The sequence below is a fragment of the Vibrio sp. SCSIO 43132 genome (genome assembly GCF_019904195.1).
Taxonomy (GTDB): Bacteria; Pseudomonadota; Gammaproteobacteria; order Enterobacterales; family Vibrionaceae; genus Vibrio; species Vibrio nigripulchritudo.
In genome coordinates this window covers 1095758-1153428 of the sequence record NZ_CP063199.1, presented here as the reverse complement: position 1 = coordinate 1153428, position 57671 = coordinate 1095758, and the positions used below count along the sequence as shown (strand labels likewise).

Here is a 57671-nt window from a genome sequence, read left to right as displayed (position 1 = left end):
CTCCACCAGCTTCAGGCAGCTGAACAAAAACTGCAACTGATTATCCAGCAAGCCATTTCAGAACAGGGGGTACGCCATGTTAGTTAAAAAGAATTTGCTGACCAACTGGCGGCAGAACATCATTTACATTGGTTTCGTCATCATTTTCCTGATTTTTTCCGTCACCTTAAGTGACCGAGGATTTTTAGACCCCAATAACCTTCTCAATATTGTTCGGCAGACAGCCATGATCGCCATTATGGCCATCGCAATGACGTTCGTACTCTCCTCAGGAGAAATCGACTTATCCGTCGGGGCGGTCGCCGGGCTCACTTCAGTCACCGTGGCAATGGCAATTGATGTTGGAGGCATAGGGTTTGGTTTATTGGCAGGGTTGGCAACGGGCATTGCTGTTGGGGTGTTTAACGGGTTACTGACCACCAAGATTGGTATTCCATCATTCCTGACCACTTTAGCCATGATGGGGATAGCCAAAGGTATTGCCATGTGGATCAGCGACACTGCCGCGGTGCCTATCATATCTCCCACTTATACCTGGCTGTTTGGCAGTGGGTCCATTGGCATTGTTCCCGTCCTGTTAATCTGGACTTTGGTCTTTGCGGTTATCGGTCACATCGTTTTAAAACGAACCACATTCGGGCGGCGGGTTCTCGCAACTGGCGGAAGTGAAACGGCTGCACGTTATTCGGGTATCAACACCAAATCCGTCAAATTCCGGGTATTGGTTATCTCATCTCTCGCCGCAGCAATGGCAGGCATGTTGTACGCAGGTCGACTTCATTCAGGAAGGTTTCAGTTAGGTGAAGGAGATGAACTGTCGGTCATTGCTGCCGCCGTCCTTGGAGGAACCAGTCTTTTTGGCGGCATGGGCACAGTCATCGGGACGGTTGTTGGCGCCTTGATGATTGGGTTGATAAACAACGGATTGATTCTGATGGGGCTGGAATTTAGCCAGCAACTGATTGCGCGCGGCGCCATCATTATTCTCGCCGTCGCACTGAGTAGGAAGTCTCAGGGATAACAGATCCTATCTTAAGGAGAAGCATATGGGTGCTATCAAAGGACCAGGCATTTTTCTCGCACAGTTCGCGGGTGAAAAACCGCCTTTCAATACACTAGAGAACATCACGAAATGGGCGGCTTCACTCGGGTATAAAGGCGTACAGATTCCAACCTTTGTCCCACACCTTTTCGATCTGGAAACTGCTGCGACCAGCCAGACCTACTGCGATGACATAGCAGGTGTATGTGCTGAATCCGGAGTCGAAATTACCGAACTCTCGACCCATCTTCAGGGGCAGCTCATTGCGGTCAACCCAGCTTACGACAAGATGTTTGATGGATTTGCACCGTCAGAGGTGAAAGGCAAAACGAAAGAGCGTACTCAGTGGGCAACAGACCAACTCATGATGGCGGCTAAGGCGAGTCAGCGCTTAGGATTAAACACATCGGTCTCGTTCAGCGGTTCACTGGCATTTCCTTACTTTTACCCTTGGCCTCAGAGACCTCAGGGGCTCATTAATGAAGCTTTTTCAGAGCTGGCAAAGCGCTGGAAGCCCATTCTGGATGAGTATGAGAATTGCGGAGTTGATCTTGGGTTTGAGATCCACCCTGGAGAAGACCTGTTTGATGGCGCTACATTCGAAATGTTTCTCGACCATCTGAATCAGCACCCAAGGGCTCAAATCACCTATGACCCATCCCATTTTTTACTTCAGCAACTGGACTACCTAGCGTTTATCGATCTTTATCATGAGCGTATCTGCGCGTTTCACGTTAAAGATGCAGAATTTAACCCGGACGGACGACAAGGGGTCTATTCCGGCTATCAGGACTGGAGTAATCGAGCGGGTCGTTTTCGTTCAGTCGGTGATGGTCAGATAGACTTTAGCGCCATTTTTTCCAAACTGACCCAATACGGATTCAACAGCTGGGCTGTGCTGGAATGGGAATGCTGCATAAAGTCCAGCGAGCAAGGCGCGGCAGAAGGTGCCCCGTTTATCGCAAGGCACATCATTCAAACCTCAGAACATGCTTTTGACGATTTCGCCTCTAGTGATGTAGATAAAAACATGCTGAAAAGCATACTTGGGATTGATTAGGAGATGGATATGAGCAAGAAAGTCATCCGCATGGGCATGGTTGGCGGCGGGACGGATGCCTTTATTGGTCAGGCTCACCGCACCGCAGCAAGAATCGACGGAAGATACGACTTTTGTGCAGGAGCATTGTCCTCTACAGCTGAAAAAAGCTTAACATCTGGCATCGCTCTGGGGTTAGATGAAGATCGCATCTACCCCAATTACAAGGTGATGGCTGAGCGGGAATCACTCAGATCAGACGGCATTGACGTGGTGGTAGTTGTCACACCTAATCATCTGCATTTTGAGGTTTCTAAGGTATTTCTGGAACATGGGATTCACGTTATTTGCGATAAACCCCTGACCTCTCGTCCAAAAGATGCCATTCCTTTTTATCACACGGTTATGTCTTCCAAAGCGCATTTCATGCTGACCCACAACTACACGGGATACCCGATGGTCAGAGAGGCAAAGCGAATTGTCTCAAGCGGCGAGTTGGGAAAAATACGGGTGATACAGATGGAGTACGTTCAGGGCTGGTTGGCTAAAGACTCAGAAAAAGGAAAGCAGGCAGCGTGGAGGCTCGACCCAGAAAAAGCGGGAATTGGGGGCAGCATCGGAGACATTGGCACCCACGCACTGCAGCTTGCTGAGTTCGTCACAGGGAAAAAAGCGTTATCTGTTTCCGCAGACCTCACCGCCTTCGGCACTGGTCGCGCTCTGGATGACAATGCACATATTCTGTTTCGGTTTGAGGATGAAATCAGAGGCATGATGTGGACCAGCCAGATTGCCATTGGATATGACAATGGACTTCAGTTGCGAATAGTTGGAGAAAAAGGCAGCCTGACGTTTCATCAGGAGAGCCCTAACCAACTAGTCGTCTCCTGCCTCGATGAGCCATCACAAGTGATCGTGAAAGGCGGAAACCGTTTCGAAGGAGCAGCTCGCGTTCCGGCAGGACACCCAGAGGGGTATCTGGAGGCGTTTTCTCAGCTGTATTCTGACTTTGCAGACTGGCGGCTTGGTCTCGTCAGCCAAAAGCCTGACATTCCGGGTATTGTTGAAGGAGTGAGAGGGATGGCATTTGTAGAAGCGGCGAGATCTTCATCCATCAATGATAGTCGCTGGTTTAAGGTGTCAGATTTTACTGAGCAAGGCTGAATTTCTACAATGTATCCAATGTCTTCCAGGCACCATCTTCATTTGACGATTCCACTGCGGCTTCAATAAAACATAACCCTCTGACACCTTCATCCACCCCGGGAATATCGGGTTTCTGCGCTGAGCTGCTAAGAAACCAGTCAGCAAAATCTGAATAAAGCCTTGAAAAGGCTTCCAGATACCCTTCAGGATGACCAGCGGGGATACGTGCAAAACCTTCAAATCCCGCTCCACCTTTCACGCGTTTCTGGGTGGGCTGGTCAATCAGGGTCACCTGCAGTTCATTAGGTCTTTCCTGATGGAAGATCAAACTGCCTTTCTCTCCCATGACTCTGAGCTGCAGACCGTTATCGAAACCGACCGCTATCTGGCTTGCCCACATCATGCCTTTAACTTCATCTTCAAACTTGAACAGAATATGAGCGTTATCATCCAGCTGGCGATCAGCACCAAAGCTGGTGAGATCAGCAGATAAAGACTGCGCCTTTTTGCCTGTCACAAACTCTGCTAACTGCAAGGCGTGCGTTCCTATATCTCCGATGCTGCCGCCTTTGCCAGAAGTTGCGGGGTTGAGTCGCCACTTCGCCTGTTTTCCATTCTCAGAATCTTTCGCCAGCCATCCTTGTACGTACTCCATCTGGATAACGCGGACGTTTCCAATCTCACCGCTTTCAACTATTCGCTTGGCTTCCCGAATCATTGGGTACCCTGAGTAGTTGTGGGTCAGCATGAAGAAGACTTCAGAAGACAGTACGAGCTGACGAAATGCCACAGCGTCACTTAATGTCGATGTTAAAGGCTTATCACAAATGACATGGATACCCTGTTCAATAAACGCTTTGGAGACGTCGTAATGCAGATGATTTGGAGTGGCAACGACGACCACATCAATGCCGTCTTCTCTTTGAGATTCTTGCTCTGCCATGACTTTGTAGTCGGAATAGATTCGGGATTCTTCCAGCCCCAAAGCTTTGCCCGACTCTAAACTGCGCTCTGGGGTAGAGGAAAGCACACCAGCATAAAACTCGTATCGCCCGTCTATGCGAGCTGCAACGCGGTGCGCCTCTCCAATCAGGGCGTCCTTACCACCGCCAACCATGCCCATACGTATTCTTTTTTCCATTTCTCACTCCTTTCTTCGGCACGTTTTGTTAGGGTCTAGGCACTTTCATGCGCCGCGGCTTCCTCGATATGTTCGCCGCTGTCACCCACAATGGCACTGACGATTTCACTCATGCTGGTTGTCTCTGTGTGCAGTTCTTTTGCGACCACACCCTGACGCAATACCACCACGCGATCTGTCACGCTTAGGACATCATTAAGTCTGTGAGAAATGAGGATCACAGAAACCCCTTCTTCCTTGAGTTTGCGGATCAGATTCAGCACACTCTGCACTTCTTTCACCGCCAGCGCGGCTGTCGGTTCGTCCATGATGACAATTCGAGGGTTAAAGGTCAGTGCTCGGGCAATAGCAACGGTTTGCTGCTGACCACCAGAAAATGCGCCAACTGATCGCTGAATATCGGGCAGATGCGCTCCTAGCCGGTCAATCATCAGTTGGGATTGCGCGTTCATTTCTGCTTTGTCTATCAACCTCGGTCCCCAGCCAAACAGACGCTTAGTGGGTTCCCTGCCTAAAAAGATATTGCTAGCGACATCCTGCTGTTTGGCAAGAGCCAGATCCTGATAGATCATTTCTATCCCTAACTCGCGCCTCTCTCCCGGCGTTTTTCCGTTTATAGGCGTACCATCAAGCGTGATGCTGCCATCGTTTTCTTTATAGATACCGGTGATGGTTTTCATCAGCGTGGACTTACCTGCCCCGTTATCTCCCACCAGCCCGACGACTTCGCCAGCGTGGATGTCCAGATCGACACCATGCAGAACCTGCACTGCACCGAAGTGCTTTTTCACTCCCTGTAATCTAAGAAGACTCATTATTTACTCTCCTTTGATTGATACTGATCGACGAAGACGGCAAAAATCAGTACTGCGCCTATGGCCATCTGTTGGTAGTAGCTTTGCACCGCAAGCAGGTTGAGACCGTTTTGCAGCACCCCCATTATCAGAGCCCCAATCAGAGTGCCCAGAATCGAACCTCTGCCACCAAACAAGTTGGTGCCCCCAATAATGGCGGCGGTAATCGCGGTAAGTTCATAGCTCAACCCGGCAGTTGGGTCGCCCGAGTTCACCCTTGCCATAAAAATCAGACCGGCAACGGCAGCCAGAATGCCAGACAGCGTATAAAGGGTGATTCGCAGTCTGGATACGTTGATACCAGCAGTTTTTACTGCTTGTTCACTATCACCTAGTGCTAGCGTGTGGCGACCAAATCGGGTATACGCGAGTACGATGTGCATCGAAAATGCCAGAATAAGAAACAGCAGAGCGGGCATTGGGATACCAAAAGGTCTGCCTTGTCCAAGGTAAACCAGAAAATCTGGCAACCCGTAAACGACCCGACCATCAGTGATGACAAGTGCCAGGCCACGGGCAAGCCCCAGCATTCCCAGAGTGACAATGAAAGCGGGCACTTTCGCTCTGGTGACCAGAAACCCATTCACACCACCTGCCATTGCACCGGCGAGTAAACAACCAGCAATGCCAATCAGTGCGCTATCAAACATGACTGCCAAAGTCGCGCCAACCACACCACTTAGCCCCATTACAGAGCCTAGCGACAGGTCGAGCCCACCCGACCCGATCACAAAGGTGGCAGCAATAGCTAGCACACCAATGGTCGCCGTCGCCAAGATGATGTTCAGAAAGTTATCGACAGAAAGGAAATAGGGAGAAAGCGCGGTCATTACGACGCAGAGCCCTAAAAGAACGACCAACGATTCAAGTCTTACATGAAACCTGTCTACCGTTGTCTTTTGCCATCGAATCCAAAAATTAGAGGCATGCTCAGACTGCATGAAATACATCCTTGTTTTTCCAATTGAAAGTGACCCCGCACAGAGCCACTGTGCGCTGAACGGGGTAGTTATCTATTTAACAAATTCTAAAAGTGGTTCCTTACCGCTCTCCATGACTTCTTTCGTCAATACAAGCGTTGGGACGTGGATAACACTTTCTGTAGATTCTCCACTCATGATTTTCTTCACGCGTTCCACTGACTGCTTACCAACCAGATAAGGTAGCTGAGCAATCGACGCATTCAGGCGACCAGACTGGATCGATTTCACCGCATCCGAGTTACCATCTACACCGATAACTGTCACCTGACCGCCTTTCCCGGCTGCGTAAACAGATTCCACAGCACCTAATGCCATTCCGTCGTTTGCAGCAAAAATACCGACTAAGTCTGGATGACGAATCAGAATGTCATTAGTAATCGATGCCGCTTTACCACGGTCCCAGTCACCCGGCAGGCTCGCAACCACTTTCAATCCTGGAGCAATCGACTTGAGCTTATCGGTGAAACCATTCACGCGTTTTTGACCAGTAATGTTGCCTGACAGCCCTTCAATGACGAGTACCGCACCTTTCGCATCCGAACCCAGTTGTTCTGTCAGGTACTGAGCGGCTTGCTGACCAGCAGCGATGTTGTCGGAACCTATCTGGAATGCGATATCGATTTTGGCTCGCTTGAGGATGTCTGGGTCTAAGTTACCGTCCAGATCGACCACCGGAATACCGCGCTCCTGCGCTTTAGAAAGGCATGGCAATAAGTTGGTGGAGTTAATTGCCGCAGTGATCAAAGCACTGGGTTTTCTTTGCAACATGGTATTACACACGTTGAGCTGAGATTCCGCCGCCTGATCACTTTCAACAGCCTGAATGAAGTAAGGCGTGCCGGATGATTTTGCCGCATCCTCTACCCCTTGTCCCATGGCTCCCCAGAATGGGTTAGAAAGCGTTTTCATCAGTACGCCAACTTCCCCATCTGCATAAGCTAAGGGTGAGCTAATGGCTACCGAAAGTGCTGAAAAACAAAAAATAAATCGGTTTATTTTTTTGAATTTACTGAATTGCATAATTCACTCCTTCGAGATTAGGAGCGTGCATTAATGTGTACATCGCTCCGGACTTCCTAGTCTTGATCATCTGATTCTCAGATAACCGGCTTGATACCTCTGCTAATGTTACTGCTCCACCTTTTTGGTAGACTCCCTAAAAACGACATCGCAATGCTCCATTACCGCAGTTGCTGACGTGTTTAAACCTTCAATTCTGTTAAATAACGCGCCAATTGCACGCTTGGCAATAAGCTCAACGGGCTGAATAACAGCCGACACTGACGGGTAAGTCACTTGCATCCACTCCGCATCATCAAACCCGATTAACCCAATATCATCAGGGCAATGTATATGTTTGCGCCGAAACTCGGTTAGGGTCATCAATGTGCTTTTTGCAAACAGTGAATACATGGCACTGGGCTTTTTATCGTCCAGATATTCACTCAGGGTTTGTTTTAGCTCGCCAATGTCTTCGGGAAGAATGAGATCGACCGTCACTTTTTCATTCCAGTTACGAGTCACCGACAAGAACCCTTCTACCCTTCTTTTTGTCGTCGCCCTGTCTCTGTTAATCCCAACAACGGCAATGTGCCTGTGCCCGTCTTCACATAACTTTTGTGCGACTTGTTTACTTGCACTTACGTCATCGACACTGACGGTATCAAACGTTTTGTTTTCGGTAACACGGTCAATCAGTACCGCATCTATGTCGGATTTTTCCAGCATTACAGATCCCATACCTTGTTCGCTGGTGACTGGCGCTAACACGATCCCCGCTACACGCCAGTCCTCTAACCGCTCAATCAGGTGCTGCTCGCGCGACTCACATTCGTTGCTCGACATCGCAACCATGGTGTAACCGCGCTTCTCCACATACCTTTCGAGGTTTGCCACAAGGTTCGAGAAAAATTCACCTGCCAGTTCAGGGACAACAACACCAATAATTCGACGCTTTTCCCGTCTCATGTCCGATGCCATCGGATCAGGTCGATACCCCAGAACCTCGATGGCATTGTTAATTCGCTCCACGTTAGCTTTTTTCACAGTTGTTACGCCATGAAGCACTTTAGAGACCGTGGCCGGAGATACCGATGCCATTTTCGCAACGTCGTAAATTGATGGTCTTTTCTTCGATGGGGGCATGCATAATCCTTTGCTGATATCTCTATTATTCTCTTCGAACCATCTTAAACTCTGAACGCAGAACCTCAAAAATAAATCGATTTACTTTTTTATCATTTGGGTTAAATTATAACCAAACAAACCAAAAGTAAATCGATTTATTTTCATTTTTTACAATTTTGCAACAAGCAGCTTTCTTCTATGATTTGAGTGTGCATGGATTCCACTGATTCATTTTTCCGGGGATAGCTGCTTATTAACCCAATGTTTTTTAACAAGCTTGGGCAGTTTTAATTTAACGGTTAAAGGAAATGGATATGACGCTAGATAACCGCCCCCTCATCGTGAGCGCACCTTACCCCAGAACACTGGATTTGATTTTCTCACCTGAACGAAAAGCTCAGCTCTTTGAACAATACAGAATTCTTGAGATGGAAAGTGAGGACGTGAATGACCTCAACGATGACATCATTTCCGAGATCACCTACATCATTGGTCAGCCCCCACTGGACGAGCAATTCATTCAGAAGGCGTCAAAATTACGCTGCATTTTTAACGTCGAGAGTAACCTTATCGATAACATGCCCTACCCCCTGCTATTCGAAAGGGGGATTCATGTCGTCACAACGGGTCAGGTATTCGCACTTCCCGTAGCTGAACTAGGGGTAGCAATCGCTTTAGCGTTGAAAAGAGATCTGATTAACGCCGACCTGATGTTCAGAGAAGGTAATGAACTTTGGGGAGGCGACGGAAACGCCAATGCCAGTCTGCTATCGGGCGCTACCGTCGGAATCATTGGTTTTGGTGATTTAGGCAAAGCACTCAATCAACTGCTTAAAGGATTTCGGGCGAAAGTTCAGTCCTATGATCCATGGTTACCGGAATCTCTTCTTAAAGAACACGAAGTCGCACCCGCTGATCTGGATACGTTGCTATCAACAAGTGATGTGATTTTTGTTGTTGCCTCCGTAACCAGCGAGAACCAACATTTTCTGAATAAGAGTGCTTTCAGCAAGATGAAAGCAGGCTCCGCGTTTATTCTTCTCAGCCGGGCTAACATCGTCAATTTTGAAGATTTGATGGACGCTGTTGAGTCAAAACACATCGTCGCAGCCAGTGATGTGTTCCCTGAAGAACCCCTACCGTTAGACCACCCAGTTCGCAACCTGGATGGCTTTGTCCGCTCCGCCCACCGAGCAGGCGCTTTAGATGTCGCGTTTCTCAACATGGGTGAAATGGTCATGGAGGATCTGAAGCTTCTCGACCAGAACTTACCCCCACAAAGATGCAAACGCGCCGAACGCGAAACCGTTTCAAGAATGCGCTCAAAGCCCGTGACGACGAACTAGATTCTGACTATTAGCCCTAAAAAAACCGGTCTCAATTGAGACCGGTATTCATTAAGACTTGCTCAACAAAATCAATGAATTACAGATCGCTTAGCTTGTTCCCTGGCTCGACACTCAAGCGCTTTACTCATTAGTGCGTTTGCATCAGTATAGCTAGGGTAATGGTTAAGAAGACCACTAAGCGTTTTGACAGCTTGCGAGCACTGGCGATTGTATATCAATAGTTGGCTATAGAAGTACCTGCCATAAATATGGTGTGGATTTAAAGATAAAAATTTCTCAGACGCCCAAAGTGCTGAGTTCAAGTCTTGAAAATCTCGAAAGTTCATTCGTGCGAGATCAAGCCAGGCGACTTCATTCCCTGGGTAAATTGCGACTGATTTTTCTAGTTTTTCAACATCACGCTGCAGCATTCCTTGGTAATGATAAAAGTGCGAAGTTACAGACGTAACGCTCAGAACAGGTATAGATAAAATGAGTAAAACCCATTTCCTAGAATGATTCACATTTTGTGTTGTTTCGGATACAGGTTCTGTTTTCATAAGTGAAGCAAACAAAAGAATCGAAAACAGATAGCTCATTGGAGATAAAAAAACCTGACTAAGAAGTGAGTGCGTTAATACAGCAAAAACACTAATAAAAACCCAATCATGATGGGGTTGGTTCCATGCCAACACTAGCGCTTTCCACGAAACCCATAGATAGATAGCCATAAACAACGTTCCGCCAATCCATCCTAATTCGGTAAACACCTTGGCGAGAAAGTTATGCGGCGTTTTTAAAATCTGTCTCTCATTAACATAGTCTGAACCTAACTCTGTTCCAGCTTTCGCATATTCTGGGTGAACAAACTCAAAATTGTTTGAACCAACCCCAAAAGGATTATCCAACAACATATCCCAGCTGTTTCGTAACATATTTAAACGAGGTTGGTAACTTTCTAATGGTGCTTCAATCGCAGCAACGGATTGCGACACACTTTTTGGTAGAATAGAGTTATCCATCAAAGAAACTAACCCTAAAAGGATTATCACGTAACCTACTCTTCCCACCCTCTTGTTTTTATAGGCATGCGTTCTGAATCTCTTCCAAATACTTAGAAGTACAAAGATCACACTACCCATACCCAACGCAATAATAGTAGTTCGAATATGTGAAACATTTAGCACATATAGAACCCCAACTAAGGCTAAAGCTGAAATCAGGATAAGTATTGGATTTTTACTATTTCTCAAAAGGAAAAAAATCAATGCCGGAATCCATATATTGAATATATGCCCCGCATTATTGGTAAAACCAATGGGTGTAAATGCTCCATTGTCGTATGGAACATCAAGCCAACGCTCAGCAATAAACACTATGACAAACAAGCAGGCGGATAAAATAGAAGTTAAGAGTAAAAGCTGGATTCTTTGCTTTTGCGAGTAGCTCTTAACAAGGAGAGAAAAAGCAATACCGAACAAAACAAATCGCAGAAGAAACTCAACCCCAGCGTATATATGTTCAGCCCAAAAAAGGCTTGTGGCAATCCAGTAGATAGCCAGTAAAAACAAGGTGTTAATATATGAAGGTAATATTTTCACCTTTTCTCGATTAAAAAAAATAAATGCAGAAACAAAAATGTCTATAATCAGCCACTTGGGAACATCGTGGCTGTAGTAAAAGCTTCCCCAATGCGTATTAGTAGCTATAGCTGTCACGATAGGGAATAAAATAAAAAATACATGTGACGCTGGTCGGTTTGAATATCTGGAAAAAATATTTTTGATCATAAGGTAATGAAAGGGAGGTTTAACCTCCCTTACTCTCTTAGTGTCTGAATTCGACTATAAGCTTGATTTGATCAAGTTGAATACTCGAATCCCACTCGTATGAACTCGTATCGTCATTCATTGCCAACAGCTTTAGGATTGAGCCGTTGTACAAAGCGTTGTTAAGCGCATTTAGACCGAATTGGTTAAGCTGAGTCTCCACACTGTTACTATCATTTTTCCTTGGTAATACGGCGAAGCGACACTCTTCAACACCCTTTTGACATGCCTTGCCGTAAGTGCTGTTGACGTCTTCAAGTGAAATCGTCTCGTTTTGCTTACCCAGATAGATATGAGCGTCTGCACCGCTCCAACCGTTGTAAACCAGCTTGGCACTCGTCACTATAGAGCCTTGCGGTATCTGAGACAGGTCAAAGGCAAAGTAAGCACGAGTTTTTTCACCTGTAAACGTAGGATAACGCTTACTCCAGCTATTGTGGATACAGGCTCTTTCTTCTCCTGCACCAGGAGCGTATGGGTCAGTTGCGTATGGGTCAGTGATGATCCAGCAGTACCCCATTTGCCCATCAAAGCTTTGCATCGAGTCGAAAGTGATAGTTTCAGAAATGTATCGGGTTGTTTTATCTACAGTAACCAGAGGTACAACGAAATCACCAGCGGAGTCGTTACTCTTAAGAATGATCTTCGCTTTGCTCTTTGCCCAGTCAGAACCAGAATACGTTACTTCGATGTTTTCATACGCATTGAAATGTATCGGAGAGTAAAAGCGGTTTCTGTTGACAGACCAATCAGGAGAGGCAATATCGTTTTCACCAAGGACTTCTATAGAGTCGATCACTAGATCACTTTCACCAGAGTTACTTACCTTAATCAGGGTCTTGGCAGGATTTCCAGGTAATGCACTTTCTCTAACCTTTACAGCGGCACCATTGTTTTCAACACCGCGAATTCGGCGATCTACCTCAGCACTCACGGTTAAGTATGGCTGAGCACCATCCAGCACGACTTTACGAGTGTATGGTTTACCATAACCGGCAACACCCTCTGTATGATCTAAGAAAAACTCCATTGAAACAGGGCGACTTTTCAACACTGAATCATTGTCGAGATCCGGCAAGTTTTGCTCAGCTGAAACAGTATAAGAAATCGATTCCCATTTCTCTTGTGTTGCTGTAGGAGAGAATGGAATTTTGGTTGTAACGCGACCTAAATAGTCAGCTGATACTGATTTTCCGTAAGAGAAATTACCTTCACCTTTCAAATGAATATTTGCATATGGGACCACTTTTCCATGCGAGTCAACCACTTCAAAATTAACTCGAATCCAAGGACAGCCGCCTGAACCGGGCACACCACATGAGTAATCGAAATTCCAGAAACTAAAGTGTGAAACTTTACCTTCGTAGAAACCATCGACTAAAGTCGCCGTACCTTCTTGCTCCCATTTACCCGTTTCTTTATTCAAATGCCACAAAGGAAGAGTCGCAGGAGCCGTCAGTGGGTCAGCTACCGCCATCTTGATGGTTGCTTGCTTATCTGATGCTAACTTCACCTTTCGTGGAGGGTTTTCTGTCGTAGTCATCTCTGCGGCAATGATGCCATAAGAGATAATATCAACTTCTTCTGTTGCACCTTGATCATTCAAAACATAACCCGTGAAACCACCTGGAAATGTTTCGCTGAAAGTAGAATCTGAAGGGTTAATTGCGGAGTGAGACACCTTTACACGACCAGTATACTTAGAGCCATCCTCTAGTACTAATGCATCACTTGGAAATTCAATGCTGGCTATTCTGTCATTTCGTGGACCACTATCTACAACGGCGCCATCAGCTCCATTGATATAAGTATTTTCACTATTTATTAACCGCAATACCCCCATGTTCAGAACCTTTCCCGATTCAATAGAAATGGGCTCTAAAAAGGACATGTAATATGAATGAGCAATTTGTAATGCATAGTCTCCGCTTGGAATACCTTCCAAGTTGAACTCGCCAGAATCACGGTCAATTAGATTCGTGGCGTCGTATTGGTATTCAACTCCTGCGCTATTTGTCAGGGTTAAAGTGTAGTCATTTAGATAACCATTGTGTTTACCCGCTTTAACGAAACCAGTAAGCGAACCTTCATCTACAACACGTGCTTGGTTACCAGTGACTAAAAACTCATAGCTTGCTGAGCCACTTCGCTCTCCAGTAGGAGTAACACCTACAACGTCAACCCGGTAGTTTCCTGAGATGTATCGACCATAGTAATTTGTAGGTAGAGGTGATGTTGCAGAGTTGACTGTGAATGTAGAACCAACTTCAACCAATTGACCGTTCAAGTACCACGTCTTGATAACGTTGCCAAAATCAGCATCATCTTCAGGGACGTCAGCCGACAAAGTAAATTCAGTTGCTGAGTCAAAACCAAAGTGACCAGGGTAAGTGTCCGAATTCAATAATGCCAGAGGCAAAGCATTATTAATGTTCAACTCAATCCCAAGGTCGATGCTACCGATGCCTTTAACACCTTTTAACACTTGGTCAACTGTGGTTTCTTGTCCTTTCACAACGCGCACAGTTTCAGCAAAACCAGCAGCCAAGTGCACTTTGTTACCTGATGAGTCACCATCATGAACGGTGAAAACCAGTGCGTAGTAACCTGAATCAACTTCTTGAGGCACTGACATCGTCGCGACTAGAATGTCGGCGCTGGCTAAATCTGCTTCAACTTCAACTTCTAGATTTGAAACAACTGTCCCATCTGAAGATTGTAATGCCGCTGTCACGATTGGGTTTAACGCAATGTTTTTTGGCCAAGAAACCGAGAAGTCGAATCTTCCCTTTCCTTCTTCCATGGCTACTTCAACAATCGCTGCTGTCGTTTCATCAGCTCGGACATTGATATTTTGCTCACCGCGAGCAAATTCCACTCCACTTGCATCTTTTGCTACGACTGTAATCAACCATTCACCAGATAGAAGACCTTGGATTTGTCTTCCACCTCTTCCATTCACTTCGACTGAAAATGTTTCGTTTTCTGGTCCAACACCCGAAATAACGAATTTATCAAGATCTAAGTCTAGATTAGGTGCATTGGTCGTTGCTCCTTGTGGGGTGAGCTCACTTGAAGACGCACGAGATGCCGTTTCAGTACTAAAGGAGCTAAAGCTATTTTTTTCTCCATCGTTAGCACGTGAGATACCTTGGCTGACTTCAGTAGGAGTTGAACCAAATTGCCTAGAGTTAGTTTCATCTTTCATAACCAGATGAAGACTTCCTTTAGCGGAAGTATCACCAACAGCTTTATTACTACTGTCACCTCCACCGCCTCCACATGCAGTGATGACCATGGAGATCATCACTGCATATATTAAATAAAATATTCCTTTTTGTTTCATATTCGTACTCTCAATTGGCTAAAAATAAATTTCGAAAATGAATTCGAGGTTTAATTTCAAATTGCCAATGAAATATATACCTATGTAAAAGAAATGCTTTTTATATTTACAATATGTTACCTAGAGCATTTACAATGTGTTACTTTCAACTATTTACAATAAGAGGGAAATATATAAGAAGGCATATTATTTTTAGATATAGCTCTGTTTATTGTTCTAAATATTTGATGTTACATTCGGTTACTCAAGAAAACTGAATTCTCTTCCGTAATATGTGCGAGATGCCTAAGAATATTTACAACTAATTCACAGCATTTTTGGGGGAAGGCTTTATGAAATCGGATTTTGAGACTATACAATATAACGTGGCATACATCACCGACAGAAATTTTGGCAAGGAATCGACATCACATTATATAGAGAACATTAAGGTCAGCATGTATTTTACGTCTCTTGAAGATTTCAATGCAGAAATATTCAGAAATATTTCATTAATAAAAAATCTTAACTTAAGTGCTATTTTAATAGACAGAGCATTAACGTCGAGAACAGATTTAAATAAGATTAACCAGTTTATTCGAGAGATTGGAATTAGCTCTGTTATTATTTTTAGAGATAAGAGCAATGGCGCATCAATTATGAATTCCGGAGCAGACGACTTTCTTTTTCCTCCCTATTCACCGGAAGAACTGCTACTGAGAGTGGTTAATGTAATACAGAAACAATATCGTTCCAGCGTAAATTCAAACAACCATGTGAGTTTTGGCAAGTACTCTCTCCACTTAGAAACAAGAGAGCTGCGATCCAGACATTTCAATAGAACCCTAACGGATGGCGAGCATACTTTGCTGTTGCACCTAATCGGAAACCAAGGGAAGTTTTCATCTCGTGAAGAGCTGTCTTTAGCACTAGGGAAAAAACGACATCCTATGTCTAGTCGCTCTGTAGATATGCTGATAGGTAGATTGCGTAAAAAGATAGACGACAATCCCAAAATGCCGCAGTACATCGTTACGTCGAGGGGAAAAGGCTACATGCTGGTCAGGGAGCCAGAATAAAAAAACCGGTCTCAATTGAGACCGGTAAACTCCAGAACAAAAGGACTGAACCCCGCTCTCCTTGGGGAACTTTCCGCGTCTGTTCGGTTAGCAATGCCAACCAGCTCTGGAAACTCTTAGCCTTGGTACTTCTTCATCACCAAGGTTGCGTTTGTGCCGCCGAAACCAAAGCTGTTCGACATAACCGTATTCAGCTCTTGCTCACGCGTTTCAGTCACGATGTCCAGACCTTCTGCTGCTTCGTCCAGGTTTTCAACGTTGACGCTTGGTGCAACAAAGTTGTGGTGAAGCATTAGCGTTGTGTAGATCGCTTCATGTACACCCGCTGCGCCGAGTGCGTGACCAGTCATTGCTTTCGTTGCAGAAATAGCTGGGCTGTTGCCACCAAATACTTCTTGAATCGCACCTAGCTCTTTCACATCGCCAACAGGTGTAGAAGTACCGTGTGTGTTGATGTAATCAACACCATCAACGTCTTGCATTGCCATCTTCATACAACGCACTGCACCTTCACCAGAAGGCGCTACCATGTCGTAGCCATCTGAAGTTGCGCCGTAACCTACGATTTCACCATAGATAGTTGCGCCACGTGCTAGTGCATGCTCAAGTTCTTCGATAACAACCATACCGCCGCCACCAGAGATGATGAAACCATCACGGTCAGCATCGTAAGTACGAGACGCTTTTTCTGGCGTGTCGTTGTACTTAGTTGAAAGTGCACCCATCGCATCAAACATCATGGTCAGAGTCCAGTCCAGCTCTTCACCACCACCTGCGAATACGATGTCTTGTTTACCCAGTTGAATCAGCTCAAGCGCGTGACCAATACAGTGTGCAGAAGTTGCACATGCAGAACTCATTGAGTAGTTCACGCCGCGAATCTTGAACGGTGTTGCAAGACACGCTGAAACAGTTGAGGACATAGTACGAGGTACCATGTAAGGACCAATACGCTTAACGCCTTTTTCACGTAGTGTATCTACCGCTACCGCTTGGTTTAGCGACGATGCACCACCAGAACCCGCAACAATACCTGTGCGGTCGTTAGAAACCTGCTCTTCAGTCAAACCTGCATCTGCAATAGCCTGCTCCATCGAAAGGTATGCGTAAGCTGCAGCATCACCCATAAAGCGCATTTTTTTGCGGTCGATGTGCTCAGCAGGGTTGATTTTCAGATCACCCCACACCTGTGAACGCAGACCTTTTTCCTTGAACTGCTCAGATGCGTTGATGCCTGATTTACCCGCTTTCAATGACGCTAATACTTCTTCGACGTTGTTACCGATACTGGAGACAATACCCATACCAGTGATTACGGCTCGTTTCATGAGACATTCCTATAATTCAAAAATCCGTAGAATAATAACTAAGTTGCCACGCAAAAGTGGTCAGCTTTCCCAGAAATACGTACAATCCGCGATAGTCTCGCACATTTACCCAAGATCTTACCACTATGACATCCATTAAGAATGCCGTCCTTGGCTGGAATGAAGCCGGAACACCGGTGTCTGATCAATTCGATGACGTTTACTTCTCTAACGTCAATGGTCTGGAAGAAACCCGATACGTTTTCCTTACTCAAAACCAGCTTCCTCAACGCTGGCATAACTTTGAACACCGACGCTTTGTGGTTGCAGAAACCGGATTCGGAACCGGGCTGAACTTTCTGGCGCTCTGGCAGTGGTTTGATGCTTTTAGAAAAGAAAACCCAGATTCCACATTAAAAGAGCTGCACTTTATTAGCTTCGAGAAATTCCCAGTCACACGTGATGACCTTAAAAAAGCGCATGAGTCCTGGCCAGAACTGGCAGAGTATGCGAGCCAGCTACAAGCGCACTATCCGATTGCGGTGCCAGACTGCCATCGCATTGTACTGGCGGACGGAGCTATAACCTTGGATCTATGGTTTGGTGACATCAAAGACTGTATGCCTAGCGTGCCAACGCCAAAAGAAGGTTTGGTCGATGCCTGGTTCCTTGATGGATTTGCACCCAGCAAAAACCCAGAAATGTGGAATCAGGATTTGTTCAATGGCATGGCAAAACTCGCCAGACAAGATTGCAGCTGTGCCACTTTTACTGCTGCGGGTTTTGTGCGTAGGGGTCTTATTGAAGCCGGCTTCTCTATGAAGAAGGTGAAAGGTTTTGGCACCAAACGCGAGATGATTGCTGGTTCCTTGGAAGAAAAAACACCCATCACTAACCTTCTACCTTGGCTGGCTCGCCAGAATACGCCGAATGTATCTGACATTGCTATCATAGGCGGTGGGATCGCCAGCGCCACTCTGGCGCAAACCCTCGCCCGTCGTGGCATCAAAACAACACTTTATTGCAAAGATGCCATTCCCGCCGAAGAAGCATCAGGGAACCGACAAGGGGCAGTGTATCCGCTCCTTAATGGTACTCACACCGGAATGTCGCGTGTGTTTGCTCCTGCGTTTCTCTTCGCCCGTCAGTTTGCTGAACAAATGAGTGAAACTGTCGATTTCGATCATGACTGGTGTGGCGTCACTCAACTGGCTTGGGATGAGAAAGCAGCCGCTAAACTCGACAAAATGTTACTCGGTCACTTTTCAAGCGATTTGATCCACAAACTGGATGCGAGAGAGACTAGCGAAAAAACGGGCATGACTTTCGATATGGAGAGTGTCCATTACCCATTAGGGGGCTGGTTATGCCCTCAGCAATTGACCCGTGGAATCATCGAGAACCTCGAGAACCAAAATCGGCTTAGCTGTCACTTTCAGACTGAAATAGACAAATTAGAAAAGACTGAGTCAGGATGGACACTTCATTCACAAAGCCAGAAATTCGAACATCAGGCAGTGGTTGTAGCGAACGGTTATCTGTTCAATCAGTTTGTTCAGGCAGACACCATTCCGGCATCGGCAGTTAAAGGGCAAGTCAGCCATATCCCGACTACAGATTCACTTAAACAGCTCAAAACTGTGCTCTGCTACGACGGTTACATGACCCCTCATAACCCTGCGAACATGGAGCACTGTATAGGCGCAAGTTACGACAGGGCTAACATCGATAAGTTGTTTGATGAATCAGCTCAGATAGACAATGCTGAAAAACTCAGGCGCTGCGTGCCAAATCAGGCATGGTCAAAAGAAGCCGATACGTCTGGTAATCAGTCACGGCAGGGGATTCGCTGTGTCACCCGAGATCATCTGCCGTTTGTCGGTGCCGTGGGAGATTACGAAACCATTTTGAAAGAGTACGCGGATCTACAAAAGCAAGATGAGAATAAGGTAACGGAAACCCCGATATATCAGGATTTGTATTGCATGGTTGGGTTAGGCTCTCGCGGTCTGAGTTCTGCACCACTTCTTGCTGAATTGCTGGCATCTCAAATCTGTGGCGACCCCATGCCATTCCCGGTCGAAACATTAAATGACCTGCACCCATCGAGAATGTGGGTCAGAAGACTGCGTAAAGGCAAAGCCATTACCGAGCGATAATTTTTTTGGGTGCCCTGAATTCAACGAGTAAGGGCACCTTTTATTTTCTTCTCAAAATCACAATCGTCGCCACTTACCTTTTACAATTAAGTACCTAGTCACTATATTGAACAAAATTCAGGCAGTTTCTGGGAAGGGAAGTGGATGTTAAGCCAAGAGCAAATTGCGCAATATCATGAAGAAGGATTTTTGGTTCTCGACCAAGTGATTTCTCCTGAAACTCTTGCGGAACTGAAAGCTCAGGCGGCTAAAATTGTCGATGAATGGAAACCCACCTCCGATACCTCCATCTTCACCACTAACAATAACTCACGCTCGGGTGATCACTATTTTCTCGATTCCGCAGAAAAAATCCGCTGTTTTTTTGAGGAAGAAGCCTTTGATCGCCATGGCAATCTTGTCGATGAGAAATCGCTCTGCATTAATAAAATCGGGCATGCGTTACACGAACTTGATCCTGTGTTTAGAGCCTTCAGTCATCTGCCAGCCCTTGGAGACATTGCGTACGACATTGGCATGTTAACGCCCCAGATCCGTCAGTCGATGTACATCTTTAAGCAGCCCAAAATTGGTGGGGTTGTAAACTGGCACCAAGACGCGACGTTTTTTTACACCACTCCTCAAAGCGTCGTCACTTACTGGCTTGCGATTGAAGACGCCAATCTGGATAACGGTTGTCTGTGGGTAGAACCCAAAGGTCATAATGGTCCGTTGAGAGAGAGATTCAATCGAGACGGTGATACCACTACTATGGTGCCTTTAGATGAAACCCCCTGGCCAGATGAATCCAGCGGCGAACCTGTAGAAGTGAAAGCAGGCAGCTTGGTTATATTTCAGGGTTTGCTTCCTCATTACAGTGCGCCAAATCGCTCATCCAAATCCAGACAAGCCTATACTTTGCATGTCACCGATGGCGATGCCAGCTACGCCAAAGAAAACTGGCTTCAATCCGACACTCTGCCACTCAGAGGCTTCGATTAGAGTATGTTGATTTAAGGACACCAATAATGATCATCCGGCTCGCAAAATTGTCAGATTCGGCAAACATTCATGCGCTTTCCCAATATCTCGGCTATCAGGATGAAGGCGTATCTGTCGCAGAACAAAGGCTAAAAGCCTTACTGAATTCTAACCATGACAGGGTTTATGTCGCTCAACTAAACGGTAAGCTAGTGGGTTGGTTACATTGCTTTTACGCCCAGAGACTGGCATCTGAAAGCTTTATCGAAATCGGAGGAATGGTCGTTCATCCTGATGTTAGAGGGCATGGTGTTGGAAGAGCGCTGGTTGAACATGCCACTGAGGTACACAAAGGAAAGTGGCGAGTCAGATGTCATTCTGAAAGGGAAGATACGCACTCGTTCTATCTGAAGCTGGGCTTTAAAATCAATAAAACTCAGTGCGTATTTGAAAAGAAAAACAGTCGCGATTAGCCCAATATTAGTTCAGCACACTTTCGTGAAGCTGAGCCCATAGGTCACTCACCAAAATTCGATCTGATGGGGTCAGCTCTGATCTCGCATTTTCTAAGCTTTCTTCAATGCGTTTTGTTAACTGCTCAATTTCTGTTTCGCCCGCAGCTTCACAATCGGCTGCCGACAAAGAAATATGACCTCTTAAGTAACCACCAGCGAAAAGTTCGTCGTCGGACGCCGTCTCCACCTTTGAATCAATCAGCTCTAGCATTTTTTCTTCGTATTCTAGGATCATTGTGGTCTCTTACTTTGGTTACTTCACTTGGAACTGCTCAGGGTTGAGCGGAGCAGTTTGGTAAAATTGACGCAAGGCGTCGGATAAGCTTTTCATTCTGGGGGAAAGCCCCGCCTCTAGAATGCTAAGCACTTCCTGATGCACTTTCGCCATAAAGCCCAATCGGTCAGGCTCAAAATCGCCGTGTAGATTGTCACAACTCACTGTAAAAGGAAAGCCCGCACTTTGGGACAGAATCCACTCATAGGCTTGCGGTCTAACTTCTACCTTTTCAAACGCAGCCTGAACTTCTTCAGTGCGGCCATCCGGCTCATACCAGTAACCAAAATCTTCAAGTAAGCGACGTTCTGGCCCTGCCACCATCCAGTGCGCGATCTCGTGCATGGCAGACGCATAATACCCACGGGCAAACACAATGCGGTGGTAGTCTTTTTCTTCATCTGCCGGAAGATAGATAGGCTCATCCCCGCCCAACTCAAGCTTAGTATTGAATGGACCGGAAAAGGTACGATTAAAAATATCGATAAGATCGGAGTATTGGTGCGACATAAATCTTTAGTGGCATGAATTCTGACGTGTATTTTCCTTGGATTTTCCGGTTTGTAAACCCAATTTACGTCTCACTGCTGGCTTTGTTATTCACTGCGTGAACAACTTACTTTAAAAACCATACTCCATACGATTTTTTTCTCGCCAGAGAATCGATTTAACACTAGAATTGCCGCTCATTTTTTACATCTCTGATTAGCTGGATCTGGAACCATGCTGTTAAGCACGCTTTATGTTTTAGGTATCACAGCGGAAGCGATGACTGGCGCACTCAGCGCGGGTCGAAAAAACATGGATTGGTTTGGTGTTATGTTTGTTGCCAGTGCAGCTGCAATAGGCGGCGGAACTGTGCGCGATATTCTTCTTGGGCATTACCCTTTAACCTGGGTGAAGAACCCCGAATTTCTGGTTATCACCTGCGTTGCAGGCGTTGTGACGACTGGCATTGCAAAGTGGGTTATCAAGTTAAAAGGGCTGTTTATCCGCTTGGATGCACTTGGGTTGATTGTATTCAGTATTATCGGCACCAAAGTAGCGTTGAATATGGGATTACACCCCATCATCTGCGTGGTGTCTGCGGTGGTTACGGGCGTGTTTGGCGGCTTGTTACGTGACCTGATTTGCAGGCAATCGCCTCTGGTGCTTCACGAAGAGCTTTACGCCTCGGTTGCCTTATCCGCTTCGGTGCTTTACCTGGCACTTCTGCATTTTGGTATCAACGAAGTGACTAGTACTGTTGTCACCCTTGTTGCTGGCTATTTATTGCGAATGGCGGCAGTCAGGTTCAAATGGAAACTGCCTTCTTTCCAACTCGAAACAGAAGGCTCACTGCATTAATTCAAACGACTGGCGGTTGATGCCGCCAGTCGGTCTTTTCGCTTCTAAATCGCATGCCCTGCGTCAACGTCCATCGTTACCCCTCTCATCCCAACCGATGCTGGGGAAAGAAGGTATTCAATCGCAGGTACAATGTCTGACGTTTCTAGTATTCTGCCCAGAGGTGTAGACGCCATCATCTGTTTCAGTCCATTTATGGCTTCCTCATCAGCGCCTGCTTTGCCCTGAATCTCGGTGACTGTCACTCCTGGTCTGACACTATTAATTCGAATACCTTTCTCTGCTAAATCCAGATTCAACCCTCCGACTAAACCTTCAAGCGCAGCTTTACTGGCTGCGTAAAGAGAAGACGTCGGAAAGGCTTTCTTGACGACAAGGCTAGACACCATAACGATACTCGACGACGGATTCATAACGGGTAGCAAGGACTGCAAAGTAAAAAACGGACCTCGGAAGTTTATGTTCATCGTGTGGTCAAAGGCTTCCAAAGTCGTACTTTCCAGCTCATTCGGGAAATACACACCTGCATTCAGTACAAGACCATCAAGAGTTATGCCTTTGCCGACCATCGTTTCACCTAAAGACTGAATATCCTCAACACTTTCACTGTCACACAAAATTGGCGTCACCTTACTGCTGTCCAGCGAATTCGCGACACTGGCAAGTTTGTCTGGGTTTCTTCCAGTGATCACCAGTTCATAACCCTGCTCACTCAGAGATTGAGCAGTTGCCAGACCGATACCCGCCGTTGCACCAGTGATAAGAATTTTTCCTGAGTTCATGTTTTCTCTCCTTGATGTTGATTATGTGCTCAGACTAGCGCATCGTTTACTGAACAAATAGATACCAATGAATCAACATTTTGTTTCCATAATTGCACCAATACTTATGAATACTCACAAGCTATTACCTTATATTCCTGTATTTCGATTAGTGGCAGCGCAAGGTAGCTTTCAGGCCGCCGCAAACGCTTTGAACGTACCAAGGTCTTCGGTAAGCAAGAAAATCAGCCAGCTAGAATCGCTCGTTGGGCAAAGACTTTTCCAGCGAACCACAAGAAAACTGGTGATTACGGAGAGCGGACAACAGCTACTTTGTATTTCTGAAGGGTTGCCTACGCTGCTTGACGGGATAGAGACGTTTGTTTCCGCTCAGCAATCAGAACCTTCGGGGAAAGTAAAAATCAGCTGCTCTACCTTAATCGGTCATCAGTATTTGCTTCCACACGTTCAGGAGTTGAAAACCCGTTACCCCAAAATTGTGCTGGAATTGAGCTTTACCGACAGCTATGTCGACCTCATGGAAGAACTGGTAGACATTGCGATTCGAGTTGGCAACTTGCCCGACTCTCCTATGCTGGCTAGGAAAATTGGTGATAAGAGTTTGGTTTGTGTCGCCAGCCCGGACTATGTGCGTGTTCATGGAACACCTTTAACCCCTGAAGATTTGGAAGCGCACCAATGCCTGGTATTCAAGAGTAAAAGCAGCAATCACAGCTATTGGCATTTTCAGAATACAGAGGGAAACACACATGCAATTCCGGTTCGTGAAACCTTGATTTGTGATGATGCCAGAGCACTGATTGAAATGGTGAAATCAGGTTTAGGGATCACCATGGTTGATCCTCTATTGATTAGAAAAGAAATGGAAACGGGAGAATTGGTCCAGATTCTGGAGCCATTTAGTGTCACCTGTACTCAACCTGTCCAATTGGTGTGTTTGGGCAGAGCGACACGCTCTAAAGCCGCCAAGGTTATCTGGGAAGAGCTAGCAAACCTGCTACCACCCCATTTCCAATAGTACCAATACAGACCCTAATTGTTCAGGCAATAAAAAAGCGCTCATCAGAGCGCTTTATCAGGATTCTAACTCATTAGATTTTCGGGGTTTCTGTCGTCACACCGTGATTCTGACCACGATGACGAAGCAGGTGATCCAGAAGGACAATAGCTAACATAGCTTCTGCAATTGGCACCGCACGGATACCCACGCAAGGATCGTGGCGTCCCTTGGTAATCAGCTCCGTGGACTCGCCCGCTTTAGTAATAGTTTCACCCGGAACAGTAATGCTGGATGTTGGTTTAAGTGCAATGTTCGCGACGATGTCCTGACCTGTCGAGATACCACCCAGGATGCCACCCGCATGATTACTCTTAAAGCCTTGTGGTGTCAGTTCGTCACGATGCTGACTGCCTTTCTGGCTTACAACATCAAACCCATCACCAATCTCGACACCTTTGACGGCATTAATACTCATTAAAGCGTGAGCGATATCAGCATCAAGACGGTCGAAAATAGGTTCACCAAGACCAACAGGAACACTGGTTGCGACTACCTGAAGCTTGGCACCAACCGAATCCCCTTCTTTCTTAAGATCGCGGATAAGCTGGTCAAAGTCATCAATCTTGTCGACATCAGGACAGAAGAACGGATTATTTTCGATTTCGTTCCAGTCCACCTTGTCGATTTTTACATCGCCCATTTGGGACAGATACGCACGAATTTCGACACCGAATTCCTGCTTAAGGTATTTCTTTGCCACGGCACCAGCAGCTACACGCATCGCCGTTTCACGTGCGGAAGAACGACCGCCGCCACGATAATCACGTACACCATATTTTTGGTGATAGGTGTAGTCGGCGTGACCGGGACGGAATTTTTCTTTAATTTCAGAGTAATCTTTAGAGCGCTGGTCTGTGTTTTCAATCAAAAGACCAATAGACGTGCCCGTTGTTACCCCTTCGAAGACACCAGAAAGGATTTTCACTTCATCGGGTTCGCGGCGTTGTGTGGTATAGCGAGAAGTACCCGGACGACGACGATCCAGATCCCCTTGCAGGTCGGCTTCACTTAGCTCCAGACCCGGGGGGCAACCATCAATGACACAACCCAGTGCCAAGCCATGACTTTCACCGAATGTCGTTACACGAAAATGTTGTCCTATGCTGTTTCCTGCCATTTACTTCCTCTGTTTTGAAAGACTTTTCATCCTTTTTTAAGGTTTCGTCTCCGTCTTTCAGTTCAACCTGTCATTTTTCGTGTTTTCATAGTCGCTTTATAGACAGGCGTTGTAAACCCCTTGCAGGAAAAAATAAGAAAAACGCCAGTCGAAGACTGGCGTTTTGAGATGAGGAAAGACAATCAGTCTTTATAGATTGCAAACTCTTCAGCGTGTTCGAGCATTTGCTCTCGGGTCAGCATGAAGACACCATGCCCACCATTTTCGAACTCAACCCACGTAAACGGAATATGAGGATATTGTTCCATCATATGCACCATGGAGTTACCCACTTCACAGATCAAAATGCCATCGTCTGTCAGGTAATCAGGTGCATTCGCCAGAATACGGCGAACCAGCTTAAGGCCATCGGTTCCTGCCGCAAGCCCCAGCTCCGGCTCATGAGTAAACTCTTCCGGCAGGCTGTTCATGTCCTCTTCATCGACATAAGGTGGGTTCGAGACGATGAGGTTGTATTTGTCTTTCGGCAGATCGCGGAATAAATCGGAGCGAATAGGGAAAACCTGCTGCTCCATACCGTGATCCTGAATGTTTTGCTCAGCCACTTCCAACGCGTCAGAAGAAATATCAACGGCATCGACTTCAGCGTTAGGGAACGCATGCGCACAAGCAATGGCAATACAACCGCTGCCAGTACACAAATCCATAATACGGGTTGGCTCTTCCACCAACCAAGGCTGGAACTGAGCTTCAATCAGTTCACCGATTGGCGAACGTGGCACAAGCACACGCTCATCCACATAAAATTCCAGACCCACAAACCAGGCTTTATTGGTCAGGTAAGCCGTAGGAGTTCTGTCGTTAATACGCTTAACCACACGTTCAACAATACGTAAACGTTCACTGCTGGTTAAACGAGAATTCAGTACATGAGAAGGCACATCAATCGGTAAGTAAAGCGTTGGTAGTATTAGCTGTACTGCTTCGTCCCACGCATTGTCTGTACCATGACCGTAAAAAAGCCCGGCTGCGTTAAAACGGCTGACTGTCCAGCGAATCATATCTTGAAGCGAATGAAGTTCAGAAACCGCCTCATCTACAAAAATCTTATCCAAATTTGCCTCCGAAAAGCGCTACAATACTGCATATTAAGAATTATCTAAGAATCCCATGAGCAAAAACGATATCGACAAGGACGACGACTTTGCCTTGTTTCAGGACGCAGTAAAGGGCGTAAAAAAGTTGCGACAGGATACCATAGTCCAACAGCCAAACAGAAACGCGAAACAAAAAGAAGCCGTGAAAATAAAGCGCGAAGCGTCAGATAACGAGTTTTTCTTCTCTGACGAGTTCGTGCCTCATCTGGATGAGGATGGTCCTACCCGATATGCCCGCTCAGACGTTTCCAAATTTGAAGTAAAAAGACTGCGTCGAGGTGTCTATGTACCCGACGTATATCTGGACATGCATGGGATGACTCAGCAGGAAGCGAAGCGTGAACTGGGGGCGATGATTTCTCACTGCATCAAGGAAAATGTGCATTGTGCCTGCGTGATGCATGGCATCGGCAAACATATTCTGAAACAAAAAGTGCCCGTCTGGCTGGCTCAACACCCAGATGTTATGGCTTACCACCAAGCTCCTCTTGAGTTTGGCGGTGATGGTGCTTTATTGGTGCTTCTAAGTATTCCAGAGAAGTAGTATTCGCAAATTCTAAACCCACAGATGGGTATGTTAAGGGTGAATATGCCAGAGCAACTCGCCCTGCCTCTTATCCAGATTAAAATCAATACACACCAATCCTGAGGTTGGGAACATAGGCGGTGCCATATCAGGCACAAACTCTGCGGTTAAGTAACCAACCAAAGGCAAATGCGAAACCAGCAATACGGAATCTAACGCCTGAGTTTCTGCTAAAGCACACACATATTCGAACACATCGTCTGACTTGCCATATGGCGTGATATCTTTGCAGGTTTCCTGATCGCTAGTCTTAAAATACTGCTGAATGGCATTCCAAGTTTGCTGAGCACGCAAATAAGGGCTGACCAACACTTTACTCATTTCCGACTCACCCTGCTCTGCGCATGCTTTCGCTACAAGAACAGACTGATTGACTCCGCGGGAAGTCAGGGCTCTCTCTGCGTCACTGTCGGCAAACGTTTCTGCCTCCCCATGACGCATAATAAATATTTTCATTAGGTTATACCCGTTATGTATACCGGACCACTTGCTCGGTTTTCTTGTTTTTGTTTCAAATGACGGGGCAATTGTTTTCTATGTCGCCCTTTAATTATATCAAGTCAAGGGGCAAAGACTCTGACTCCGTTAACAAACTATTAAAAAATGACAGCTTTTGGTTTGCAGCGCGCATTAAGGCAGTCATAATTAACTCAATAGCTATAGTGGAGACACACTTGTGTACCTGAGCCCCAACGACAGCAACCAATATCGTTATCTCAACTTAAACAACGGCTTAAGAGTTTTACTGGTCCGTGATGAAAATGCTCAAAAATCCGCAGCCGCACTGGCGGTAAATGTCGGGCATTTTGATGACCCTTCCGATCGTGAAGGGCTGGCGCATTATCTGGAGCACATGCTGTTTTTGGGCACAGAAAAATACCCGAAGACAGGGGAATTTCAAGCTTTTATTAGCCAGCATGGCGGAAACAATAACGCCTGGACAGGAACTGAGCACACCTGTTACTTCTTCGATGTCTCGCCCAATGCGTTTGAGCGCAGTTTAAAACGCTTCAGTCAGTTTTTTATCGCTCCTCTTTTCAATTCAGAAGCGTTAGACAAAGAGCGTCAGGCGGTCGAATCTGAATATCGTCTCAAGTTAAAAGATGACATGCGCCGTCTTTTCCAAGTTCATAAGGAAGTGGTCAACCCTGCTCATCCATTTTCTAAGTTTTCTGTCGGGAATCTGGAAACCCTTGCAGACAGGGAAGACAGCTCAATTCGCGACGAAATTATTGAGTTTTATGAGTCCCATTATTCTGCCGATTTGATGACCCTTTCAATCATGGGTCCGCAGCCACTTGATGAACTCGAAGGCTGGATTACGGATTTATTTAGTCCGATTAAAAATCGTAGTCTGAAAGGGAAATCCGTTTCCATTCCGTTGGTGAACCCGTCTTTGCCATCGTGCTTTGTTCAGGTTGAACCCGAGAAAGATTCACGCAAGCTGGTGATGGCATTTACCCTGCCTTCTATGGACCAGCACTACTCGTCAAAACCCCTCTCCTACTTTGCACATTTGCTTGGCTATGAAGGCGAAGGCAGTCTAATGCTACACCTTAAGAATTTGGGCTGGGTGAATGGCTTAGCAGCCGGCGGTGGCATGAGCGGCAGCAACTTTCGGGAGTTCACCGTTAGCTGCACTCTCACGCCGGAAGGGCTAAATCACACCGACGAAATTGTGGAAGTCACATTCGCGTATCTGAACCTGATCGTGGATTCTGGTTTCGAAGAATGGCGCTATAAAGAGAAACAAGCTGTGCTGGAATCAGCGTTCCAGTTCCAGGAAGCGGCGAGACCTTTGGATTTGGTTAGCCATCTGGTCATGAACCTTCACCATTATCCAGAAGAAGATGTGGTGTATGGCGACTACAAGATGGACAGCTTTAACCCGGAACTACTTAGAGAAGTCAATCAGTACTTTACGGTTGATAATCTCAGGCTAACCCTGATCGCCAAAGGGGTAGAAACCAATCAAACCGCAAAGTGGTACGACACGCCTTATTCGGTGCAACCTTTTACCGACGAGCAGTTAGCTCGCTGGCGCGATCCCAAACCAAGCGACGACCACAAGTTACCAGAACCCAACCCGTACATTTGCTACGACCTTACACCACAAGCTCTGGAAGGTGATGCTACCAAACCAGAACTGGTGCAGGATTTGCCCGGTTTTCGTTTGTGGCATCTTCAGGAGAAAGACTTTCGAGTACCTAAAGGTGTGGTTTACCTTGCGATCGATAGCCCACATGCCGTCTCGACACCACGTAAGATTGTCAAAACACGCCTGTGTGTGGAGATGTTCCTCGACTCTCTGGTAAAGGAAACTTATCAGGCAGAAATTGCGGGCATGGGTTACAACATGTACGCCCATCAGGGAGGTGTAACACTGACTCTGAGCGGGTTCAGCCAGAAGCAACCGCAGCTGCTTAACGTCATACTGACGCGCTTTGCCAATCGAGATTTTCAGCCTACGCGCTTTGATATCATCAAGCAGCAGATGCTAAGAAACTGGAAAAATGCCGCGAAAGATCGCCCGGTTTCTCAGCTCTTTAATGCCATGACAGGTATTCTTCAACCAAACAATCCGCCCTACCCTGAGCTGATTGAAGCGTTAGAATCGATAGAAGTCGATGAGCTGCCAGAGTTCGTCGACAACATTCTGAATGAATTGCACGTCGAGCTGTTTGTGTATGGCGACTGGAATAAATCTCAGGCGGTAGGACTGGCAGAGACCATCAAGAATGCACTGCGCGTTAAAAACCAGCGTTATGAAGAGTCTTTACGACCGCTGGTGATGCTTGGTGAAAATGGCACTTTCCAGCGTGAAGTACATTGCAATCAGGCGGATTCCGCTATTGTTATTTACTACCAGTCTCCTGACATCAACCCGAGAAGTATCGCGCTCTACTCGCTCGCTAATCATTTGATGTCTGCGACTTTCTTCCACGAAATCCGCACCAAACAGCAGCTTGGTTATATGGTCGGAACTGGCAACTTGCCTTTAAACCGCCACCCAGGGCTGGTTTTGTACGTGCAGTCCCCTAATGCAGCCCCGATTGATTTGTTGTCTGCCATTGATGAGTTTCTGAATGCGTTCTATATGGTGTTGCTGGAACTGAATGAGTACCAGTGGCAGAGCAGTAAAAAAGGGCTTTGGAACCAGATTGCGACGCCGGATAACAACTTGAGAAGCAGGGCTCAACGCCTTTGGGTTGCCATTGGCAATAAAGACCACGAATTCAATCAGAGAGATAAAGTGTTGGAAGAGCTGAAAAGTCTCACTCGCTCTGAAATGATTCGCTTTGTTGTCAGCGTCTTGAAACCCCGCACAGCAAATCGTTTGATCATGCACAGCAAAGGTAGCGAGCATCAGGACGATCCGTGTCTGGATGTAGGGTTAGAAATCGGTTCAGTGGAGGAATTTCAGCTCCGCCCGAAAGATATCGAGCTTGGATAGTATTCACATAGAAAGATGTAAAACGAAGATGCCCGCAAATTGCGGGCATTGTTTTAAACCAAATCGATCACTGAATTAATCAGGTCGTCGGCGCTGGTATCTGTCACGATTAGATAGTCGCCAGTCTCAGTGTAGAATTCAGCGATGGTATAGTCTGCGGTGTAATCGACACCAAAATCATTCAGTCGCTGAGTCATCGCTGATGACAAATCTTCAGCCGTATACGTAGAGAAGTATCCAGCATATTCCGCCAGTCCGACATCAATCGTCAGGTTCACATCGGTAAAGACCATAACATTGGCGCTGCCATCGTCATTGTCTGCCCATGTCCCCTGAAGGTTGTTATCAAGTAAGTCTTTCGTAATATGAAGGTTAGATGCACCATCTCCGATGACCACTTCAAAGCCGGTAAACTGAACGGCATTGTCTCCGCTCAGATACAATGCGTCGACCCCTTCACCGCCGTGAACTTCTCTGTGGCTTGTACAATCCGGTGCAGACAAGTCCATCACGTTAACAATGTCGTTCCCTTTCCCGGCAGAGATATTGAACTCGGTATAATCTCCACCCGCTATCTCAAAGAAACGGATAGTGTCATTGCCATCGCCAGTATCAATGTTGAATTCATTGCTCCATGCCCCACCGTTCGAAAGTACGTGAATGTTAACTTCATCGTTTCCGTTTCCTGTGGTGATGTCACCTCGCTTGGCTCCGTAAACGTTGACCGTGGCTCCGTTGTCCGACATAGAACGAATATTCACATCGACGAAGTTTTTTACGTTAATCACATCCGTATTTGTGGTAACCAACGCTTCCTTGAGTCCTTCTGTGTTCCATTTCCATACAGAAACGTCGGTGACAGATTTATTTTCCCCATTTACCCAAACGTTTTGAGAACTGATGGATAATAAGCCTTCTTTCACCACGCCGTTACCGAAGTGCGTAACCAAAGAAGGGTTTTTGTCCACCCCATAATCATCCAGATACTGCGCAAATTTAGTAGTAGTGAGTGATTGCGGGTCAATAGCCATTTCATTGACAAGCGTTTCTACTACACTGCCGACATAAATGTCGGATTTTATTGTGTTACCTAGCATAGCCACTCCTGATATCTATCTTTCAGAAATAAAGTCTACTCCCTATGCGCAGAAGGGAATATTCACGCCTTTACACTTAGTTCTAAATTGGGGAGCTGTGATCCAAATTGTCATACTTTTGTCACGCGACCTAAGTAATCAAAATGCCACCCGTGCCAAATAAAAAATAAGCCGGTTTTCGACCGGCTTATGAACTTGACGCTTTTCTTATTTCTAAGATGCAGAATGAAAGGTTTCATCGTTGCCCGCACGGGTAAGCAGACCATCGCACGGAGCGAAGCGATCCCCATACTTCTGGGCGAATTCATTCATGATGTTCACCAGATCTTTCAGCCCAATCTGGTCCATGTAACGGAACGGTCCACCTAAGAATGGAGGGAACCCTATACCGAAAATCGCACCGATATCGCCATCACGTGCACTACGAATGATTCCTTCATCCAGACATCGTACGGCTTCATTTAACATCGGCAATACGCAGCGAAGTGCTACGTCTTTTTCTGGTAATTTAGATTCTGGCGTCAGCTTGAGCAGTTTATATACGCTCTTATCGACGTCCTTTTTCTTACCTTTGTAGGTGTAGAAACCCTTGCCACTCTTACGACCTTTGCGCCCATCATTGAGTAAAGTATCGAACACATCCGGTGCTTTGAATCGCGCCCCAAGTTCTTCCACCAGAATTGGAATGATTTTAGCCCCAACATCGACGCCCACTTCATCCAGCAAAGTGATTGGTCCCACTGGGAATCCGAAATTGAGCAGTGCCTCATCCAGAGCTTCGATAGGCTCACCACTTAACAGCAAATGCGCGGCTTCATTCATGTAGGGCGCAAGAATCCTGTTCACGTAAAAGCCCGCTTTATCGGCAACCACAATCGGGGTTTTACCTTGCTTACGAGCAAAGTCTACCGCCGTTGAAATCACTTCATCGGATGTCCCTTCGTGAGGAATCACCTCCACCAGAGGCATTTTCTCTGCCGGGCTGAAGTAGTGTAGACCCACCACATTTTCCGGACGCTCACATTCAGCCGCAATTTGGTGAATCGGCAATGAAGACGTATTGGTCGCAAAAATAGTCGACGCTTTACAGTTCTCCTCAATGTCTTTCACCATCGCCTGCTTTAGACCTAAATCTTCAAACACAGCCTCGATCACCATGTCGGTTCCGCGATAACCCGTGTAATCCGTCCCTCCGGTTAATTGGGACATATTGAATTGCAAACCCGCTTTGGAAAGGATGCGGCGCTTTTTCTGCTTAGAAAACAGCTTAAAGTTGTAATTCAACGCGTTTATCACGCCGTCGTTGGAAACATCTTTCACTCGAACCGGCACTTTCGCTTTGGAAACGGAGACATGGCTGATGCCCGCTCCCATCAACCCGCCACCAAGCACACCAACCTGGTTGATCTTTTTTGGCTGGGCGTCACTGCCGTTTTCTTTCTTCATTTCTGTTGTGGCGAAAAAGATAGAGCGCAATGCCTTCGATTCAGACGTCATACACAATTGACCGAATTTCTTCGCTTCTATGGCAAGCCCCGCTTCCAGCCCCTTTTCCAGACCTTCACCAATCACCGTGAGAATGGCTTCAGCTGCCGGGTAGTTTCCGCGAGTTTTTGCCAACGTCTTTTTGATTGCCTGATCAAACACCAGCTTACGACCGAGCCTGTTGCCAGAAATCAGCTTTTCTTTGGTGTCTGCTTTGAAATTCGCTTTTTTCCTGCCCGTAAACTGTTTCGCGACATCAAGTAAAATGGAATGCGGCACACTTGCATCAACCACGCCCAGCTTTTTGGCTTTCTTTGCTCTGAGCTGTTTACCCGTAAGAATGAGATCCAACGAATTCAGCAGACCAATTAGCCTTGGCAGACGCTGTGTACCACCTGAGCCAGGTAACAGACCTAGCTGAACTTCAGGCAGACCAAGACGCGTTTTATCGGAATCGGTACACACTCGGTAGTCGCACGCCAGTGCTAACTCCAAGCCGCCACCGAGACATGGACCGTGAATGGCAGACACTGTGGCAAAAGGCAAAGCTTCAAGCCGAGCAAACATTTGTTGCCCCTGTTTTGCCAGCCCTTCAGCCTCTTCTGCGGTTGTACACGCATCCAGCATTCGCACATCCGCACCGGCAACAAAGTTGTCGGGCTTTAAGGAGTGGATAATTAATCCTTTCAGTTCATTCTTTTTCGCTTCAAGTTCAAGTAAAATCGCCTGCATTTCGTCGGCAAACTCAGCTTGAAGGGTGTTCATTTTCTCACCCGGAACATCAATCGCTAGCCACGCCAGATTCTGTTCATCAATTGTTAGCGTAAATGCACTTTGACCCGCCATTACTCCACCTCCAAAATCATCGCAGCGCCTAACCCACCAGCCGCACATGCCGTATTCAGTGCCAGCCCACCACCGCGTCGTTTCAGTTCTCGCAGTGTTTGAGTAATCATGCGCGCACCTGTCGCGGCAAACGGGTGACCATAGGCGATTGAACCACCCAGCACATTGAATTTGTCCATATCAATCTCGCCAATCGCTTTGTCTCTTCCTAGCACCTCTTTTGCGAATTTGTCGCTGGCAAACATCTTCACATTTGCCAGAGTTTGTGCAGCGAAGGCTTCATGCATATCGATGAGGGTGAGATCAGATAGGTTTATCCCAGCGCGGTCTAGCGCAATAGGAGTCGCATGTGAAGGCCCCATTAGCATGTCTTCTTTGACATCAATGGCAGAAAACGCATAAGAGCGAATATAGCCCATGATTTCTAAACCGAGCTCTTTTGCACGCCCTTCGCGCATAATTAATAAAGAAGCAGCACCGTCGGTTAATGGAGTCGCATTTGCTGCCGTTACACTGCCGTACTGGCGATCAAACGCTGAGCGGAGCTTGGCATAGCCCTCAATGGTAGAGTCCTGACGGATGTTGTTATCGGTATCGAGCCATTTTTTATAAGGTTCTGGGAACGCCGTCATCACTTCATCACGAATCTTCCCTTCCTTCCATGCCTGAGCAGCCAGAGTATGAGAGCGATGAGCCAGCTCGTCCTGAGCCTGTCGGGTAATGCCATGGGTTTTCGCCATTTGTTCGGCGGTTTGACCCATTGATAATCCAGTTGAGTATTCAGCAACAGCAGGAGGGACTGGCATAAGGTCTTTAAATGACAGCTTGCGTAAAATTGAAAGTTTCTGACTCGCCTTTTTTGCTTTGCTCAATGCAAGGAGTGACGCAGCCAGTTTTTTCGAAACGCCAATTGGCAGCACAGAAGAGGAATCTGCACCCCCGGCAACACCGATATCTATTGCGCCCGCCATAATACTTTCTGTCACGTTCACGGCTGCCTGAAAGCTGGTTGCACACGCTCGGGTAACACTGTAAGCGTCAGTATGGATGTTCATTCCTGTACCCAAAACAATTTCGCGTGCGATGTTAGGAGCTTCAGGCATCTGAACTACTTGCCCAAATACAACTTGATCAATCAGGGCTGGATCAATGTCCGCACGAGTCAGCATTTCGCTCACGACCATCTTTCCTAAATCCACGGCAGGGACTTGAGAAAACTCGGTACTCTGCCTTGCAAATGGCGTTCTGAGCCCTGCGACAACCGCTATCCTTTCACCGGAACGCGTCCTTAAATCCTGAATGCCCATTGTTTCTCCTTAAAGAGGTCAGACCTGTTATGTAACAAAAATGTTATCAGATTAAAACGCATGTTTGAATCGCTTTTTCTTTTATAGCGTGATCTAGAGCTAAAATGTAGAGACATCGGTTAAAGAAATACTATATGAAAGGTAGAAAAGACGGGGGATAACTGTGATAAATAGGCAGATTAAGTTACATTAAAACTGTGAATCTGGAACTGTAACCAAAAAAAAACCACACATATAGTGTGGCAGGAATAGATATATAGCGTATCGCCAAAATCAAAAAATCAGTTTCCTGATTAGGAGAAAGTAAAGTCAGCCTTCAAAAGGAAGTGTCATCTTGCTCAACGTGTCAGCCATACTGGCTAACGAGATGACAAGATGTACTATAACCAGATTCCATATGTGGATTTTGAATTAGATCAATTTATTTGTAGTTTATGCAATGCTGCCAAGAGGATTTTTGTTCACAGAAGCCATTCGCAACTTTTTTGAACAATGTCTTATAGACACTCCAAAATCTTCTTAACAAAAAGTTCGCTTGCTTTCAGCAGGTTAGAATTAAGAAGTGTTGACCTTCCATAGACACAACCAGAGCAAACGGAGGCTCAGGTGTCGATAATCGATTTTTTTGGAAAGAAAAAAGAGAAGCGTCCGGTCAATTCTGATATGGACAAGCAAAAAAGATACGAAGCGCTCGTGCGCGCTTATCATACCGACCTGTATCGCTATGCGTACTGGTTGTGTAAGGACAGCCATGTCGCAGAAGATTTGGTTCAGGAAACCTGTTTAAGAGCCTGGAGAGCAATTGATAGTCTTCAGGATGAGAAAGCAGCGAAATCTTGGCTCATTACGATTCTGCGCCGTGAAAATGCACGTCGTTTCGAGAGAAAACAGTTAGAATTGGTGGATATTGATGACCACGGGAATGATGCAAAAGTCAGTGATGACCCGCATCACCAACAACAGTGGCTTCAAAATCAGATTATGAAATTAGAGATCGAGTATCGCGAACCGCTGTTTCTCCAAGTTGTTGGAGGGTTTAGTGGCGAAGAGATCGGGCAGATACTGGAATTAAATAAAAACACAGTAATGACTCGATTGTTCAGAGCCAGAAACCAGCTCAAAGAGATGCTTGAAGATTCTCAATCGGATATGGGGGTGCATAATGGATGATTTAGAATTTCGCCGTCGCATTATGTCAGATCCAAAAGACAGGGACGACGAAATCGAAATGGCGATTTCTGAAAACAGTGCCAACGGTAAATTTGTCGATGACATTTTAAGCCTGGATGCACAGATAGAAAAAGCGATGAAGGTAGATGTACCAGATGGCTTGGCAGATCGTATTTTGTTTAACCAAAGTGCCGAAACCGAGCAGCCAAAGTTTGCTAAGAAAGCGCTTGCGATGGCAGCATCTGTAGCCTTTGCTTTTGGACTGTTAGTAGGACAAGTAAACTGGGGCGGATTGGTTGTTACACCAGCATACGCGACGTTAGCAAATACTGCTTTGGCGCATGTAACAGCTGAAAAGCCATTTATTAATCCTATTGATGAAAACGTGTCTTCAACTCAGATTAACGTGAAAATGAAGCCATTTGCGTACCACTTCTCGCAAAACTTCCCTTATCACGTTTATTACTTAAACCACTGTGGGTTTGGCAAATCTAACGCCATGCATATGGTGTTTGAAGGTGAACATGGTCGGGTGACACTTTTTGTTACCAATATTCCGGCACCTAAGTCTGAGAAATTTGTGAAAGACGGCATGTCAGGCATCGTGATGCCTTTAATGGATGCCAGTATGGTAATCGTAGGTAGCATGGATGAAGATGTAGAGAAAATCGCGGAAACGCTGAAACCTATAATTCATCCTGCTAGCTAAGCACTATAACAATGCCTCATCACTTCGATGGGGCATTTTTTTATCTTCTGAATCCCGCCAATTATTCTTACCATCTTTACCACTGGTAATTGACACACTTCACAACAATTTACTGTGCTTTTTTCCTCATTTCCTGAATGTTATCTACGCTTTAAACAATGGTCGGATTTCATTTAATGGTTCTCAGAATTAATATCTCCGCCATTGAGTAAAAGCTCAACTAAAAGCAGGGTTACCTACCCCTATAAAAGGTAGGTATGTACAGTTCCAAGCAACTGACTTGGAAGAAAAATAATAAGGTAAATCCTATGAAAAACTCGCGTCTGTTTAAAAAAACGGTTATCGCTACCACTATTGCTCTCGCCTCTCAACAAGCTATCGCGGCTGGTTTCCAGCTTAATGCTCAATCTGCGACTGGTCTTGGCCGTGCTTTTGCAGGTGATGCAGTAATCGCAGATAACGCTTCAGTAATGGCGCGTAACCCCGCTGCTATGGCTCTATTCGATGAAACTTCGCTTTCACTGGGTGTTACAACTATTACTTCTATGATTGAGGTAAAAGATGCGAAATATACTTACGCGAATGCTCTAGCGGGTCCAACAGCCGGATACATGTCAACAGTTGATTCGAATTTCGATAACGCTGGTGACACATCTATTGTTCCAAACCTGCACCTTATTGTTCCGCTAAATAACAAGTTCGCGATTGGTGCGAACGTATATTCTAACTTTGGAACGAAAACTGAATTTGACGATACCTTCGTTGGTTCAGAATATGGTGGTCTGACTGACGTTAAAAGTATGAATATAGGGTTATCAGCTTCATATCGCCTGAACGAACAAGTTAGCCTAGGTGCTGGTTTAGACTTGATATACGGTTCAGGAAAAATGCAGCGTAAGCTTAGTAGTAAGCTGACTCATGTACCTACTGGCACAACTCCTCCAACAACAGATCTTTCTGGTGTTACGGCTTTGGATGTTGATGCTTCTGGTTGGGCACTTGGCTTTAACCTTGGTGCTGTTTATGAGTTAGATGAAAACAATCGATTTGGTCTTTCTTACCGAAACAGCCCAACACTTAAAGCCAAAGGCGACGTGACTACAACGGCAGGTGTATCCAAAGACGACACTTTGCTGATGCCTTTACCTGATATGGCTGAGTTCTCTGGTTACCATCGCTTAGATGGCACTGACTTCGCAGTACACTACAGCGTTCAATGGATCGGCTGGACTGCTTTCGAGAAGCTTGAAGCAGAGGAGGCTGGAGTCCTGAATGAATACAAGTGGCAAAATGGTATGCACTATTCATTAGGCGCCACATATTTCCTAAACCAAGATTGGACTCTTCGCGCTGGTTACATGCATGATACGAGCGCACAAAACGAGCTAACCTCAATTTCAGTACCAGATTCAAACCGTAACTGGTTCTCTGCCGGGTTTACTTATTCTATTGATGCACAATCAAACGTAGACTTTGGTGCGACTTACCTACTTGGTCAAGACGTAGAAGTTAAAGAGAAGAAAAAAGTTAGTAGTATTGAAGGTACTACACGTGCAGATGCAATATTGCTAGGTGTTCAGTACAGCCGTACTTTTTAACTTTTCTTAGAAAGAAAATCAGACCGGCACTCGCCGGTCTTTTTTGTTTTTATTCTCTTAACTGGCTTTGCCACATTTGAGCATATTGGCCGCCTTTTTTGAGTAAGGCTTCGTGAGAACCACGCTCGATAATCTGACCTTGAGAAAACACCACTATCACGTCTGAATCTACAATCGTTGAAAGCCTGTGGGCGATGGTCAATACCGTTCTTCCTTTTCCCATTTGTTTGAGGCTCTCCTGAATCTCACGCTCTGTTTCTGTGTCCAGAGCAGATGTCGCTTCATCAAGCAACAAGATAGGCGGGTTCTTTAGCAATGTTCGGGCGATTCCAACACGTTGCTTTTCTCCTCCTGACAGTTTCAAACCTCTTTCACCAACCTGAGTCTGGTATCCATCGGGTAACTGTTCTACAAAAGTGTGTATCTTCGCAGCTTTAGCGGCTTGTACGACTTCTTCGTAAGTGGCATCTGGTCGACCATAGGCGATGTTGTAATAGATAGAGTCATTGAACAGCACTGTATCCTGAGGCACCACGCCAATCGCATTGTGCAAGCTATCCTGAGTAACATCACGCAAGTCCTGACCGTCTATCCGTATCGCTCCGCTGGTTACGTCATAAAAACGAAACAGCAATCGACCTAAAGTAGATTTACCAGAACCAGATGAGCCTACAATCGCAACCGTCTGCCCCGCCTCAATATTAAGTGAGATGTTATTCAGGATTTGTCTTTGAGGATCATAGTGAAAATCAATCTGATCAAACACCACCTCTCCTTGTTTAACATCTAGGTCCGGTGCGTTTGCTTTATCTTTTACATCAGGAACTTGTCTGAGTAAGTCAAACATCTCGCCCATATCAATCAGTGACTGACGAATCTCCCGATACACATAGCCGAGAAAGTTCAGGGGCATCATCACTTGCATCATGTAGGCATTGACCATGACAAACCCACCCACCGTCAATGCACCACTGCTCACATCTCTCACAGCCAGCAGCAGTGCCAGAACCATACCACCATTTATCAGCAGCGCTTGCCCTAAATTCAATAAGGCGAGTGAATTGACAGTTTTCAGAGAAGCGGCTTCAAACCCTTCCATAGAATCGTCATAACGTTTGGTCTCGCGCTTTTCTGCGCCAAAATACTTAACCGTCTCAAAGTTCAACAGGCTATCAATGGCTTTTTGGTTAGCGTCTTTGTCTTTTTCATTCATCTCTTTTCGGATACGCACGCGCCATTCGGTCACTTTTGCGGTGAATACGATGTAAGTCGTCACCGTCACACTGACCACCAGTAAGTACCAGAAATCAAAAGCAAACAACAAAATGATTGAGATGAGTATCAGTTCCAGAAGCAAAGGACCGATACTGAACAAAATAAACCGGAGCAGAAAGTCGATGCCTTTCACTCCTCTTTCCATTACTCGGCTCAGCGCGCCCGTCTTTCTGGTTACGTGATATCGCAATGAAAGTTTGTGGATGTGAGAAATGGTTTCTAAAGCCACCGAGCGAAGAGCACGCTGACCCACTTTGGCAAACACGACATTTCGCAATTCTTCGAATCCAACCTTGAAGACTTGGTTCATACCATAAGCGACAACCAGCCCAATCGCACCAAGCGCAAATAGCCACTCTTGTTCATTGCTTTCACCCGCTAAAAGGTCAACAACCGCTTTGTACAGAAAAGGGGCAAAGACAGCGACAAGCTTAGAAATGCCCAAAGCAACCATAGCAATCACCGCACGTTGTTTTACCCATGGCTTGTCTTCTGGCCAGAGATAAGGGGAAATCTTTCTAATGGTGTGCCAGCCACTTTCGCGTGCCTGGTTCTCGACCGCCTGATTATCTGGGATTGCGGTCTTATCCGTTTCTACATTGCTGGCGTCTGACATGTGCTTCCTATTCTATTTTTAGTTTTACTTAGGTCGACCCTAAGTATAGAGAGATAAATCGAAGGCTTGTTGATCCCGTCGCTCAATGTAAGACGTTTGAGAAACAAAAAAGCCTAACGAAATTTCGTTAGGCTCTCTTTAATTGAAATTGCTTTCTGCAAACTACTCGAATTCTTCATCAAGATATTCGTCTAAGAAGTCTTCTTCATCTTCTTCGAAGGTTTCGGTTATGCCCGCTTTAAAGTCTCTTCTCTGAAGATAAACATCTCGTGACAGCGCATACGGATCAGGTGAAGATTCCAGTGTTCCTTCCTGTGGTATCAGCAGGTAACGTTTTTCCATACCTTCAAGTGCCCACTTTCCAAGCCCAGCCCAGAAATTCAGGAGAGATAGGGGTACGTACATGCCATCGACGGTATCGGTCGTTTTTCGCAACGTGATGGGACCATAACCTGGCACCATAAAATACGGACCATTGCCTACCCCGTGATAACCAAGCATGTCACCAAATGCCCGCTCGTCGTATTTGGTGATCCCAGCAGCGGTCGCCACATCAATAAAGCCCAACAGACCAACCGTGGAGTTAATCCAGAAACGGTTGAAATGAGTCAGAGCCAGTTCACCCTCTCCCATCAGCAGGTTGTTGATCATACTTGCTGGTTCATCAAGGTTAGCGAGAAAGTTGGCTATACCACCACGTATCGGCGTTGGCACTGTTTCAACATAAGCCACCGAAATTGGGCGAACAATGTAAGGATCAAGATAATCGTAGTTGATATCAAACATCGCTCGGTTAAAGCTTTCAAACGGGTCGTTTGGATGAGATACGTCAGCTTCGGCATTTTCCCCTTCCGGCACAGAGGAACAGCCAACGGCAAAAGCCAACATCGCGAGCAAGAGCCAGGAACCAATTCTATTTAACAACATAGTCCTTTACCAAAAAAACAAAGACCGGCTGGTAGCCGGTCTTCCTATCAACTCGCTTTATTCTAATGATTTCATAATAATCAGCAATATGAATTGATAGCGATCCATAGGTTCTGTCGACCTAACGTAAGACAATACATTAATAACGTTTATCTATGATTAACGCAACACTATCCCCTAAATTAGCAACATCGCTTTCACCGTGCCAATCACCGTCACGCGTTGCAACATTGCCATCAGTATCAAGCCTTGCTTTCACCACCAGCTCATCCAAAGAAGAAAGCTTGATATCTTGGAGCATGCTGTTGCCATCATCGAGTACAACCGTGCGAGGGAATGTTCCGAGCGGATAACGCGCCGCTGCCACGGGCATCGGGCTGCCGTCCGCTCTGTGTACAGATACGATCAATACAGAGTTTGGATCAGGGTTTATGCCTTCTCCTAAGGAAACATTCACCTGAACAGATTGCCCTGGGGCAGCTCCTGTATCACCCATTTTCTTCTTCGCGCTCTGAATACTCCTTTCCAGCATTTCATAGCGGTTATCAGACGGTCCAATCATTTTCTGCATCGCTCCCCAGTAACGGATTGCAGCAGCATAATCGGTACGCTCAAACGCATCAAAAGCCAAAAGCGAGAATACGCGAAGGTCAACCATATCCTGCTGAACCAATCTATGGAGCAGCGACCTCGCCTGATTTTGGTCTACCTCATCTGAAGACAGCATTAATGCCTGCGCATAGCCAAGCTGAATATCCGTGTCTTTTGGCTCTAGTCGATACGCTTTCTTCATTGAACCAATAGCGGTGGTAACATCACGGTTTGCTAGGGCAATTCGCCCGAGTAACATCCAACCCGTTGAATCTTCTGGCTGATGATGAAGACGTGTACGCAGCGCCAGAGTCAGATCTTTCATTTCGTCATCAGTCAGTGCCTGACCTTGTGGAGACATCAACTTTTTCGTCAGCGCAGGAAGGTTACCTTCTGCCTGATGCCAATCCACAACTTTCTGTGAACCACCGAATTGGAAGTACATGCCATATGACAGTGCCGCCACAAACAGAACCGACGGGATCGCAACCATTGCTGTCGAAATCTTGGTTGTCGCTTCGTCCTTTTTGGCTTTTGGCACATCATCCAGCAAGGTTTGTTTCAGGTCAGCAATAAGGTCTTGCTGGTTTTCAACCAACCCTTCTTTGGCTTCTTCTTCAAGTTCATTCAAGCGATCTCGGTAAAACGCTTTATTGAGTTCGTCACGGCGAGCATCATCATTAACGGCACGCTTCTGAATTAAAGGAAATGCAATTAATACACTGGAGATAGCGATGATTGCTGCTGTAGCTATCCAAAAAAATGTCATTTTTTCGCGTCCCCATTGTTATCGTCTTCTTTAAGTAGAGCCTGTAATTGCGCTTCTTTCTCTGCATCCCATTTTTCGTCAGTCACTTTTTCAACGACTTTCTGTTTGCCCCGGCTACGCACGACAATCAAACCAAAGCCAATTACCAGTACCGCAACGGGACCGAGCCAAAGAATAGAAGTTGCCGCTGTAATTGGGGGGTTGTAAGTCACGAAGTTACCGTAGCGTGCGATCATGTAGTCTATGATTTCCTGTTCAGACTTACCCTCTTTCAGCATTTCATACACTTTTTGGCGCAAGTCCTGAGCAAGAACGGCGTTGGAATCGCCGATAGAGTTGTTCTGACATTTCGGGCAGCGCAGGGTGTGACCAAGCTCTTTAAACAGTTGTTCCTGCTCAACCGTGTCAAACTCATAAATCTCAATACTAGCGAGCGCAGGCACAGTTAAGATTGCCAAGCCGAGTAAAAATCCACGCAGTTTGCTGATCATTTTGCCGCCTCCTCTATCAGTCTCTGATAAATCGGCTCTAACGTTTCTGCCCAGTTTTTCTCGTTCACATCTCCGACATGGCGGTACTGAATGACACCTTTAGCGTCGACGATAAAGGTTTCCGGAGCACCATAAACACCCAGATCCAATCCGAGCATTCCATTTCCATCAAACAGGCTAATCAGGTACGGATTCCCGAGTTCATTCAGCCACTGCACCGCTTTGTCTCGGTTGTCTTTGTAGTTCAGACCGATAATTTTGACATCTTTAGAAGCCAGCTCATTCAGGTATTTATGCTCCGCATAGCAGGTCGGGCACCAAGTCGCCCAAACATTGATAAGCAAAGGTTCACCAACAAAGATATCCTGCTCATAAAGCTTGCCGGGTTCCGCCAGATCTTCGAGTTTGAAGTTAGGGACGGGCTGACCAATGAGCACAGATTCCAGCTTTGTAGGGTCGTCTCCATCTGCATTGCGACTTAATTGAGTTGCAAAAACTGCCACCAAAATTAGAAAGAAAGCTAACGGGGCAAATAAAATATTTCGGTTCATTTATGCCTCCTTTTCTTTCAATGCAGCGGCAGATTTAGAAGATTTTCTGAAACGGTATCGCTTATCGCTAATGGCAACCACACCGCCAATTGCCATAAACAGACTGCCCAACCAAATCCAGCGAACAAACGGTTTGTAGTAAATTCTCACGGCCCACGCTTCGCCGTCATCGAGTCGTTCACCCATGGCAATATACAGATCACGAGTTACGCCACGATCTATCGCTGCTTCCGTCATCATAGATTTAGCTGTGCGGTAGAAGCGTTTTTCAGCGTGAAGCACGTTTACAAACTTGCCGTCTTTGGTGATTTCGAAATCGGCAATGTAGCCGTCGTAGTTTGGACCATCTTTGTCACGTAGCCCCTGGAAGTAGAAGTTGTAACCCTGGATCTGGAAGTTCTCACCCGGTGCCAGCCTCACATCACGTTCAATGCTGTAGTTCTGCACCATCGCGATACCAATCACCGTGATTGCCATACCAATGTGACCCAGCATCATCGCCCAGTGGCTTCTTTGCAGCTTGGTAACACCTACTTTGAATTCGTGGCGATGTGTCGCTCGTTGATGAAGCTCGAAGCCATGCATAGCGATAATCCAGATTGCCATCACCCAGCCAAGAAACGCTAAAGCTTCGAATTTATCCGCCAGTAGGAAAACGAAACCCGCTCCCAATACAACAGACAGAACACCAGAAACAATCATGGGTTTAACTAAGCTGGTGAGGTCATCGCGCTTCCAGCGAATCAAAGGACCAATACCAAGCAGGAAGGCGAAAGGCACCATTAGCCAAGTAAATAACATGTTGAAGAAGGGCGCACCGATAGATACAGAGCCTAATCCAAGTTGCTTGTGAACCAGTGGAAGTAATGTACCTACCAAAACCACAACCAGTGCCGCCACCAAAATGATGTTGTTTGCAAGCAAGGCGTTTTCACGAGAAAAGAGTTCAAAGTTGCCGCGAACCCGAACCGTGGAGCCTTTTAGAGCAAACAAAAGCAGTGAACCGCCGATGATAAACACCAGGAAGCCTAGAATGAACATGCCGCGAGACGGATCGGAAGCAAATGCGTGAACCGACACCAAAATTCCCGAGCGCACAAGGAATGTTCCAAGCAAACTCAATGAGAAAGCCGAGATTGCCAGTAGCACAGTCCACGCTTTAAAGGTACCGCGTTTCTCCGTTACCGCAAGAGAGTGCATCAACGCTGTGCCCGCTAACCATGGCATAAAGGACGCATTTTCAACTGGGTCCCAGAACCACCAGCCTCCCCAGCCTAGTTCGTAATACGCCCACCATGAACCGAGAGCAATACCCAGAGTCAGAAACAGCCAGGCGGCGGTAGTCCATGGTCTGGACCAGCGTGCCCACGCGGTATCTAAACGCCCGGTCATCAGAGAAGCGATAGCAAAAGAAAACGCGACAGAGAACCCGACGTAACCCATGTACAACATAGGAGGGTGAATAATCAGTCCCGGATCCTGAAGTAACGGGTTCAAATCTCGACCGTCTACCGGGAAAAATGGCAGAGTACGCAAGAAAGGATTGGAAGTGACGATAATAAACAGCAGGAAACCTACTGTAATCATCCCCATTACCGCTAAAACACGGGCAACAGACTCTTGGGGCATACCTCGGCTAAACGTGGCGACAGCGACTGTCCAGGCTGCCTGAATCAGTACCCAAAGTAGTAAAGACCCCTCGTGAGCACCCCAAACCGCCGTTAAACGATAATACCAAGGTAACTGGCTGTTTGAGTTTGTCGCGACATAAGTCAGGGTGAAGTCATTTGTGTAAAACGCCCACAACAGCACCAAAAACGACGCCATTAACAGAAGGAACATCCCCCATGACAGCGGTCTCGCCGTATTCATCAATGTGATGTTGTTTTTAGAAGCACCAACTAATGGCAGGATACTCAACAATACCGCAAAGCCGAGCGACACAATCAGGGCAAAGTGCCCGAGTTCTGCAATCATTGTGTGCTCTCCGCTTTCTGCTCGTCAGTATAGGTAAGAGGCTCATGCACTTTTTCCATTGCCTCTGCTATTTCTGGTGGCATGTATTCTTCATCGTGCTTGGCAAGTACTTCAAACGCCTCAATGGTCGTTGCATCTCTCAATACGCCTTGCGCCACAATACCCTGACCTTCGCGGAAGAGATCCGGCAATATGCCGTCATACAGAATCGTTACCTTAGGACCGACATCGGCAAGGTCGAACTGTACTTGCAGGGATTTAGAATTACGGACTACAGAACCTTCCACAACCATTCCGCCGATACGCAGACGCTGACCGACTTCTGGTTTGGTTCCGTCAGGCTTACCATGGACTAGCTCTGTGGGGGTATAAAACAGGTCCATATTCTGATTCAGTGCGTAAAGCATTAAACCTATGGTTGCGCTCAAGCCAAAAAACAGTGCGAGAATCAGCCCGAGTCTTTTTTTACGTCTTGGGTTCATAATGTGTTCTCCATGTTTTTAGCTGCGTCAATACGAGCCTGACGATCAATTTTCGCGTTTACTTCACCCAGTAAATCTTTACTGCGTTTGATGCTAGCAAAAAGCAGGATCAGCATGGAGAGAAAAGTGATGCCAAAAGCACCCCATACATATGAGGCGTAGCCGCCCATAGCAAGAAAATCACTGAAAGAATCGAAATGCATGGGCTACCTCTTAACGCCAAGTGGAGATGATGCCAACGCTTGAACCCAAGGACGGTGGCTCTCTTTGCTTATGATTTCATTCTTGAATCGGATCAGAGTCAGTGCTCCAAAAAAGAAAGCGAAACCAAGAATATTCAGCAGTAGCGGCCAAAGCATGTCGTTAGAGATAGAAGGCTTGGCAAATTTGGTAATGGTTGCCCCTTGGTGAAGGGTATTCCACCATTCAACGGAGAAATGAATGATAGGAAGGTTGATTACGCCGACTATTGCCAGTATCCCTGCTGCTTTAGCCCCAGTTTTCTGATCGTCAAACGCGTGATACAGCGCGATCACGCCAAGATATAGGAACAACAGGATCAATTCAGAAGTTAAACGAGCATCCCAAACCCACCACGTGCCCCACATTGGTTTACCCCATACAGCGCCTGTTACAAGGGCAATAAAGGTGTATACCGCACCAATTGGTGCCATGGCAGCGGCTGCCATATCTGACAGCTTTAACTGCCAAACCAAACCTATAAAGGCGGCAATCGCCATCGACATGTAAACCCCCATCGACCAGATAGCCGAAGGGACATGGATGTAGATGATTCGAAAACTGTCACCCTGCTGATAGTCGGAAGGCGCGTAAGCCAGCCCCCAAATGGTACCGGTGACGAGAAACACAGCCGCAAGAATAGAAAACCATGGCAAGAGCTTGTCGCTCAGCCTATAGGCGTTCTCGGGCTTGGCATAGGGATGTAGCCATTTCCACATGGTTAAGGTCTCACTCTTACTTCTAGGGCTTCCTTATTTAAGACTCTAGCGGTCCACGGAAGTTGTAATATTAATTTTGAAATTGCGAGGTTTAGAGACTGTCATCTTTAAACCTGTAGCACATTCCTATCACTTTAACGGAATGTTAACTAAAAAAACTTGTTCAATATCAATTGACACTTATGCGCAGTGATGCACTTATCGCAAATGGTGTTAATGTTGCCGCTCCCGCAAGCATTGCACCAAGAATTGCCAGTTGTCCGTTATACGCAACGCCTAAGCCCGCTGCGTCAATTGCTGATGTTGCAAAGATTAAGATCGGAATATAGAGCGGTAACACAAGGAGGCTCAGAAGTACCCCGCCTTTTTGCAACCCGACAGTTAGTGCGACGCCAATTGCCCCGACAAAGCTCAACGTAGGCGTGCCGATGAGTAACGTTAAAACAACGGCACTCCAAGTATTAAAGTCTAAAGACAGCAAAATAGCCAAAAGCGGACTAATAAGAATCAGAGGCACACCAGTAAGTAGCCAGTGAGCAATCACTTTCGCCATAACGGCTAAAGGTAAAGGGATGGGCATCAGCATCATTTGCTCAAGTGCGCCATCCTGGAAGTCGTCACGAAACAGCCTTTCAAGAGAAAGCAGTGCGGAAAGTAAAGCGGCTACCCAAACGATTCCTGACGAAATTCTGGCAAGCAAATTGGGCTCAGGACCGATACTCAACGGAAAGAGTGTAACCACAATAATAAAGAACCAGAGCGGGTTTAAGATATCGGCCTGTCGGCGAAATGCGATTAATAATTCCCGACGGACGATGGCTACCATGGCGCTTATCATATTAATCACCCAACTTGATTTTTCTTAGTAGAGAGTTGTCGGTAAACATGTCTTGGTGCGTGGTCAGCAAAACCATTCCACCTTTCTCAGCATGCCCTGCGAATAGAGATTCCAATACTTTGACGCCTTGTTTATCTATCGCAGTTAAAGGCTCATCAAGAATCCAGAGTGGGTGCTCACTTAACCATAAACGCGCCAATGCAACCCGGCGCTGCTGACCCGCAGAAAGCTTGCCAGCAGAGATATCCTCTCTTCCTGCTAAACCAACCTGAGCAAGTGCTTTCCATAATGTGTCTTCGTCACTCTTTCCTTGATGAACTTGCATGTAGTAAGCAAGATTTTCGTATGCACTCAGCTCTTTTTTTACGCCTGTTTGGTGTCCGAGAAACAGCAGGTCTGAATGGTATTCTTCCCTTGAAGAGAAAATGCTCTCTCCTTTCCACTGAATTTCGCCACTCTCTGAGTCTCCAAGCCCTGCGACAATTCTCAATAACGTGGTTTTTCCAGTTCCATTTCGACCTTCAATTTGGAGTAGATCTCCAGGGTTTACTTGAAAGGAAAGAGACTCGAACAACACTCTTTCATCACGAACAGCAGTAAGGTTGGATACGTCTAACATGGTAAAAGTCTTGATTTTATTGAGGGTATATCTTAGCACAATGCCCACCACTCTAAAGGGGAACACTGTCCTGAGTTTCACGAAACTGGGTAAAAATCTGTTAATGAATCATCACAAAACATTAAATCTGTTCACTTGATCAAATAACTTGTTTTAAATTGCGGATACCCGAACTCTTGGACGATGACGAGCGCCGAAAAACAAAAAAGGAGCCGCCGGGCTCCCTTTCGTTATGTAGAAGTATCTTTTGGATCATTTTACGTTTTTTTGAGGACGTCTTTGATCTTGTCTTCGGCGAGGTGCAGCACGACCGCTCAATGGAGGCACTTTTTCCTTGCCTGCTATTTTGTTTTGCAGTGACATCATTAACTCGGCTTCGGCTTTTGGCAGCTCACACTCTTCTATGAGTTCGTTTATGCCTGCCCCTAACTGCACCATTTTACTGGCGCGAGTATAAAGCCTGCCGTCGTTATCTGTATGCTCTAACTCGGTAATTCTCTCGCTGATATGCTGAATCAGATCTTGCTGTTCAGCGACTTTCTGACCGAGTCCCACCATCACAGAGCGCACTTCCAGCAATTGCTTGTTCGTTTTTTGTAGTTCTTTTTCCAAACCACGAACTTGCTGTCTATGCTGATCCGCTTTTTGGCGGCTGCTCTTTCTTACTCGAAGAAAAACGATCACTAGCAACGAAGCGACTAAAACGGAGCCGCCCGCTACCAATGGCAAAACAGAATACAACTCGTCAGCCATTATAGGTGAGCCATTTCTTCCCACTCTTCGTCAGAAAGAAGTTTGTTCAGGTCAACCAAGATTAGAAGCTTACCATCACGGTTGCTTACACCCTGGATGAACTTGGCACTTTCATCTGTACCAACGCTTGGAGTGGTGTCGATTTCAGAAGAACGCAGGTAAACCACTTCGGCTACGCTATCCACCAGGATACCGATAACCTGACGCTCAGATTCGATAACGATAATACGAGTGTTGTCGGTAATCTCACCCTGCATCAGACCAAAACGTGAGCGAGTATCGATAACCGTGACGACGTTACCGCGAAGATTGATGATACCCAGTACGTAATCTGGTGCACCAGGTACTGGAGCAATTTCGGTATAGCGAAGAACTTCGCGTACCTGCATTACGTTAATACCGTAAGTCTCATCTTCTAGCTGAAACGTTACCCACTGCAGTACCTCGTCGTTAACTTGGTCTTTTCTTACTTCTACTTCATTAGCTTGAGACATGTTTTATCCTCATTTGTGTCGCTACCGACAATTCTACTACTAACTGTCTAATGCTTTGACGTCCAGCCCAGCATTGAGCATGGAAACTAATTCTTCTACATGAATTAAAGCACACATTTTTTCTTTAACCATGCCAGCGAGCCAAGGTCTTTTGCCTGCGCTTTCACGCCAGCGAACTTTTTCTGGGTCCAGCCACTCTGTCCCCAACAGTTTGTTCGCGGCTAACCCCCAATGGCTTTCACCCAACATAACGATGTATTCGTAATTTTCTCGATGAGAGTTATCTGTCAATTTCTCAGACATCACCCAACGAGCCGTGTCCACAACGTCTAGCTGGTCACTCCGGTTCGTTTGCAGCCCCAGGTACCAATCTGGTCTTCCAATCAGGTGGTTAAGCTCTTCGTTCTTACGATGAATACCACCTAACTCATCCAAAGGAACCGCAAATGTCACACCATTTACATCAAAATAAAGTGCCTGAAACGCTTCATTCCGAGCAACAGTGTGCCAGGTATCTTCTGCATCACCGCCACTTTGAGTTTCTGGTGCTACATCCACTTCCGTATCAACGGTGGATTCAGGTTCCTGTACTTCAACCTCAGGTTCAGATACGTCTTCCTGAACCACTTCTTCCTGGGTCTGAACTTCCTGAACCTCTGGAATATCTTCCACAACAGGTTCAGCGACGTCCCAGCTTTGAATCTCGTCAGAAGCGACCTCGACTGTTGGCTCTTCAACAGCAACTTCTTCAACAGCAACTTCTTCAACAACAGTCTCTTCAGGGCTTAGCGTGGCAATTTCCGCTGTGTTCTGAACGATAAGCTCTTCAATTTCTGGCTCATCAGCAATGTTGGTTGATTCAAGCTGGCTAAGCAGCCTTTGAACATCCTCTAAATCAGGTGCTTCAAATTCGTTGTATACAGTTTCAGTATAGGACGGAATAGGCTCAGGTTGTACTTCTGGCTGAAGATCTAACCCGTAGTCAGCCAGATTCGGTTCTTCTTCCTGCTCAGGCTGAGCTTCATCTAATTCTTGTTCTTGAGTTTCCTGCTCCTGAACTGAAAGGTCCTCAGCGCGTGCAGTATCAACTGCTAGTTCTTCTGTTTCTGCATCAGAAGAGTCCATTGTGCTATCGGCTTGTTCACTCGGAACACTATCAGTAGAAATCTCGGTAGGAACTTCTGCCACCATTTCTTCCGAAACAGGTGTTTTTTCTGCAACGGCGGCGTTTTGCGCTTCGCGAGCCTCAGCTTCTACGGACGACAATAACCCCTCTTCATCAAGAAGCGAGGTAAAATATTCATCCAAAGCCTGTTCACTCGAAAGCACTGAATCTTTAATCATCGAAAGCTAACCTCTCGAGATAAAGTAATAGCTGCTTATAGGCAAAAACGCCACGACTGCCAGACGCAAAATGTGAGGCAGGTAAGTGTTTTAAGCTCGCATCGCGAAATTTTGTATCAATTGGGATAGCGGAAGGCCAGACCTGATTCGGATAGCCTTTCTTCAACTGAGTCAGAGTCTGCAATGACGCATTGGTGCGCTTATCGTACATGGTTGGAACGATAGTCGTTTTGAACGGGTCTGGTCGAGACTTCTGCATGATAGCCAGCGTTCGAACCATGCGCTCCAAACCTTTCATAGCGAGGAACTCGGTCTGAACCGGTATCAAAATGCGATCGCTGGCAGCCAGCGCATTTACCATCATTACCCCAAGAATAGGCGGGCAATCAATAAGCACGTAATCGTACTCATCTTCAACGGAAATCAACGCTTTTTTCAGAATCAACCCCATGCCGCTGCGATTACCCATGACACGATCCAGCGTAGCCAGAGACATGTGTGCAGGTACAATATCAATGTTTTCAATATCGGTGCCCAATATCAGGGCTTGCACATTGTCTTTCTCGACTTGTCTAAGCTGGAAAAGGTCAAACAGACTGGATGGAACCTCATCCGAGTCGTACCCCAAGTAAGTCGTTAGCGACCCATGAGGATCGGTATCCACAAGCAGGACACGATGTCCCTGCTTGCTCAAAAGTCCTGCCAGAGTGACCGTTGTCGTGGTCTTCCCTACACCACCTTTTTGGTTAGCAACGCTCCAAACTACCACATTGGCTCCTTACGATAGTCCAACTTCAACCAGCATGCGCTCCGCAATCCTGTCCAGAGGCAAATCCTCGGTTGATAAGCCAGCTTTTGCCACTGCCTGTGGCATTCCATATACCACACAACTTTCTTCGTCTTGTGCCCAAATAGTTGCTCCGGCGGCTTTCAACATACGAGAGCCTTCGCGCCCGTCTGCACCCATACCGGTTAAAACCATGGAGAGCACTTTGTCTTGATAAATCTTGGCTGCCGATCCGAATGTCACATCAACACAAGGTTTGTAATTCATACGATCACCGCCATCAATGATTCTCAGCTTAGCGGAACCAGGACGACCATCAATCATCATTTGCTTACCACCCGGTGCGAGATAAGCACAACCTGGTTTCAACACATCGCCATCTTCCGCTTCTTTCACCTGAATCTTACACAGTGAGTTTAAGCGAGCAGCGAAAGCTGCTGTAAAGGTGGCAGGCATGTGCTGTATAAGCACAATTGGATGTGGGTAGTTGACAGGTAGCTTGGTAAGGATCTTTTGAAGTGCAACGGGTCCTCCGGTGGAGGTGCCAATCGCAGTCAGTTGATATTTCTTACCAGTCGCACGAAACTTAGCGGCAACCGGACGACCACGTTCTGGAGCGGGAGCAGCAGGTGCTGGTCGCTGTAACGAAGTCGTTGCTGGTCTGGCTGTTGAGCGTGTCGTGCTCGTAGGAGCTGTGGTCGCTGCACCACCAATTGGGCGACGCAGAAATGCACGTTTCCTAGAAATTTCCTGAACACGCTGCTGAAGCAGGTTTACTGCTTCATCGCGGTTACGTGCAATATCTTCAAATTTCTTAGGTAAGAAATCCAAAGCCCCGGCATCCAGTGCATCTAGCGTTGCTTTAGCACCGTCATGAGTAAGCGAAGAAAACATCAAGATAGGCGTCGGTTGCGCCTTCATGATTTCACGGACAGCGGTAATACCATCCATGACAGGCATCTCGATGTCCATGGTAATGACATCAGGTTTTAATTTGATGGCTTTATCAACGGCTTCTTTGCCGTTGACAGCCATATCCACTACTTCAAGGCGCGGATCTGAGTTGATAATTTCACTAACGCGTCGGCGAAAAAAACTTGAATCATCAACTACTAATACTCTTACCGCCATATTATCCCTTCAATTAAATATGCGAGCGAGTGGCATATTTCTTCAATAAGTTCGGTACATCTAGAATCAATGCGATATGACCGTCACTGGTAATCGTTGCACCAGCCATACCTGGAGTACCTTGTAGTAATTCGTCGAGTGGTTTGATAACCACTTCTTCTTGACCAATCAACGAGTCAACCACGAAGCCAACACGCTGACTGCCCAGCTGAACAATCACTACATGACCGTGGTTAGACTTCTTCTGACCGTTAGCGCTGTCTGGTACTAACCAATGCTGAAGGTAGAACAAAGGAATGGATTTTTCTCGAACTATGATCGTAAGTTGACCATCTACTGTGTTGGTTTTGCTCAGATCTAAGTGGAAAATCTCATTTACGCTCGCCAGAGGCAATGCAAACGGCTGACCAGATACACCCACCATCAGGGTAGGAAGGATAGCCAGAGTCAGAGGCACTTTGATGGTGATCTTAGTACCTTTACCCATTTCAGAATCGATATCTATCGAACCATTCAGGGTATTGATCGCCGTTTTCACAACGTCCATACCTACACCACGACCAGAGATGTCAGAGATTTCAGTCTTAGTTGAGAAACCAGGCATGAAGATCAGGTTGTAGCATTCTTTTGGAGACAAGCGCCCAGCGGCGTCAGCATCCATAAGACCACGTTCAACAGCGATACTTCTTAGCTTGTCGGCATTCATACCACCACCATCATCAACGATGCTCAGTTCGATATGATCACCTTCTTGAGATGCAGAAAGAATCACTTTACCCGTACGCGGTTTTCCGTTCTCAACACGGACATCCGGCATTTCAATACCGTGGTCAACCGAGTTACGAACCAAGTGAATCAATGGATCCGCCAGAGCTTCTACTAAGTTCTTATCCAAATCGGTTTCTTCACCGCGCATTTCAAGCACAATGTCTTTCTTCAGGCTACGTGCGATATCACGTACAACTCGAGGGAATCGACCAAACACTTTCTTGATTGGCTGCATTCGAGTCTTCATTACCGCGCCTTGAAGGTCGGCAGTCACCACGTCGAGGTTGGCAACCGCTTTCGACATTTCTTCGTCGTTGCTATTAAGACCCAGGCTCACTAAACGGTTACGAACCAGTACGAGCTCACCCACCATGTTCATGATGTCATCCAGCGTCGATGTATCAACACGAACGGTTGCATCAGCTTGTGGTTTCTTCGCATCTTTTGCCGCAGCAGGAGCTTGCGCTTTAGCAGCAGGTTTTGCTGGCGCTGCTGGTTTTTCAGCAGGCTTCGGTGTCGGTTTTGGTTCTGGCTTAGGTGCAGGTTTCGTTGCAGCAGCTGGTGCCGGAGCCGGAGTTGGCTCTACAGGCTTAGTCGCTGCTTCAAGCTCTTCAGGTGAAGGACCTTTTCCTGAACCGTGCAATTGATCCAGAAGATTTTCAAACTCATCATCGGTCATCAAATCGCCATCACCGCCAGCAGAAGCTGCTGGTGTAGGCGCTGGTGCCGCAGGGGCTGCTGCCGGAGCAGAAGCATTACTTGGACTGCCGCCTGAACCATGCAGTTCATCCAGCAGTTTTTCAAATTCGTCGTCGGTTATATCGTCGCCACCAGCCGCAGCGCCTGCTCTTGGTGCTGGGTCAGATGCTGGTGCAGGAGCCGTTCCACCAGTTGTCGGAGGCGTGCCTTTACCGTGTAATTCATCGAGCAGGGCTTCGAATTCATCCTGGGTGATTTCGTCAATCGATCCGTTGTCACCGCCGGATGCTTCCGGAGCAGGTGCAGGAGCGACAGGTTCTGGGACAGGTTCCGGCTCAACGACTGGTGCAGGGGCTTCTGCAACAGCTTCAGCGGCGACTTCATCTTCGCTCTCGGGTTTACAGAGGCGGTGGAGGTCTTCAATCAAAGCAGGGTCGGCAGGCGTCAGTGGTGATCTTTCCTGCACCGCTTCAAACATGACGTTTACGGCATCCAAAGCTTGCAGAATTGTATCCATCAGCTCAGCTGTTACTGAACGCTGACCATTACGCAGAATGTCGAAGATGTTCTCCGCGCCGTGACAAACATCAACAAGTTCTGTCAGGGCTAAGAATCCAGCACCCCCTTTTACGGTGTGGAAACCTCGGAAAATTGCATTCAACAGGTCTTTATCGTCTGGATTGTTTTCCAGTTCTATTAACTGCTCCGAAAGCAGTTCCAGGATCTCACCAGCCTCGACCAAAAAGTCCTGTAGAATATCTTCGTCTAATTCGTAACTCATATCTTACCCCTAGAAGCCAAGACTCGACAGCAAGTCATCAACATCGTCTTGTGAAGAGACAGCGTCCTCACGCTCATGAGCGTTGATAATAGGGCCTTCTGCTTCGGCACCTTTCTTCGCTTTGTTCTCTTCCTGCTTGTCTGTTTGTTGCTCAACACCAAAGGCCGTCAAAATCTCGACAAGTCGGTCTTCTACCTCACGAACTAAGGTAATGACACGTCTGATGATTTGACCAGTGAGGTCCTGAAAGTCCTGAGCCATGAGAATTTCCGTTAACTGGCTTCTCAACTCAGAACTGTCCCCTTCAACCTGGGTCATCAGCTCATCGATTCGATGGCAAAGAGATTTAAACTCGTCCAGCTCAATACGACCATTCATTAGACGGTTCCACTGAGGGCGAACCTGCATTAAGTGTTCATGCAAGTTGTCAGCCATTGGAAGAGAACGTTCTACCGCGTCCATGGTTTTGTTTGCGGCGGTTTCCGTTTTTTCTATCACATACTCTAGACGATCCCTCGCGTCGGGGATTTCATCCGTAGCGATTTCATTCATCCGTTGATCGACTTTGAATTGCGTCAAAGAGTCATGCAATTCACGAGTGAGTGTGCCAATTTCATGGATCACTGGGTTGTCGATAGACTTGGAAATGAATTGTACGAGATCATTAGCTTCTTGTTGCTTGTCGTTTTCCAACAAGCTCACCAACTCTTTCGCTTGCTCTAAAGAAATCATTCTACTTTTGCCCTTTCAACGCCTCTGTAAGTATGTTTGTTATAAGCGTAATCGTGGCTTACAAACGCTCGAAGATCTTATCTAGTTTTTCTTTCAGCGTTGCTGCTGTGAAAGGTTTAACAATGTAACCATTCACCCCTGCCTGTGCCGCTTCGATGATTTGCTCACGCTTCGCTTCAGCAGTAATCATCAAAACAGGAAGGTGTTTGAGCTCGTCGTCAGCACGGATATTCTTCAGAAGGTCAATCCCCTGCATACCCGGCATGTTCCAGTCAGTTACGACAAAGTCGAACTCACCTTTTTTCAGCATTGGTAGAGCGGTAAGACCATCATCAGCTTCCTGAGTGTTGTTGAAACCCAAGTCACGAAGTAGGTTTTTAACAATACGGCGCATTGTTGAAAAGTCGTCAACAATGAGGATCTTCATGTTTTTATTCAAAATTGCCTCCACTGAGGTCGAAGTCAGTGTTATTACTCGTTAAGTGTCCACGCGCTAAGTTTAGCTCGTAAACGTTGCATAGATTGGCTATGTATTTGGCTAACGCGAGATTCGCTGACATCCAATACTTCCCCAATTTCTTTTAAATTTAGCTCTTCATCGTAATAAAGCGAGAGAACTAAGGCTTCCCGTTCAGGAAGCGTTTTAATAGCTTCAACAAGGGCATGGCGAAAAGATTCGTCTGCTACCCCTTTGAATGGTAGGTTATCTTCGGACACTTCGTGAGGAGAAATTGCATCTTCCGACACTCCCAGGTCTTCAATACCCACCAGCCGAGAACAGTTTATATCAGTTAGCGCATTATGGTACTGTTCTAACGACATATTTAAGTGTTTGGCTACTTCTGCATCAGTTGGATCACGGTTCAATTGTGATTCTAGCTCATTTATCGCCTGACTGATGGTTCGATTATTCTTATGTACCGATCTGGGTACCCAATCTCCGCGTCGCATTTCATCCAACATGGCTCCACGAATCCGAATACCAGCGTACGTTTCAAAGCTTGCGCCCTTACTGCCATCGTAATTTTGCTGAGCTTCAATTAACCCGATCATTCCGGCTTGAATCAGGTCGTCCACCAAGACACTTGGAGGCAACCGACCGATTAAATGATGGGCAATTCGCTTTACAAGATCGGAATAGCGCTCCAGAAAAGCGGATTGATTTCCTGGATTGCCAAATTGATCGTATGTCAGCGGCTTAGTCACCAAAAGGCTCTCCTGCTACTTCTCTGTTATTAAGTAAGCGTTCAACAAAAAACTCTAA

The 57671-nt window shown here is 46.4% G+C and carries 54 protein-coding genes (2 of these 54 running past the window's edge); 16 read left to right on the top strand and 38 right to left on the bottom strand.

The annotated features are described in order from the left end of the window. The 4 genes in view from INR79_RS05245 to INR79_RS05230 are tightly spaced (at most 25 nt apart) and all read left to right on the top strand, a layout consistent with a single transcriptional unit that may run on beyond the window. Positions 1–87, top strand: partial view of a sugar ABC transporter ATP-binding protein gene (locus INR79_RS05245; protein WP_223096262.1) — the end only. The gene continues 1524 nt to the left of window position 1, outside the view; 87 of the gene's 1611 nt are visible here — the last part of the coding sequence; the start codon falls outside the window, past its left edge; the stop codon is at positions 85–87. Further along, positions 77–1021 carry an ABC transporter permease gene (locus INR79_RS05240; protein ID WP_022600513.1) on the top strand — a complete coding sequence of 315 codons (945 nt, stop codon included), beginning with the start codon at positions 77–79 and terminating at the stop codon, positions 1019–1021. The genes INR79_RS05245 and INR79_RS05240 overlap by 11 nt, the downstream gene beginning before the upstream one ends. A 25-nt stretch (positions 1022–1046) precedes the next feature. Then, positions 1047–2102, top strand: coding sequence for a sugar phosphate isomerase/epimerase family protein (locus INR79_RS05235; RefSeq protein ID WP_223096260.1), 1056 nt, complete (start codon positions 1047–1049; stop codon positions 2100–2102). A gap of 9 nt (positions 2103–2111) precedes the next feature. Beyond that, positions 2112–3245 carry a Gfo/Idh/MocA family protein gene (locus INR79_RS05230; protein ID WP_223096258.1) on the top strand — a complete coding sequence of 378 codons (1134 nt, stop codon included), beginning with the start codon at positions 2112–2114 and terminating at the stop codon, positions 3243–3245. A 4-nt stretch (positions 3246–3249) separates the two neighbouring features. Here INR79_RS05230 and INR79_RS05225 read toward each other — a convergent pair whose 3' ends face one another. The 5 genes from INR79_RS05225 to INR79_RS05205 form a co-directional block, all read right to left on the bottom strand. Beyond that, positions 3250–4368 carry a Gfo/Idh/MocA family protein gene (locus tag INR79_RS05225; protein ID WP_223096255.1) on the bottom strand — a complete coding sequence of 373 codons (1119 nt, stop codon included), beginning with the start codon at positions 4366–4368 and terminating at the stop codon, positions 3250–3252. Between the two features lie 35 nt (positions 4369–4403). Continuing rightward, positions 4404–5183, bottom strand: a complete 780-nt coding sequence (locus INR79_RS05220; protein ID WP_223096254.1) for an ATP-binding cassette domain-containing protein — start codon at positions 5181–5183, stop codon at positions 4404–4406. After that, complete coding sequence (locus tag INR79_RS05215) at positions 5183–6163, bottom strand: ABC transporter permease (protein WP_022550011.1); 981 nt, start codon at positions 6161–6163, stop codon at positions 5183–5185. The genes INR79_RS05220 and INR79_RS05215 overlap by 1 nt, the downstream gene beginning before the upstream one ends. A 72-nt stretch (positions 6164–6235) precedes the next feature. After that, the gene (locus tag INR79_RS05210; protein ID WP_223096253.1) at positions 6236–7225 is read right to left on the bottom strand and encodes a substrate-binding domain-containing protein; all 990 of its coding nucleotides are present in this window, start codon (positions 7223–7225) and stop codon (positions 6236–6238) included. Positions 7226–7333: 108 nt separating this feature from the next. Then, positions 7334–8350 (bottom strand): LacI family DNA-binding transcriptional regulator, encoded by a 1017-nt coding sequence (locus INR79_RS05205; protein ID WP_022550009.1) that lies wholly within the window; start codon positions 8348–8350, stop codon positions 7334–7336. 296 nt (positions 8351–8646) lie between these two features. On the opposite strand from INR79_RS05205, the gene INR79_RS05200 reads away from it, so the two are divergent. Continuing rightward, the gene (locus tag INR79_RS05200; RefSeq protein ID WP_262415382.1) at positions 8647–9678 is read left to right on the top strand and encodes a hydroxyacid dehydrogenase; all 1032 of its coding nucleotides are present in this window, start codon (positions 8647–8649) and stop codon (positions 9676–9678) included. Positions 9679–9749: 71 nt separating this feature from the next. Here the strand turns inward: INR79_RS05200 and INR79_RS05195 are convergent, their stop codons facing one another. Next, on the bottom strand, positions 9750–11450 hold the full coding sequence (locus INR79_RS05195; protein WP_223096252.1) for an O-antigen ligase family protein: 1701 nt from the start codon (positions 11448–11450) through the stop codon (positions 9750–9752). Positions 11451–11487: 37 nt separating this feature from the next. After that, on the bottom strand, positions 11488–14835 hold the full coding sequence (locus INR79_RS05190) for a hypothetical protein (RefSeq protein WP_223096251.1): 3348 nt from the start codon (positions 14833–14835) through the stop codon (positions 11488–11490). A 332-nt stretch (positions 14836–15167) separates the two neighbouring features. On the opposite strand from INR79_RS05190, the gene INR79_RS05185 reads away from it, so the two are divergent. Further along, positions 15168–15893: a winged helix-turn-helix domain-containing protein gene (locus INR79_RS05185; protein ID WP_223096250.1), complete on the top strand. Its 726-nt coding sequence runs from the start codon at positions 15168–15170 to the stop codon at positions 15891–15893. A 116-nt stretch (positions 15894–16009) separates the two neighbouring features. Here INR79_RS05185 and fabB read toward each other — a convergent pair whose 3' ends face one another. After that, complete coding sequence (gene fabB / locus INR79_RS05180) at positions 16010–17221, bottom strand: beta-ketoacyl-ACP synthase I (RefSeq protein ID WP_022589744.1); 1212 nt, start codon at positions 17219–17221, stop codon at positions 16010–16012. A 125-nt stretch (positions 17222–17346) separates the two neighbouring features. Here fabB and mnmC point away from each other — a divergent pair, with 125 nt between their 5' ends. The 3 genes from mnmC to INR79_RS05165 all read left to right on the top strand — a co-directional run bounded on the left by mnmC (position 17347) and on the right by INR79_RS05165 (position 20792). After that, the gene (gene mnmC / locus INR79_RS05175; protein WP_223096249.1) at positions 17347–19359 is read left to right on the top strand and encodes a bifunctional tRNA (5-methylaminomethyl-2-thiouridine)(34)-methyltransferase MnmD/FAD-dependent 5-carboxymethylaminomethyl-2-thiouridine(34) oxidoreductase MnmC; all 2013 of its coding nucleotides are present in this window, start codon (positions 17347–17349) and stop codon (positions 19357–19359) included. Between the two features lie 144 nt (positions 19360–19503). After that, the gene (locus tag INR79_RS05170; protein ID WP_223096248.1) at positions 19504–20340 is read left to right on the top strand and encodes a phytanoyl-CoA dioxygenase family protein; all 837 of its coding nucleotides are present in this window, start codon (positions 19504–19506) and stop codon (positions 20338–20340) included. Positions 20341–20366: 26 nt separating this feature from the next. Continuing rightward, positions 20367–20792 (top strand): GNAT family N-acetyltransferase, encoded by a 426-nt coding sequence (locus INR79_RS05165; RefSeq protein WP_223096247.1) that lies wholly within the window; start codon positions 20367–20369, stop codon positions 20790–20792. A gap of 7 nt (positions 20793–20799) precedes the next feature. Here the strand turns inward: INR79_RS05165 and INR79_RS05160 are convergent, their stop codons facing one another. Beyond that, positions 20800–21069, bottom strand: a complete 270-nt coding sequence (locus INR79_RS05160; protein ID WP_004407982.1) for a YfcL family protein — start codon at positions 21067–21069, stop codon at positions 20800–20802. 18 nt (positions 21070–21087) lie between these two features. Further along, on the bottom strand, positions 21088–21618 hold the full coding sequence (locus INR79_RS05155; protein WP_200765882.1) for an elongation factor P hydroxylase: 531 nt from the start codon (positions 21616–21618) through the stop codon (positions 21088–21090). Between the two features lie 213 nt (positions 21619–21831). Between INR79_RS05155 and INR79_RS05150 the strand changes: the two genes are divergently transcribed. Continuing rightward, positions 21832–22455, top strand: coding sequence for a trimeric intracellular cation channel family protein (locus INR79_RS05150; RefSeq protein ID WP_022603583.1), 624 nt, complete (start codon positions 21832–21834; stop codon positions 22453–22455). 44 nt (positions 22456–22499) lie between these two features. Here INR79_RS05150 and INR79_RS05145 read toward each other — a convergent pair whose 3' ends face one another. Next, positions 22500–23237, bottom strand: a complete 738-nt coding sequence (locus INR79_RS05145; RefSeq protein WP_223096246.1) for an SDR family NAD(P)-dependent oxidoreductase — start codon at positions 23235–23237, stop codon at positions 22500–22502. A 106-nt stretch (positions 23238–23343) separates the two neighbouring features. On the opposite strand from INR79_RS05145, the gene INR79_RS05140 reads away from it, so the two are divergent. Next, entirely contained in the window at positions 23344–24255 is a 912-nt protein-coding gene (locus INR79_RS05140; RefSeq protein WP_223096245.1) for a LysR family transcriptional regulator, read from the top strand. Positions 24256–24328: 73 nt separating this feature from the next. On the opposite strand, the gene aroC is transcribed toward INR79_RS05140, so the two are convergent. Both aroC and prmB read right to left on the bottom strand, forming a co-directional pair. Continuing rightward, positions 24329–25414 carry a chorismate synthase gene (aroC, locus tag INR79_RS05135; protein WP_004407965.1) on the bottom strand — a complete coding sequence of 362 codons (1086 nt, stop codon included), beginning with the start codon at positions 25412–25414 and terminating at the stop codon, positions 24329–24331. Between the two features lie 182 nt (positions 25415–25596). Beyond that, on the bottom strand, positions 25597–26529 hold the full coding sequence (prmB, locus tag INR79_RS05130; RefSeq protein ID WP_022600459.1) for a 50S ribosomal protein L3 N(5)-glutamine methyltransferase: 933 nt from the start codon (positions 26527–26529) through the stop codon (positions 25597–25599). Between the two features lie 55 nt (positions 26530–26584). Between prmB and smrB the strand changes: the two genes are divergently transcribed. Further along, positions 26585–27115, top strand: a complete 531-nt coding sequence (gene smrB, locus INR79_RS05125) for an endonuclease SmrB (RefSeq protein ID WP_004407961.1) — start codon at positions 26585–26587, stop codon at positions 27113–27115. Positions 27116–27148: 33 nt separating this feature from the next. On the opposite strand, the gene sixA is transcribed toward smrB, so the two are convergent. Next, positions 27149–27613 carry a phosphohistidine phosphatase SixA gene (gene sixA / locus INR79_RS05120; RefSeq protein ID WP_223096244.1) on the bottom strand — a complete coding sequence of 155 codons (465 nt, stop codon included), beginning with the start codon at positions 27611–27613 and terminating at the stop codon, positions 27149–27151. Positions 27614–27833: 220 nt separating this feature from the next. On the opposite strand from sixA, the gene INR79_RS05115 reads away from it, so the two are divergent. Beyond that, positions 27834–30611, top strand: a complete 2778-nt coding sequence (locus INR79_RS05115; RefSeq protein ID WP_223096242.1) for an insulinase family protein — start codon at positions 27834–27836, stop codon at positions 30609–30611. A 53-nt stretch (positions 30612–30664) separates the two neighbouring features. Here the strand turns inward: INR79_RS05115 and INR79_RS05110 are convergent, their stop codons facing one another. The 3 genes from INR79_RS05110 to fadI form a co-directional block, all read right to left on the bottom strand. After that, positions 30665–31708 (bottom strand): hypothetical protein, encoded by a 1044-nt coding sequence (locus INR79_RS05110; protein ID WP_223096240.1) that lies wholly within the window; start codon positions 31706–31708, stop codon positions 30665–30667. A 213-nt stretch (positions 31709–31921) separates the two neighbouring features. Next, the gene (gene fadJ, locus INR79_RS05105) at positions 31922–34039 is read right to left on the bottom strand and encodes a fatty acid oxidation complex subunit alpha FadJ (RefSeq protein WP_223096238.1); all 2118 of its coding nucleotides are present in this window, start codon (positions 34037–34039) and stop codon (positions 31922–31924) included. Next, positions 34039–35346: an acetyl-CoA C-acyltransferase FadI gene (gene fadI, locus INR79_RS05100; RefSeq protein WP_223096236.1), complete on the bottom strand. Its 1308-nt coding sequence runs from the start codon at positions 35344–35346 to the stop codon at positions 34039–34041. Before fadI ends, fadJ begins: the two co-directional genes overlap by 1 nt. A 663-nt stretch (positions 35347–36009) precedes the next feature. Between fadI and INR79_RS05095 the strand changes: the two genes are divergently transcribed. From INR79_RS05095 to INR79_RS05085, 3 genes are all read left to right on the top strand, one after another. Beyond that, positions 36010–36516 carry a sigma-70 family RNA polymerase sigma factor gene (locus INR79_RS05095; RefSeq protein WP_230690586.1) on the top strand — a complete coding sequence of 169 codons (507 nt, stop codon included), beginning with the start codon at positions 36010–36012 and terminating at the stop codon, positions 36514–36516. Further along, positions 36509–37225 (top strand): DUF3379 domain-containing protein, encoded by a 717-nt coding sequence (locus INR79_RS05090; RefSeq protein ID WP_004407925.1) that lies wholly within the window; start codon positions 36509–36511, stop codon positions 37223–37225. The genes INR79_RS05095 and INR79_RS05090 overlap by 8 nt, the downstream gene beginning before the upstream one ends. 308 nt (positions 37226–37533) lie before the next feature. Then, a complete protein-coding gene (locus INR79_RS05085; RefSeq protein ID WP_223096234.1) occupies positions 37534–38823 on the top strand; it encodes an outer membrane protein transport protein in 1290 nt (429 codons plus the stop codon). 49 nt (positions 38824–38872) lie between these two features. On the opposite strand, the gene INR79_RS05080 is transcribed toward INR79_RS05085, so the two are convergent. The 21 genes from INR79_RS05080 to INR79_RS04980 form a co-directional block, all read right to left on the bottom strand. Beyond that, positions 38873–40714 (bottom strand): ABCB family ABC transporter ATP-binding protein/permease, encoded by a 1842-nt coding sequence (locus INR79_RS05080; protein WP_262415381.1) that lies wholly within the window; start codon positions 40712–40714, stop codon positions 38873–38875. Between the two features lie 162 nt (positions 40715–40876). Then, the gene (locus tag INR79_RS05075; protein WP_004407919.1) at positions 40877–41641 is read right to left on the bottom strand and encodes a VacJ family lipoprotein; all 765 of its coding nucleotides are present in this window, start codon (positions 41639–41641) and stop codon (positions 40877–40879) included. Positions 41642–41780: 139 nt separating this feature from the next. Further along, the gene (gene ccmI / locus INR79_RS05070; protein ID WP_022603592.1) at positions 41781–43001 is read right to left on the bottom strand and encodes a c-type cytochrome biogenesis protein CcmI; all 1221 of its coding nucleotides are present in this window, start codon (positions 42999–43001) and stop codon (positions 41781–41783) included. Further along, complete coding sequence (locus INR79_RS05065; protein ID WP_223096232.1) at positions 42998–43492, bottom strand: cytochrome c-type biogenesis protein; 495 nt, start codon at positions 43490–43492, stop codon at positions 42998–43000. Before INR79_RS05065 ends, ccmI begins: the two co-directional genes overlap by 4 nt. Next, entirely contained in the window at positions 43489–44043 is a 555-nt protein-coding gene (locus tag INR79_RS05060; protein WP_022549984.1) for a DsbE family thiol:disulfide interchange protein, read from the bottom strand. The genes INR79_RS05065 and INR79_RS05060 overlap by 4 nt, the downstream gene beginning before the upstream one ends. After that, complete coding sequence (locus tag INR79_RS05055; RefSeq protein WP_223096230.1) at positions 44044–46020, bottom strand: heme lyase CcmF/NrfE family subunit; 1977 nt, start codon at positions 46018–46020, stop codon at positions 44044–44046. Beyond that, a complete protein-coding gene (ccmE, locus tag INR79_RS05050) occupies positions 46017–46502 on the bottom strand; it encodes a cytochrome c maturation protein CcmE (protein WP_004407909.1) in 486 nt (161 codons plus the stop codon). Before ccmE ends, INR79_RS05055 begins: the two co-directional genes overlap by 4 nt. Further along, on the bottom strand, positions 46499–46705 hold the full coding sequence (ccmD, locus tag INR79_RS05045; RefSeq protein WP_004407907.1) for a heme exporter protein CcmD: 207 nt from the start codon (positions 46703–46705) through the stop codon (positions 46499–46501). The genes ccmE and ccmD overlap by 4 nt, the downstream gene beginning before the upstream one ends. A 3-nt stretch (positions 46706–46708) precedes the next feature. Continuing rightward, the gene (locus INR79_RS05040) at positions 46709–47461 is read right to left on the bottom strand and encodes a heme ABC transporter permease (protein WP_004407905.1); all 753 of its coding nucleotides are present in this window, start codon (positions 47459–47461) and stop codon (positions 46709–46711) included. A gap of 169 nt (positions 47462–47630) precedes the next feature. Continuing rightward, a complete protein-coding gene (gene ccmB / locus INR79_RS05035; RefSeq protein ID WP_004407903.1) occupies positions 47631–48299 on the bottom strand; it encodes a heme exporter protein CcmB in 669 nt (222 codons plus the stop codon). Position 48300: 1 nt separating this feature from the next. Then, positions 48301–48918, bottom strand: coding sequence for a cytochrome c biogenesis heme-transporting ATPase CcmA (gene ccmA / locus INR79_RS05030; protein WP_200765893.1), 618 nt, complete (start codon positions 48916–48918; stop codon positions 48301–48303). Positions 48919–49170: 252 nt separating this feature from the next. After that, complete coding sequence (locus tag INR79_RS05025) at positions 49171–49671, bottom strand: DUF2802 domain-containing protein (RefSeq protein ID WP_004407899.1); 501 nt, start codon at positions 49669–49671, stop codon at positions 49171–49173. Further along, complete coding sequence (locus INR79_RS05020) at positions 49671–50165, bottom strand: chemotaxis protein CheW (protein WP_004407897.1); 495 nt, start codon at positions 50163–50165, stop codon at positions 49671–49673. Before INR79_RS05020 ends, INR79_RS05025 begins: the two co-directional genes overlap by 1 nt. 39 nt (positions 50166–50204) lie before the next feature. Then, positions 50205–51509 carry a chemotaxis protein CheW gene (locus INR79_RS05015; protein ID WP_410482893.1) on the bottom strand — a complete coding sequence of 435 codons (1305 nt, stop codon included), beginning with the start codon at positions 51507–51509 and terminating at the stop codon, positions 50205–50207. Further along, on the bottom strand, positions 51502–52278 hold the full coding sequence (locus tag INR79_RS05010) for a ParA family protein (RefSeq protein ID WP_004407893.1): 777 nt from the start codon (positions 52276–52278) through the stop codon (positions 51502–51504). Before INR79_RS05010 ends, INR79_RS05015 begins: the two co-directional genes overlap by 8 nt. Before the next feature lie 9 nt (positions 52279–52287). Then, positions 52288–53427: a chemotaxis response regulator protein-glutamate methylesterase gene (locus tag INR79_RS05005; protein ID WP_004407891.1), complete on the bottom strand. Its 1140-nt coding sequence runs from the start codon at positions 53425–53427 to the stop codon at positions 52288–52290. Positions 53428–53440: 13 nt separating this feature from the next. Then, positions 53441–55675: a chemotaxis protein CheA gene (locus INR79_RS05000; RefSeq protein WP_223096228.1), complete on the bottom strand. Its 2235-nt coding sequence runs from the start codon at positions 55673–55675 to the stop codon at positions 53441–53443. Between the two features lie 9 nt (positions 55676–55684). Continuing rightward, complete coding sequence (locus tag INR79_RS04995) at positions 55685–56407, bottom strand: protein phosphatase CheZ (RefSeq protein ID WP_004407889.1); 723 nt, start codon at positions 56405–56407, stop codon at positions 55685–55687. Positions 56408–56465: 58 nt separating this feature from the next. Then, positions 56466–56834, bottom strand: coding sequence for a chemotaxis response regulator CheY (cheY, locus tag INR79_RS04990; protein WP_000697871.1), 369 nt, complete (start codon positions 56832–56834; stop codon positions 56466–56468). A gap of 44 nt (positions 56835–56878) precedes the next feature. Further along, entirely contained in the window at positions 56879–57613 is a 735-nt protein-coding gene (locus INR79_RS04985; protein WP_004407885.1) for an RNA polymerase sigma factor FliA, read from the bottom strand. After that, on the bottom strand, positions 57606–57671 hold the 3' end of the coding sequence (locus tag INR79_RS04980) for a MinD/ParA family protein (protein ID WP_004407871.1). Its footprint extends 822 nt past the window's final position; 66 of the gene's 888 nt are visible here — the last part of the coding sequence; its start codon lies beyond the right edge, outside the window; the stop codon is at positions 57606–57608. Before INR79_RS04980 ends, INR79_RS04985 begins: the two co-directional genes overlap by 8 nt.

What these genes read in the sequence shown, in the direction of transcription:
- INR79_RS05240 (WP_022600513.1), top strand. Translation starts at nt 77, where the DNA reads ATGTTAGTTAAAAAGAATTTGCTGACCAACTGGCGGCAGAACATCATT.
- INR79_RS05235 (WP_223096260.1), top strand. Translation starts at nt 1,047, where the DNA reads ATGGGTGCTATCAAAGGACCAGGCATTTTTCTCGCACAGTTCGCGGGT.
- INR79_RS05230 (WP_223096258.1), top strand. Translation starts at nt 2,112, where the DNA reads ATGAGCAAGAAAGTCATCCGCATGGGCATGGTTGGCGGCGGGACGGAT.
- INR79_RS05225 (WP_223096255.1), bottom strand. Translation starts at nt 4,368, where the DNA reads ATGGAAAAAAGAATACGTATGGGCATGGTTGGCGGTGGTAAGGACGCC.
- INR79_RS05220 (WP_223096254.1), bottom strand. Translation starts at nt 5,183, where the DNA reads ATGAGTCTTCTTAGATTACAGGGAGTGAAAAAGCACTTCGGTGCAGTG.
- INR79_RS05215 (WP_022550011.1), bottom strand. Translation starts at nt 6,163, where the DNA reads ATGCAGTCTGAGCATGCCTCTAATTTTTGGATTCGATGGCAAAAGACA.
- INR79_RS05210 (WP_223096253.1), bottom strand. Translation starts at nt 7,225, where the DNA reads ATGCAATTCAGTAAATTCAAAAAAATAAACCGATTTATTTTTTGTTTT.
- INR79_RS05205 (WP_022550009.1), bottom strand. Translation starts at nt 8,350, where the DNA reads ATGCCCCCATCGAAGAAAAGACCATCAATTTACGACGTTGCGAAAATG.
- INR79_RS05200 (WP_262415382.1), top strand. Translation starts at nt 8,647, where the DNA reads ATGACGCTAGATAACCGCCCCCTCATCGTGAGCGCACCTTACCCCAGA.
- INR79_RS05195 (WP_223096252.1), bottom strand. Translation starts at nt 11,450, where the DNA reads ATGATCAAAAATATTTTTTCCAGATATTCAAACCGACCAGCGTCACAT.
- INR79_RS05190 (WP_223096251.1), bottom strand. Translation starts at nt 14,835, where the DNA reads ATGAAACAAAAAGGAATATTTTATTTAATATATGCAGTGATGATCTCC.
- INR79_RS05185 (WP_223096250.1), top strand. Translation starts at nt 15,168, where the DNA reads ATGAAATCGGATTTTGAGACTATACAATATAACGTGGCATACATCACC.
- fabB (WP_022589744.1), bottom strand. Translation starts at nt 17,221, where the DNA reads ATGAAACGAGCCGTAATCACTGGTATGGGTATTGTCTCCAGTATCGGT.
- mnmC (WP_223096249.1), top strand. Translation starts at nt 17,347, where the DNA reads ATGACATCCATTAAGAATGCCGTCCTTGGCTGGAATGAAGCCGGAACA.
- INR79_RS05170 (WP_223096248.1), top strand. Translation starts at nt 19,504, where the DNA reads ATGTTAAGCCAAGAGCAAATTGCGCAATATCATGAAGAAGGATTTTTG.
- INR79_RS05165 (WP_223096247.1), top strand. Translation starts at nt 20,367, where the DNA reads ATGATCATCCGGCTCGCAAAATTGTCAGATTCGGCAAACATTCATGCG.
- INR79_RS05160 (WP_004407982.1), bottom strand. Translation starts at nt 21,069, where the DNA reads ATGATCCTAGAATACGAAGAAAAAATGCTAGAGCTGATTGATTCAAAG.
- INR79_RS05155 (WP_200765882.1), bottom strand. Translation starts at nt 21,618, where the DNA reads ATGTCGCACCAATACTCCGATCTTATCGATATTTTTAATCGTACCTTT.
- INR79_RS05150 (WP_022603583.1), top strand. Translation starts at nt 21,832, where the DNA reads ATGCTGTTAAGCACGCTTTATGTTTTAGGTATCACAGCGGAAGCGATG.
- INR79_RS05145 (WP_223096246.1), bottom strand. Translation starts at nt 23,237, where the DNA reads ATGAACTCAGGAAAAATTCTTATCACTGGTGCAACGGCGGGTATCGGT.
- INR79_RS05140 (WP_223096245.1), top strand. Translation starts at nt 23,344, where the DNA reads ATGAATACTCACAAGCTATTACCTTATATTCCTGTATTTCGATTAGTG.
- aroC (WP_004407965.1), bottom strand. Translation starts at nt 25,414, where the DNA reads ATGGCAGGAAACAGCATAGGACAACATTTTCGTGTAACGACATTCGGT.
- smrB (WP_004407961.1), top strand. Translation starts at nt 26,585, where the DNA reads ATGAGCAAAAACGATATCGACAAGGACGACGACTTTGCCTTGTTTCAG.
- sixA (WP_223096244.1), bottom strand. Translation starts at nt 27,613, where the DNA reads ATGAAAATATTTATTATGCGTCATGGGGAGGCAGAAACGTTTGCCGAC.
- INR79_RS05110 (WP_223096240.1), bottom strand. Translation starts at nt 31,708, where the DNA reads ATGCTAGGTAACACAATAAAATCCGACATTTATGTCGGCAGTGTAGTA.
- fadJ (WP_223096238.1), bottom strand. Translation starts at nt 34,039, where the DNA reads ATGGCGGGTCAAAGTGCATTTACGCTAACAATTGATGAACAGAATCTG.
- fadI (WP_223096236.1), bottom strand. Translation starts at nt 35,346, where the DNA reads ATGGGCATTCAGGATTTAAGGACGCGTTCCGGTGAAAGGATAGCGGTT.
- INR79_RS05095 (WP_230690586.1), top strand. Translation starts at nt 36,010, where the DNA reads ATGGACAAGCAAAAAAGATACGAAGCGCTCGTGCGCGCTTATCATACC.
- INR79_RS05090 (WP_004407925.1), top strand. Translation starts at nt 36,509, where the DNA reads ATGGATGATTTAGAATTTCGCCGTCGCATTATGTCAGATCCAAAAGAC.
- INR79_RS05085 (WP_223096234.1), top strand. Translation starts at nt 37,534, where the DNA reads ATGAAAAACTCGCGTCTGTTTAAAAAAACGGTTATCGCTACCACTATT.
- INR79_RS05080 (WP_262415381.1), bottom strand. Translation starts at nt 40,714, where the DNA reads ATGTCAGACGCCAGCAATGTAGAAACGGATAAGACCGCAATCCCAGAT.
- INR79_RS05075 (WP_004407919.1), bottom strand. Translation starts at nt 41,641, where the DNA reads ATGTTGTTAAATAGAATTGGTTCCTGGCTCTTGCTCGCGATGTTGGCT.
- ccmI (WP_022603592.1), bottom strand. Translation starts at nt 43,001, where the DNA reads ATGACATTTTTTTGGATAGCTACAGCAGCAATCATCGCTATCTCCAGT.
- INR79_RS05065 (WP_223096232.1), bottom strand. Translation starts at nt 43,492, where the DNA reads ATGATCAGCAAACTGCGTGGATTTTTACTCGGCTTGGCAATCTTAACT.
- INR79_RS05060 (WP_022549984.1), bottom strand. Translation starts at nt 44,043, where the DNA reads ATGAACCGAAATATTTTATTTGCCCCGTTAGCTTTCTTTCTAATTTTG.
- INR79_RS05055 (WP_223096230.1), bottom strand. Translation starts at nt 46,020, where the DNA reads ATGATTGCAGAACTCGGGCACTTTGCCCTGATTGTGTCGCTCGGCTTT.
- ccmE (WP_004407909.1), bottom strand. Translation starts at nt 46,502, where the DNA reads ATGAACCCAAGACGTAAAAAAAGACTCGGGCTGATTCTCGCACTGTTT.
- ccmD (WP_004407907.1), bottom strand. Translation starts at nt 46,705, where the DNA reads ATGCATTTCGATTCTTTCAGTGATTTTCTTGCTATGGGCGGCTACGCC.
- INR79_RS05040 (WP_004407905.1), bottom strand. Translation starts at nt 47,461, where the DNA reads ATGTGGAAATGGCTACATCCCTATGCCAAGCCCGAGAACGCCTATAGG.
- ccmB (WP_004407903.1), bottom strand. Translation starts at nt 48,299, where the DNA reads ATGATAAGCGCCATGGTAGCCATCGTCCGTCGGGAATTATTAATCGCA.
- ccmA (WP_200765893.1), bottom strand. Translation starts at nt 48,918, where the DNA reads ATGTTAGACGTATCCAACCTTACTGCTGTTCGTGATGAAAGAGTGTTG.
- INR79_RS05025 (WP_004407899.1), bottom strand. Translation starts at nt 49,671, where the DNA reads ATGGCTGACGAGTTGTATTCTGTTTTGCCATTGGTAGCGGGCGGCTCC.
- INR79_RS05020 (WP_004407897.1), bottom strand. Translation starts at nt 50,165, where the DNA reads ATGTCTCAAGCTAATGAAGTAGAAGTAAGAAAAGACCAAGTTAACGAC.
- INR79_RS05015 (WP_410482893.1), bottom strand. Translation starts at nt 51,509, where the DNA reads ATGATTAAAGATTCAGTGCTTTCGAGTGAACAGGCTTTGGATGAATAT.
- INR79_RS05005 (WP_004407891.1), bottom strand. Translation starts at nt 53,427, where the DNA reads ATGGCGGTAAGAGTATTAGTAGTTGATGATTCAAGTTTTTTTCGCCGA.
- INR79_RS05000 (WP_223096228.1), bottom strand. Translation starts at nt 55,675, where the DNA reads ATGAGTTACGAATTAGACGAAGATATTCTACAGGACTTTTTGGTCGAG.
- INR79_RS04995 (WP_004407889.1), bottom strand. Translation starts at nt 56,407, where the DNA reads ATGATTTCTTTAGAGCAAGCGAAAGAGTTGGTGAGCTTGTTGGAAAAC.
- cheY (WP_000697871.1), bottom strand. Translation starts at nt 56,834, where the DNA reads ATGAAGATCCTCATTGTTGACGACTTTTCAACAATGCGCCGTATTGTT.